The 55,055-nt window shown below is 69.3% G+C and carries 53 protein-coding genes and 1 pseudogene (1 of these 54 running past the window's edge); 33 read left to right on the top strand and 21 right to left on the bottom strand.

The window, feature by feature from the left end:
* The 3 genes in view from FPZ12_RS27405 to FPZ12_RS27395 are tightly spaced (at most 29 nt apart) and all read left to right on the top strand, a layout consistent with a single transcriptional unit that may run on beyond the window.
* Window positions 1-510 carry the final stretch of an FAD-dependent oxidoreductase gene (locus FPZ12_RS27405; RefSeq protein ID WP_144749436.1) on the top strand. Its footprint begins 855 nt before the window's first position, so the window shows 510 of its 1,365 coding nt (coding positions 856-1,365); its start codon lies beyond the left edge, outside the window; its stop codon occupies window positions 508-510.
* Window positions 511-527: 17 nt separating this feature from the next.
* On the top strand, window positions 528-2,183 hold the full coding sequence (gene ilvD, locus FPZ12_RS27400; RefSeq protein ID WP_144749434.1) for a dihydroxy-acid dehydratase: 1,656 nt from the start codon (window positions 528-530) through the stop codon (window positions 2,181-2,183).
* Between the two features lie 29 nt (window positions 2,184-2,212).
* A complete protein-coding gene (locus FPZ12_RS27395; protein WP_144749432.1) occupies window positions 2,213-3,529 on the top strand; it encodes an MFS transporter in 1,317 nt (438 codons plus the stop codon).
* A 1-nt stretch (window position 3,530) separates the two neighbouring features.
* On the opposite strand, the gene FPZ12_RS27390 is transcribed toward FPZ12_RS27395, so the two are convergent.
* Window positions 3,531-4,466 carry an alpha/beta hydrolase gene (locus FPZ12_RS27390; RefSeq protein WP_144749430.1) on the bottom strand — a complete coding sequence of 312 codons (936 nt, stop codon included), beginning with the start codon at window positions 4,464-4,466 and terminating at the stop codon, window positions 3,531-3,533.
* A 70-nt stretch (window positions 4,467-4,536) separates the two neighbouring features.
* Window positions 4,537-5,448 (bottom strand): hypothetical protein, encoded by a 912-nt coding sequence (locus FPZ12_RS27385; protein WP_144749428.1) that lies wholly within the window; start codon window positions 5,446-5,448, stop codon window positions 4,537-4,539.
* 169 nt (window positions 5,449-5,617) lie between these two features.
* On the opposite strand from FPZ12_RS27385, the gene FPZ12_RS27380 reads away from it, so the two are divergent.
* Entirely contained in the window at window positions 5,618-5,950 is a 333-nt protein-coding gene (locus FPZ12_RS27380; RefSeq protein ID WP_144749426.1) for a hypothetical protein, read from the top strand.
* A pseudogene (locus FPZ12_RS27375) lies at window positions 5,839-7,208 on the top strand (IS30 family transposase). The gene FPZ12_RS27380 and the pseudogene FPZ12_RS27375 overlap by 112 nt, the downstream one beginning before the upstream one ends.
* Before the next feature lie 296 nt (window positions 7,209-7,504).
* Here FPZ12_RS27375 and FPZ12_RS27370 read toward each other — a convergent pair.
* From FPZ12_RS27370 to FPZ12_RS27355, 4 genes are read right to left on the bottom strand one after another with little or no spacing between them, the layout of a single operon-like run.
* Complete coding sequence (locus FPZ12_RS27370; protein ID WP_144749424.1) at window positions 7,505-7,891, bottom strand: nuclear transport factor 2 family protein; 387 nt, start codon at window positions 7,889-7,891, stop codon at window positions 7,505-7,507.
* A 2-nt stretch (window positions 7,892-7,893) separates the two neighbouring features.
* Complete coding sequence (locus FPZ12_RS27365) at window positions 7,894-9,111, bottom strand: cytochrome P450 (RefSeq protein WP_144749422.1); 1,218 nt, start codon at window positions 9,109-9,111, stop codon at window positions 7,894-7,896.
* Window positions 9,108-9,305, bottom strand: a complete 198-nt coding sequence (locus FPZ12_RS27360; RefSeq protein ID WP_144749420.1) for a ferredoxin — start codon at window positions 9,303-9,305, stop codon at window positions 9,108-9,110. Before FPZ12_RS27360 ends, FPZ12_RS27365 begins: the two co-directional genes overlap by 4 nt.
* Window positions 9,306-9,326: 21 nt before the next feature.
* Window positions 9,327-10,157 (bottom strand): mycofactocin-coupled SDR family oxidoreductase, encoded by an 831-nt coding sequence (locus FPZ12_RS27355; RefSeq protein ID WP_144749418.1) that lies wholly within the window; start codon window positions 10,155-10,157, stop codon window positions 9,327-9,329.
* Window positions 10,158-10,336: 179 nt separating this feature from the next.
* Here FPZ12_RS27355 and FPZ12_RS27350 point away from each other — a divergent pair, with 179 nt between their 5' ends.
* Both FPZ12_RS27350 and FPZ12_RS27345 read left to right on the top strand, forming a co-directional pair.
* Window positions 10,337-11,122 (top strand): SDR family NAD(P)-dependent oxidoreductase, encoded by a 786-nt coding sequence (locus FPZ12_RS27350; protein WP_144749416.1) that lies wholly within the window; start codon window positions 10,337-10,339, stop codon window positions 11,120-11,122.
* On the top strand, window positions 11,119-12,294 hold the full coding sequence (locus FPZ12_RS27345; RefSeq protein WP_144749414.1) for an NAD(P)/FAD-dependent oxidoreductase: 1,176 nt from the start codon (window positions 11,119-11,121) through the stop codon (window positions 12,292-12,294). The genes FPZ12_RS27350 and FPZ12_RS27345 overlap by 4 nt, the downstream gene beginning before the upstream one ends.
* A gap of 238 nt (window positions 12,295-12,532) precedes the next feature.
* On the opposite strand, the gene FPZ12_RS27340 is transcribed toward FPZ12_RS27345, so the two are convergent.
* Window positions 12,533-13,348 (bottom strand): FadR/GntR family transcriptional regulator, encoded by an 816-nt coding sequence (locus FPZ12_RS27340; protein ID WP_144749412.1) that lies wholly within the window; start codon window positions 13,346-13,348, stop codon window positions 12,533-12,535.
* 30 nt (window positions 13,349-13,378) lie between these two features.
* Window positions 13,379-14,269 (bottom strand): TIGR03619 family F420-dependent LLM class oxidoreductase, encoded by an 891-nt coding sequence (locus tag FPZ12_RS27335; RefSeq protein ID WP_144749410.1) that lies wholly within the window; start codon window positions 14,267-14,269, stop codon window positions 13,379-13,381.
* Between the two features lie 141 nt (window positions 14,270-14,410).
* On the opposite strand from FPZ12_RS27335, the gene FPZ12_RS27330 reads away from it, so the two are divergent.
* Genes FPZ12_RS27330 through FPZ12_RS27315 form a run of 4 tightly spaced genes read left to right on the top strand, consistent with a single transcriptional unit; the run spans window position 14,411 to window position 18,436 of the window.
* Window positions 14,411-15,697 (top strand): CaiB/BaiF CoA transferase family protein, encoded by a 1,287-nt coding sequence (locus tag FPZ12_RS27330; protein WP_208026028.1) that lies wholly within the window; start codon window positions 14,411-14,413, stop codon window positions 15,695-15,697.
* Window positions 15,694-16,857: a CaiB/BaiF CoA transferase family protein gene (locus tag FPZ12_RS27325; RefSeq protein WP_144749406.1), complete on the top strand. Its 1,164-nt coding sequence runs from the start codon at window positions 15,694-15,696 to the stop codon at window positions 16,855-16,857. The genes FPZ12_RS27330 and FPZ12_RS27325 overlap by 4 nt, the downstream gene beginning before the upstream one ends.
* The gene (locus tag FPZ12_RS27320; RefSeq protein ID WP_144749404.1) at window positions 16,854-18,032 is read left to right on the top strand and encodes a thiolase C-terminal domain-containing protein; all 1,179 of its coding nucleotides are present in this window, start codon (window positions 16,854-16,856) and stop codon (window positions 18,030-18,032) included. The genes FPZ12_RS27325 and FPZ12_RS27320 overlap by 4 nt, the downstream gene beginning before the upstream one ends.
* Before the next feature lie 5 nt (window positions 18,033-18,037).
* Window positions 18,038-18,436 carry a Zn-ribbon domain-containing OB-fold protein gene (locus FPZ12_RS27315; RefSeq protein WP_208026027.1) on the top strand — a complete coding sequence of 133 codons (399 nt, stop codon included), beginning with the start codon at window positions 18,038-18,040 and terminating at the stop codon, window positions 18,434-18,436.
* 246 nt (window positions 18,437-18,682) lie between these two features.
* On the opposite strand, the gene FPZ12_RS27310 is transcribed toward FPZ12_RS27315, so the two are convergent.
* Window positions 18,683-19,186, bottom strand: coding sequence for a MarR family winged helix-turn-helix transcriptional regulator (locus FPZ12_RS27310; RefSeq protein ID WP_144749400.1), 504 nt, complete (start codon window positions 19,184-19,186; stop codon window positions 18,683-18,685).
* 107 nt (window positions 19,187-19,293) lie between these two features.
* Here FPZ12_RS27310 and FPZ12_RS27305 point away from each other — a divergent pair, with 107 nt between their 5' ends.
* Window positions 19,294-22,212: a carboxypeptidase regulatory-like domain-containing protein gene (locus FPZ12_RS27305; RefSeq protein ID WP_144749398.1), complete on the top strand. Its 2,919-nt coding sequence runs from the start codon at window positions 19,294-19,296 to the stop codon at window positions 22,210-22,212.
* On the opposite strand, the gene FPZ12_RS27300 is transcribed toward FPZ12_RS27305, so the two are convergent.
* Together FPZ12_RS27300 and FPZ12_RS27295 are read right to left on the bottom strand one after the other, a co-directional pair.
* Window positions 22,196-23,296 carry an NAD(P)H-dependent amine dehydrogenase family protein gene (locus FPZ12_RS27300; RefSeq protein ID WP_144749396.1) on the bottom strand — a complete coding sequence of 367 codons (1,101 nt, stop codon included), beginning with the start codon at window positions 23,294-23,296 and terminating at the stop codon, window positions 22,196-22,198. The genes FPZ12_RS27305 and FPZ12_RS27300 overlap by 17 nt on opposite strands.
* A gap of 18 nt (window positions 23,297-23,314) precedes the next feature.
* The gene (locus FPZ12_RS27295; protein ID WP_144749394.1) at window positions 23,315-24,319 is read right to left on the bottom strand and encodes a Rieske 2Fe-2S domain-containing protein; all 1,005 of its coding nucleotides are present in this window, start codon (window positions 24,317-24,319) and stop codon (window positions 23,315-23,317) included.
* 163 nt (window positions 24,320-24,482) lie between these two features.
* Here FPZ12_RS27295 and FPZ12_RS27290 point away from each other — a divergent pair, with 163 nt between their 5' ends.
* Window positions 24,483-25,124 carry a TetR/AcrR family transcriptional regulator gene (locus FPZ12_RS27290; protein ID WP_144749392.1) on the top strand — a complete coding sequence of 214 codons (642 nt, stop codon included), beginning with the start codon at window positions 24,483-24,485 and terminating at the stop codon, window positions 25,122-25,124.
* 13 nt (window positions 25,125-25,137) lie between these two features.
* On the top strand, window positions 25,138-25,764 hold the full coding sequence (gene kstR, locus FPZ12_RS27285) for a cholesterol catabolism transcriptional regulator KstR (RefSeq protein WP_144749390.1): 627 nt from the start codon (window positions 25,138-25,140) through the stop codon (window positions 25,762-25,764).
* On the opposite strand, the gene FPZ12_RS27280 is transcribed toward kstR, so the two are convergent.
* Together FPZ12_RS27280 and FPZ12_RS27275 are read right to left on the bottom strand one after the other, a co-directional pair.
* Window positions 25,744-27,279 carry an aldehyde dehydrogenase family protein gene (locus tag FPZ12_RS27280; RefSeq protein WP_144749388.1) on the bottom strand — a complete coding sequence of 512 codons (1,536 nt, stop codon included), beginning with the start codon at window positions 27,277-27,279 and terminating at the stop codon, window positions 25,744-25,746. The two genes, kstR and FPZ12_RS27280, sit on opposite strands and share 21 nt — an antisense overlap.
* A gap of 21 nt (window positions 27,280-27,300) precedes the next feature.
* On the bottom strand, window positions 27,301-28,569 hold the full coding sequence (locus FPZ12_RS27275) for a cytochrome P450 (RefSeq protein WP_144749386.1): 1,269 nt from the start codon (window positions 28,567-28,569) through the stop codon (window positions 27,301-27,303).
* A 68-nt stretch (window positions 28,570-28,637) separates the two neighbouring features.
* Here FPZ12_RS27275 and FPZ12_RS27270 point away from each other — a divergent pair, with 68 nt between their 5' ends.
* Window positions 28,638-29,258, top strand: a complete 621-nt coding sequence (locus FPZ12_RS27270; RefSeq protein WP_144749384.1) for a TetR/AcrR family transcriptional regulator — start codon at window positions 28,638-28,640, stop codon at window positions 29,256-29,258.
* Here FPZ12_RS27270 and FPZ12_RS27265 read toward each other — a convergent pair.
* Window positions 29,246-29,854, bottom strand: coding sequence for a TetR/AcrR family transcriptional regulator (locus FPZ12_RS27265; protein WP_144749382.1), 609 nt, complete (start codon window positions 29,852-29,854; stop codon window positions 29,246-29,248). The genes FPZ12_RS27270 and FPZ12_RS27265 overlap by 13 nt on opposite strands.
* A gap of 153 nt (window positions 29,855-30,007) precedes the next feature.
* Between FPZ12_RS27265 and FPZ12_RS27260 the strand changes: the two genes are divergently transcribed.
* From FPZ12_RS27260 to FPZ12_RS27250, 3 genes are read left to right on the top strand one after another with little or no spacing between them, the layout of a single operon-like run.
* Complete coding sequence (locus FPZ12_RS27260) at window positions 30,008-31,231, top strand: hypothetical protein (RefSeq protein WP_144749380.1); 1,224 nt, start codon at window positions 30,008-30,010, stop codon at window positions 31,229-31,231.
* A 43-nt stretch (window positions 31,232-31,274) separates the two neighbouring features.
* Window positions 31,275-32,969: an acyl-CoA synthetase gene (locus FPZ12_RS27255; protein ID WP_144749378.1), complete on the top strand. Its 1,695-nt coding sequence runs from the start codon at window positions 31,275-31,277 to the stop codon at window positions 32,967-32,969.
* A complete protein-coding gene (locus FPZ12_RS27250) occupies window positions 32,938-33,783 on the top strand; it encodes an LLM class F420-dependent oxidoreductase (protein ID WP_144749376.1) in 846 nt (281 codons plus the stop codon). Before FPZ12_RS27255 ends, FPZ12_RS27250 begins: the two co-directional genes overlap by 32 nt.
* Before the next feature lie 202 nt (window positions 33,784-33,985).
* On the opposite strand, the gene FPZ12_RS27245 is transcribed toward FPZ12_RS27250, so the two are convergent.
* The 3 genes from FPZ12_RS27245 to FPZ12_RS27235 form a co-directional block, all read right to left on the bottom strand.
* Window positions 33,986-35,020: a ferredoxin--NADP reductase gene (locus tag FPZ12_RS27245; RefSeq protein ID WP_144749374.1), complete on the bottom strand. Its 1,035-nt coding sequence runs from the start codon at window positions 35,018-35,020 to the stop codon at window positions 33,986-33,988.
* Window positions 35,021-35,151: 131 nt separating this feature from the next.
* Window positions 35,152-35,739 carry a TetR/AcrR family transcriptional regulator gene (locus FPZ12_RS27240; protein ID WP_144749372.1) on the bottom strand — a complete coding sequence of 196 codons (588 nt, stop codon included), beginning with the start codon at window positions 35,737-35,739 and terminating at the stop codon, window positions 35,152-35,154.
* Between the two features lie 109 nt (window positions 35,740-35,848).
* Complete coding sequence (locus FPZ12_RS27235; protein WP_144749370.1) at window positions 35,849-36,718, bottom strand: NAD(P)-dependent oxidoreductase; 870 nt, start codon at window positions 36,716-36,718, stop codon at window positions 35,849-35,851.
* 115 nt (window positions 36,719-36,833) lie between these two features.
* Between FPZ12_RS27235 and FPZ12_RS27230 the strand changes: the two genes are divergently transcribed.
* From FPZ12_RS27230 to FPZ12_RS27220, 3 genes are all read left to right on the top strand, one after another.
* The gene (locus FPZ12_RS27230; protein WP_243770052.1) at window positions 36,834-37,427 is read left to right on the top strand and encodes a PaaI family thioesterase; all 594 of its coding nucleotides are present in this window, start codon (window positions 36,834-36,836) and stop codon (window positions 37,425-37,427) included.
* 113 nt (window positions 37,428-37,540) lie between these two features.
* On the top strand, window positions 37,541-38,740 hold the full coding sequence (locus FPZ12_RS27225; protein ID WP_144749366.1) for a cytochrome P450: 1,200 nt from the start codon (window positions 37,541-37,543) through the stop codon (window positions 38,738-38,740).
* 1 nt (window position 38,741) lies between these two features.
* Window positions 38,742-39,518, top strand: a complete 777-nt coding sequence (locus FPZ12_RS27220) for an SDR family oxidoreductase (protein WP_144749364.1) — start codon at window positions 38,742-38,744, stop codon at window positions 39,516-39,518.
* Window positions 39,519-39,520: 2 nt separating this feature from the next.
* Here the strand turns inward: FPZ12_RS27220 and FPZ12_RS27215 are convergent, their stop codons facing one another.
* Window positions 39,521-40,522, bottom strand: a complete 1,002-nt coding sequence (locus tag FPZ12_RS27215) for an NAD-dependent epimerase/dehydratase family protein (protein ID WP_144749362.1) — start codon at window positions 40,520-40,522, stop codon at window positions 39,521-39,523.
* 119 nt (window positions 40,523-40,641) lie between these two features.
* Here FPZ12_RS27215 and FPZ12_RS27210 point away from each other — a divergent pair, with 119 nt between their 5' ends.
* Window positions 40,642-41,850 carry a cytochrome P450 gene (locus FPZ12_RS27210; RefSeq protein ID WP_144749360.1) on the top strand — a complete coding sequence of 403 codons (1,209 nt, stop codon included), beginning with the start codon at window positions 40,642-40,644 and terminating at the stop codon, window positions 41,848-41,850.
* 19 nt (window positions 41,851-41,869) lie between these two features.
* Here the strand turns inward: FPZ12_RS27210 and FPZ12_RS27205 are convergent, their stop codons facing one another.
* The 3 genes from FPZ12_RS27205 to FPZ12_RS27195 are packed head-to-tail and all read right to left on the bottom strand — an operon-like array spanning window position 41,870 to window position 44,491.
* Window positions 41,870-42,238, bottom strand: coding sequence for a carboxymuconolactone decarboxylase family protein (locus FPZ12_RS27205; RefSeq protein WP_144749358.1), 369 nt, complete (start codon window positions 42,236-42,238; stop codon window positions 41,870-41,872).
* A gap of 18 nt (window positions 42,239-42,256) precedes the next feature.
* Window positions 42,257-43,009, bottom strand: a complete 753-nt coding sequence (locus FPZ12_RS27200) for an SDR family oxidoreductase (RefSeq protein WP_144749356.1) — start codon at window positions 43,007-43,009, stop codon at window positions 42,257-42,259.
* A 12-nt stretch (window positions 43,010-43,021) separates the two neighbouring features.
* Complete coding sequence (locus FPZ12_RS27195; protein ID WP_144749354.1) at window positions 43,022-44,491, bottom strand: aldehyde dehydrogenase; 1,470 nt, start codon at window positions 44,489-44,491, stop codon at window positions 43,022-43,024.
* A gap of 234 nt (window positions 44,492-44,725) precedes the next feature.
* On the opposite strand from FPZ12_RS27195, the gene FPZ12_RS27190 reads away from it, so the two are divergent.
* The 11 genes from FPZ12_RS27190 to FPZ12_RS27140 all read left to right on the top strand — a co-directional run bounded on the left by FPZ12_RS27190 (window position 44,726) and on the right by FPZ12_RS27140 (window position 54,824).
* Window positions 44,726-44,929, top strand: a complete 204-nt coding sequence (locus tag FPZ12_RS27190; RefSeq protein WP_144749352.1) for a ferredoxin — start codon at window positions 44,726-44,728, stop codon at window positions 44,927-44,929.
* Between the two features lie 53 nt (window positions 44,930-44,982).
* Entirely contained in the window at window positions 44,983-45,594 is a 612-nt protein-coding gene (locus FPZ12_RS27185; RefSeq protein WP_243770051.1) for a TetR/AcrR family transcriptional regulator, read from the top strand.
* Window positions 45,591-46,946, top strand: coding sequence for a cytochrome P450 (locus tag FPZ12_RS27180; protein ID WP_144761007.1), 1,356 nt, complete (start codon window positions 45,591-45,593; stop codon window positions 46,944-46,946). The genes FPZ12_RS27185 and FPZ12_RS27180 overlap by 4 nt, the downstream gene beginning before the upstream one ends.
* Window positions 46,943-47,140, top strand: coding sequence for a ferredoxin (locus FPZ12_RS27175; protein WP_144761004.1), 198 nt, complete (start codon window positions 46,943-46,945; stop codon window positions 47,138-47,140). Before FPZ12_RS27180 ends, FPZ12_RS27175 begins: the two co-directional genes overlap by 4 nt.
* Before the next feature lie 11 nt (window positions 47,141-47,151).
* Window positions 47,152-47,703 (top strand): nuclear transport factor 2 family protein, encoded by a 552-nt coding sequence (locus FPZ12_RS27170; protein WP_144761001.1) that lies wholly within the window; start codon window positions 47,152-47,154, stop codon window positions 47,701-47,703.
* A gap of 133 nt (window positions 47,704-47,836) precedes the next feature.
* Window positions 47,837-49,174, top strand: a complete 1,338-nt coding sequence (locus FPZ12_RS27165) for an MCE family protein (RefSeq protein ID WP_144760998.1) — start codon at window positions 47,837-47,839, stop codon at window positions 49,172-49,174.
* Window positions 49,171-50,208, top strand: a complete 1,038-nt coding sequence (locus FPZ12_RS27160) for an MCE family protein (RefSeq protein WP_144760995.1) — start codon at window positions 49,171-49,173, stop codon at window positions 50,206-50,208. The genes FPZ12_RS27165 and FPZ12_RS27160 overlap by 4 nt, the downstream gene beginning before the upstream one ends.
* Complete coding sequence (locus FPZ12_RS27155) at window positions 50,208-51,239, top strand: MCE family protein (protein WP_144761010.1); 1,032 nt, start codon at window positions 50,208-50,210, stop codon at window positions 51,237-51,239. Before FPZ12_RS27160 ends, FPZ12_RS27155 begins: the two co-directional genes overlap by 1 nt.
* Window positions 51,236-52,423 carry an MCE family protein gene (locus tag FPZ12_RS27150; protein ID WP_144760992.1) on the top strand — a complete coding sequence of 396 codons (1,188 nt, stop codon included), beginning with the start codon at window positions 51,236-51,238 and terminating at the stop codon, window positions 52,421-52,423. The genes FPZ12_RS27155 and FPZ12_RS27150 overlap by 4 nt, the downstream gene beginning before the upstream one ends.
* On the top strand, window positions 52,420-53,571 hold the full coding sequence (locus FPZ12_RS27145) for an MCE family protein (RefSeq protein WP_144760989.1): 1,152 nt from the start codon (window positions 52,420-52,422) through the stop codon (window positions 53,569-53,571). The genes FPZ12_RS27150 and FPZ12_RS27145 overlap by 4 nt, the downstream gene beginning before the upstream one ends.
* Complete coding sequence (locus FPZ12_RS27140) at window positions 53,571-54,824, top strand: MCE family protein (protein WP_144760985.1); 1,254 nt, start codon at window positions 53,571-53,573, stop codon at window positions 54,822-54,824. The genes FPZ12_RS27145 and FPZ12_RS27140 overlap by 1 nt, the downstream gene beginning before the upstream one ends.
* Window positions 54,825-55,055: the final 231 nt, after the last annotated feature.

Here is a 55,055-nt window from a genome sequence, read left to right as displayed (position 1 = left end):
GAGATCCTCGGCCGCCGTCAGGTCCGCTCCTACGCGCGGTTCCTGACCGCGCGGATCCCCGGCTGTGAAAGCGCTTTCGTCGTGGACACCGGGGTGGAGGCCGGGATCCGGCAGACCCGCACCATCGCGGGCATCGACCGGCTGTCCAATGAGGACGTTCTCGCCGCGCGCAAACGGGCGGACGGGATCTGCCGCGTCTCCTGGCCGATCGAGCTGCACGCCGGCGACCGGCCGAAACTGACCTGGCTGCTCGACGACTACTACGAGGTGCCCTACGGCACGCTCGTCCCCGAACGCGGCGAGAACATCATCGTGGCCGGGCGCTGCCTCAGCGCCGAGCACGAGGCGCTGGCGTCCGCCCGCGTCACCGCGCAGTGCTTCGAATACGGCCATGCCGCCGCCGTGGCCACCCTGCTGTCGCTGGACAAAAGCATCGCCTACCGCGATCTCGACGGCGTCGGCGTGCGCGCGGCGATGGCCGCGAACGGCAGCGCGCTTTCCCTTCCCTGACTGGAGAAACCACCACCATGGACAACCTGCGGAGCAACTTCGAGCCGGGCACCACCCGGTGGGCCGTGCGCCGCGCGCAGTGGAGCGCGATGGGCATCAGCCTCGAAGACCAGCACAAACCCAAGATCGCCGTGGTCAACACGTCTTCGAAGCTTTCGGTGTGCTTCGCGCATCTCGACGACGTCGCGGACGTGGTCGCCGGCGCGATCCGCGAAGCAGGCGGGCTGCCGCTGGAAATCCGGACCACCGCGCCCAGCGACTTCGTCACCAGCGCCGGCCGCAAGGCCCGCTACCTCATGCCCACCCGCGATCTGGTCGTCAACGACGTCGAATCGGCCGTCGAGGGCGCCCAGCTCGACGGCATGGTGTTGCTGTCCAGTTGCGACAAGACCACCCCGGCGCACCTGATGGCCGCGGCCCGCCTCGACCTGCCCGCCGTGCTCGTCATCGGCGGCTACCAGCGCGGCGGCACGTATGTCGGGTGCTCGGTGGACATCGACTCGGTGTACGAGTCGGTCGGCGCCGTCGCCTCGGGAAAGCTGAGCGTCGACGAGCTGGGGGAGATGGCCGACACCGCCATCAAGGGCCCCGGCGTGTGCGCGGGGCTGGCCACCGCGAACACCATGCACGTGCTCGCCGAATCCCTCGGCATGACCATGCCGGGCTCCGCACCGATCCGGGCGAACTCCGAGCCGATGCTGGAACGTGCCGCCGCGGCGGGAAAACGCGCGGTCGACCTGGTCCGGGAGGGACTCACCGCACGGAAGGTCATCACCCGCGAGGCGATCGAGAACGCCGTCGAGGTGGCGCTGGCGCTCGGCGGATCGGTCAACTGCATCCGGCATCTGACGGCCGTGGCCGCGGAGGCCGATCTCGGGCTGGATGTGGTCGCGCTGTTCGAGGAAAAAGGCCGCGGTGCGCGGCAACTCGCCGCGATCCGTCCGAACGGGACACACCAGGTGTGGGACCTCGACCGCGCGGGCGGGGTGCAGACGGTGTTGCGCGCGCTGGAATCCCGCGTGCACACCGAAGCGCTGACCGTGTCGGGCCGGACGGTCGCCGAGCTCATTGCGGACGCGCCCGAGCCCGACGGAGACGTGGTGCACCCCTTCGACAAGCCGGTCACCGACGAACCGGGGTTGCTGATCCTCCGGGGCTCGCTCGCGCCGGATGGTTCGATCGTGAAGGTCGCCGGGGTGGGCTCGGCGCGGCGGCAGTTTTCCGGCCCCGCCAAGGTGTTCGGGGGCGAAGACGAGGCGATCGCCGCGCTGGGCGACGGTGAGATCGAGCCCGGGCACGTGATCGTCCTGCGCGGGATGGGGCCGCGCGGCGGCCCTGGCACGGTGTTCGCCGCGAGCTTCGTCGCCGCGTTGAACGGCGCGGGCCTCGGCGGCCAGGTCGCGGTGGTCACCGACGGGGAACTGTCCGGGCTGAACCACGGACTCGTCGTCGGCCAGGTGATGCCCGAGGCCGCGGACGGTGGCCCGCTCGCCGGCGTGCGGGACGGGGATGTCGTGTCGATCGACCTCGACGCCCGCCTCATCGACGCCGAACCCGTGCGGGACGGCGCGCCCGTGACCTCCGGTGACCCCTCCGCCGAGCGTGGCTGGCTCGGCCAGTACGCCGCGCTGGTCGGCCCCATCCAGCGCGGCGCCGTGCTGCGCCGCCCCTGATTTTCCCCGCCACCCAAGGAGATGGCCCCATGACCGGGACACGACGACAGGCACGCCGGGCTGGCGTCGCCGCGCTCATCGGTACCACGCTGGAGTGGTACGACTTCCTCATCTACGGCACCGCCGCCGCCCTCATCCTCAACAAGCTGTTCTTCCCGGCGGTGAGCCCCGTCGCGGGCACTCTCGCCACGTTCGCCACCTACGCGGTCGGGTTCCTGGCGCGGCCGCTGGGCGGGATCGTGCTCGGCAGCCTCGGTGACCGGGTCGGCCGCAAAACCATGCTGGTGCTCACGATCGTGCTGATGGGCGTGGCCACCGCGCTGATCGGCGTGTTGCCCACCTACGACCAGATCGGCCCGTGGGCGCCGGTCCTGCTGATCCTGCTCCGGCTCGTACAGGGCTTCGGAGCGGGCGGCGAGTACGCGGGCGCAGTGGTCCTGTCGGTCGAACACGGCGACCAGCGGCGCCGCGGCCTCGCCGGTGCCTGGGCGCCGGCCGGGTTCGCGGCCGCGACCCTGCTGGCGACCGGGATCTACCAGCTGTTCCTGCTGCTGCCCGACGACCAGTTCCGGCAGTGGGGCTGGCGCGTCCCGTTCCTGCTCGGGATCGTGATGCTCGTGGTCGGGTACTTCGTGCGCAGCGGCGTCGAGGAGACCCCGGCGTTCGAAAACGCGCGGAAAACGGCGCCCGCCAAGGTTTCCCTGTTTTCCGCGCTGCGCGAGGAACCGCGGAGTTTCTTCGTCGTGGTCGGCGCCCGGTTCGCCGAGAACGGGTTCGCTTACCTGTTCCCGGTTTTCGCGGTCGCTTTCCTGACCAAGCAGCTGGATCTCGCGGAGTCGCTGGGCCTGACCGCGGTGATCATCGCCTCGGCCGTGCAGGTGGTGTGCGTGCCATTGTTCGCCTGGCTGTCGGACCGGTGGGGGCGGCGGCCGGTCTACGCCACCGGGGCGGTCGCGTCCGCGGTGTGGACGGTGCCGTTCTTCCTGCTGCTGGAAAGCCGGGACCCGGTCGCCGTCGTGGTGGCTTTCGTGGTGGGGCTGGGGATCTGCTATCCGGCGATGCTGGCCCCGCAGGCCGCCTGGTTCGCGGAACTGTTCGGCACCAGGACCAGGCTCGCCGGGTTCGCCTTCGCCCGCGAGGTCGGTTCCGTGCTGGCCGGCGGTTTCCTTCCGTTGATCGCCACAGCGCTCCTCGCGTGGTCCGGGCACTGGTGGCCGGTCGCCGCGTACCTGGGCGTGCTCACCGTGATCACGCTGGTCGCGCTCGCCGCCGGGCCCGAAACCCGGCGTCGCGACCTGGAGTCGGCGCCGGTTCCGGCGGGCACCGACGAAGCCGTGCGGCGTTAGCTCAGCCGAGCGCCTCCCCGAATTCCGCGGTCAGCTCGGTGACGGCCCGGTCGACGGCGGGCGAGATGCCGGGCATACCGAAGTACGGGTGGATGAACCCGGGGTAGACCCGCAGCATGACGGGGACGCCGGCCTGGAGCAGGCGTCCCGCGAAGACGATGCCGTCGTCGCGCAGCGGGTCGAACCCCGCGACGCCGATGATCGTCCGCGGCAGGTCCGCGAGGTTGTCCGCCAGCGCGGGGGAGACCCGCGGATCGCGGGCGAGCGCGGCATCTCCACCGAAGTAGAGCTTGTTGACCACCTCGAGGTCTTCCACGGTGATGAAGTAGCCCTCGGCGTTCTCGGTCTTCGAGGGGTACGACGCGGTGGCGTCGGTGAACGGCGAGGCCAGCAGGAGGGCTTTGACTCCGGCGCCACCGGGCCCGCCGCTGGCGGCACCGAGCGCCGTCACGATGGCGAGGTTCGCGCCGGCGCTCTCCCCGGCCAGCCCGATCCGGCTCGCGTCGCCGCCGAGGGAGCCGATGTTCTCGCGCACCCAAGCAAGCGCGGCAGCCGCGTCCTCCGTCGCAGCAGGGAACGGATTTTCCGGTGCCAGGCGGTAATCCACGGACACCACGACGGCGCCCAGCTCGTGGCTCAAGCGCCGGGCGACATCCTGGAACAGGTGCGCGCTGCCGAGCACGAACCCGCCGGGGTGGAGGTACAGGACCGTCGGCACCGGCCCCTCGGCCAAGGGACGGAAAACGGTCAGCCGCGCCGAGTCGAGCGCGACCTGCTCCGCCGAGGCGACCGGCGCGAACGACGAAGGGTCCCAGCCACCCTCGATGGCCGCGGCCAGCCGCGAGCGCATTTCGTGAGGCTCGCCCTCGAACGCGCCCGGCGCGCCGGCGGAACGGAGGAAGGAGAGGAACTCGGCGAAGCCGGGGTCGAGGGTCATGCGTTTCCCTTCCGAAGGCACCGGTTACCAGCCCAGCGGCACCTGTTGCCGGCCCGGCGGCACCGTTGTGTTACCACCGGGGCACCAGTCCGTCCAGGTCCGGTCGGGGGCTCCTGGCCGTTTCGATCTCACCGAGCAGCTGCCAGTACTGCTCTTTTTCCTCCCAGTCGAGGGAAAGCGTCACAACGCGGGCAGCACAACAGCGGACGCCCACCAGGACCTTTTCCCCGTAGCTCGTCTGCTTGGCCTGCTCGTTGAGCCGCTCGTGCCAGACCCCAGGCTCCCCAGCGCTCGTGGCCGGGTCACGCAGCGCGAACGTTGCCAATGCCGCGAACCCCGCCTGCACGGAGTCCTTCACCGGCGGCCCACCGGCGATCTCCAGAACCGCCAGCCGCGCAACGGACGACAGCAGGCGATCTGCTTCCTCGTGGTCGAGGCCTGTCGTGGCTTCGCGCACCTGCGCGCGCAGGGCGTCGACGTCCTTCAGCGCCTGGTGCCTGTCCGCCGGGGCGACGCCGCCGTCCCGAGCCAGCGTCCGCTGGACGTCCGCGACCCGCTCCGGGGCCAGCCCGAGGAACTCCGCCGTCTCGGTGAACGCCGGCTCCAGCCCCGTCTTGACCTTCGGGAACGTGGCGCGAACTCGTTGCCGTGACGCCCCTTTCCCGGTCTCCTTGATCTGGTCGCGCGCCAGATCGAGCAGCTGGACGAGATCCGCGGCGACCTGCTGGAGGGCCTCGCCCGCCACGCCGGTGTTCCCGGCGCGCCGTGCGGCCGCGCGGGCTTCCTCGTGCGCGCGCAACCGGTCCAGCGAGAACGGGCCCTCCGGCGGCACCAGCTCGTCGCCTTCTTCGACGCCCGCCGGCTCCTCGTGCCCGCCCGGATTCGGTTCCCCCGCGCCCCGCCGCGACTCGACGAGCTGTTCTTCCTTGCGTTGCCGGAAGAACGGGTCGAAGCCTCCCGGGTTCGGCGCCGCGTGGGTCATTTCGTCCGTCCTCGCGATCCTTCGTCGACAGGGCGAAACCACTGTCGCACAGTGGGGCCCTCCGGCGTTCACCGGATCGGCCGTAAGGCGCACGGACCGTGCACGGCAGGACCGGAAGCGAATACGGAACACCGCCCACGAAACTTCTCGTAGGGGAGGATTCACGATCATGCGGCAAAGTCTGGTGACGGTGACGGCCGCGTTGATTGTCGGCAGTGGTCTCGTGGCGGGCAGCGCGACCGCGTACACGGCTGAAATACCGGCTCAGTCGAGCCCCCAGCCGATGGAGACGACAGTGCCGAAATGCCTTCACGACAAGGAGGACAAAGGAATATTTGGCGGATTCAACTGGTCGTCGCAACACTCCATTGTGGAAATTGGGAGTGTGTTGTGGCGCAAGGACAAGCGCGAGCGGCGATTGCGGCTGGTCGGCCGCCGTTGCGGTCTCCGGGGCGGCCGCCGGTCAATCGGCGCGACGAGCGGCAGCGTTTCTGGCGGTTGATCGCCCGGGGACTGTCCAGTGAGGATGCCGCGGTCGCGTGTGGTGTGTCGATGCCATTGGGGTCACGGTGGTTCCGTGAGGGTGGTGGCATGCCATCGATCAGCTTTGAGTCGTCGTCGGGCCGGTACCTGTCGTTCGCCGAACGCGAGGAGATCGCACTGTTGCGGTCGAAGGGAACCGGGGTCCGGGAGATCGCGCGCCAGACCGGCCGTTGCGCATCAACGATCTCGCGAGAACTGCGACGTAACGCGGCCACTCGAGGTGGTCGTCTGGACTATCGGGCATCGGTCGCGCAGTGGCATGCCGACCGTCAGGCACGCCGCCCGAAAGTCGCCAAACTCGCAGCCGATGAGCGACTACGGGGCTACGTCCAGGACCGGCTCGCCGGCGCCGTCACCGGCGCGCACGGCAGGGCAATCCCCGGCTCAGAAACGCACTGGATCGGCCGCAGGCACGGACCTCGCCAGGACCGCCGCTGGGCCACCGCATGGAGCCCGGAACAGATCGCCCGCCGACTCCCGTTCGACTTCCCCGACGATGACACCATGCGCATCTCACATGAGGCGATTTACCAGTCGCTCTACATTCAAGGCCGTGGAGCGTTGCGTCGCGAACTGACGGCGTGCCTGCGCACCGGTCGCGCGCTGCGGGTCCCCCGAGCTCGCAGCCGGGGCGGGGAAGGAAGTTCGTCACCGAAGACGTGATGATCAGTCAACGGCCCGCCGAGGTCCAGGATCGGGCCGTTCCTGGTCACTGGGAAGGAGATCTGATCATCGGCTTGCACCGTTCCGCGATCGGGACCCTGGTCGAACGCACCACGCGTTTCACGATGCTGCTGCACCTGCCACCCATGCCCGGCCACGGCGATCCTCGCGCCAAGAACGGCCCACCGCTGGCCGGACACGGAGCCGCAGCAGTCCGCGACGCTATCGCCTCCACCATCACCGCCTTGCCCGAACAACTACGCATATCGCTGACCTGGGACCAGGGCGCGGAAATGGCCCAGCACACCCAACTCCGGATCGACACCGGGCTACAGATCTACTTCGCCGATCCCCACAGCCCCTGGCAGCGCGGCACGAACGAGAACACCAATGGCTTGCTACGCCAGTACTTCCCCAAAGGAACCGACCTCGCCCGCTACAGCCGACGTGACCTCAACGCCGTCGCCGCAGCCCTCAATACCCGCCCCCGCAAGACACTCGGCTGGAGAACCCCCTCCGAGGCGCTGAACGACCTGCTACTCTCGCACGAATAAACCAGTGTTGCGACCACCGATTGAATCCGCCTTTTATACGACTATCTGGGTGGCGAGCACCGGTAAACGCCATTACCGGATCCAGCTCATCATGGCCCGCGGCGCCGACAACCGCTGTTTCTCGATCGAGCCGGGCCAGACTCGCAGTAACTGTTCCCGGGGCGCCAGCCCGTATTTGGACCGGATCATTCTCTGCTGAGCAACCTCCTTCCGCCGGATCCGCGTTGTCCCCGCCCGCGCGTCGCGAATCCGACGCGGACCCGGCGAGTGTCTCTTCGCGGATAGCGAGGACGTGGTCAGCCATAATCGCACCATTCGGTGAGCTTGCCTGCCTCGTCGAAGGTCATCAGGGAGGCCACGTCGAGCCGGCACTGCTCGCCCGCCTTGCCGAAGCCGGGCACGTCGACGGCAGCGGTGCCCTGCCATACCGTCTCGCGGAAGACGGTACGACCGGAGACGGCCCAGCGCGTCGTTTCGCCGATCGACCGGTCCGGGAACGCCTGGCCCATCGCGTCGATGGTCTCGAACATCTTGTCCCGGCCCTGGGCGCCCACGCCGCGGTTCTGGTGCACCACGGTCACGTTTTCGTGCACCAGTTCGCGAAGCGCGTCGTAGTCGAACCGGTTCCAGGCGTCCACCACGGCCAGCGCGCGGTTGAACAAGCCGGTGTCGTGCGTCGTCATGGTCAGCCCACCTCGATCGAGAATTCGTGGATGCCGCGGGTCGGCATCGAGAAGGTCTTGATGTCCTGATCCGGCGCGAGCCGGAACCGGGGAACGCGCTCCAGTAAGCGATCCAGCGCGGTCCGCATCATCAGGCGGGCGTGGTTCGCGCCGAGGCACCGGTGCGGCCCGACGCTGAACGCGACATGGCGGACGTCTTCGCGGTGCAGGTTCCAGGTGTGCGGATCGGGGAACCGCGCCGGATCCCGGTTCGCGCCGTTGTAACTCGTCCACACTTTCGCACCGGCCGGCAGGTGGACACCGGCCAATTCGGTGTCCACGGTGGCCGTTCGCTGCAGGGCGGTCACGTTGGCAAACATCCGCAGCCCTTCCTCGACCGCCGCGGGGACGAGTGAGCGATCACCGGCCAGCTCGGCAAGAGCGTCCGGGTGGCGGGCCAGGTGGTGCACGATCCCGCCCAGCACCGTGCCGACCGACTCGGTGCCCGCGATCGCCAGCGGCACGACCACGGCCGTGCGCTCGGCCATCGTCGGTTCCCGCCCGTTGATGTCCCGCACCACGCAGACGGCGCTCACCAGATCGTCGGGGAGCGGGTCCGCCATCCGGGCGCGCACGAGGTCGGCGGCGGCGTTGTTGATGTTCACGAACGCCGCGCCGGCGATCTCCGGGGTCTCGCCGACGAACAGGTCGTGACTCCAGTGCATCCAATCGTCGATCTCGTCGCCGGGCAGGTGCAGGATCTCCGAGAACACGACCTTCAGCTGGAGCGGCCGCAGGAGGCCCGCCATCACCGGGAACCGCCCGCCGGGCAGCACCCCGCCGAGTAGCTCGTCGGTCACCTCGCGGATCTTGTCCTCGTAACCGGCTACCCGCTTGACCGTCAGGTAGGGATCGATGATCTTGCGCCAGCCGGTGTGCACCGGCGGGTCGAGGTCCTCGGGCAGGAACCGGCCCTCGTTCTTGGGTGGTTCGGCCCGGTTGTCACCTCCGAGGATCGCGACCCCCTGCTCCGACGAGAACGTGCCCGCGTCCCGCAGCACGGCGAACACGTCCTGGAAGCGCGTCGCGAAATAGCAGGGAGTACTGCCCTGGGTGTGGACGCCGAGCGAGGCTTCGGCCTGCAGGCGCCCGATGGTGGGCCAGAACTCGTCGTTGAACTCCTCGGACCACAGGTTGACGGGACAGAGCCCGTGCCCGGCCCCGGACTGCGCGCCGCTCACCGCGCCTCCTCCACTTCGATGGCGAATTCCGGGCAGCAGCCGGCGATCTCCTTGGCCCGCCCGGCTTCGACCGGCTCGTCACTCGTGAGCACGGCGAGCCCTTCGTCGTCCGCGTCGATGAGCTCGGGCGCGATCTCGTAGCAGCGCCCGTGCCCCTGGCACAGGCCGAGATCGATCCGCAGTTGTGCGCGCATGGTGGTTGCTCCTGCGCGGTCTCAGGCGCGGGCGAGCTGCCCGGCGTCCACGGGGATGGCGACGCCCGAGACGTAGCGCGCTTCGTCGGAAGCGAGCCACAGCACGGCGTTGCTGACGTCCTCCGGCTCGACCCAGGGCGCGGGTAGCAGAGTGAGCGTCCCGTAGGCCTTGGCCGCGTCCTCCGGCGTCGGGTCGTCCACCTCCGGGATGAACATCTTCAGCAGCGTGTCGTTCATCGCCATCGGGGTGTTGACGGTGCCGGGGTTGACCGAGTTGACCCGGATCCCACTCGGGCCGAGTTCGTTGGCCAGGCTCAGCATCAGGCCCTGGATGCCGTGTTTGGACGCGCCGTAGTGGGCCATTCCCGGTACGCCGCGCAGCCCGACCGTGGAGCTGACGAACACGATCGAGCCGGCGCGCTGCGCGAGCATCGCGGGAATGACGGCCTTCGCCGCATGGAAGGCGCCGACGAGGTTCGTGCCGAGGATGTCGTCCCACTGCTTGTCTGTCAGCTCGTGCGCGGCACCCTGGTTCGCGATCCCGGCGTTGGACACCAGGACGTCGATCCGGCCGAACTCGCCGAGCGCCTCGGCGACCACCGCGTCCAATGTGGCCTGATCGCGGACGTCGCCCGCTCTCGCGATGATCCGGCGGCCCTCTTTTTCCACCAGGCGCGCGGTTTCGGCCAGGTCGCCGGGAGTGCCCTGGCCATACCGCAGCGCGGGCTGGTCCCGGCACAGGTCGACCGCCACGATGTCGGCCCCCTCCTGCGCGAGCCGCACGGCGTGGGCGCGGCCCTGCCCCCGGGCGGCGCCGGTGATCAGCGCGACGCGTCCTGCTACCCGTCCCATTGGTCCTCGTTTCATTCCGAAGGCGTTGACGCCCTGATTTCGAAACCCTCTTCGCCTCAGCGACGGTAGTGGCACGGGACACAGTCCGTCAAGATTCCTCATGATGTTTATCGCGCTTGCGCTCTTTCCTCATGAGGTTTATCTTGCTGGAGGTCGAGGCGAGCGAAGGGAGGCCCGACATGCCGGCAACCAGCGCGCCGGGAGCCGGCAGGCTGTCCGGCCAGTGGGCGGTGATCACGGGCGGCAGCAAGGGAATCGGCTTCGGGATCGCCGAGCTGTTCGTCGCCGAATCGGCCCACGTGGTGCTCGCCGCACGCGACGAGGCGGCACTGGGCGAAGCGGCGACCCGGTTGCGTGCCAAGGCGGGGGAGGAGCAACGGGTGGAGACCGTGGTGGCCGACACGGCCACCCGGTCCGGTGTGGACGGTCTGTTCGACCGCCTCGCCGCGGAGCTTCCGGTGCTCAACATCTTCGTCGCCAACGTCGGCTACGGGATCTTCCGCGAGTTCCTCGACGTCACCGACGAGGACTGGCAGGGCATCGTGGACACGAACCTCACCGGGACGTTCCGGTGCGCCCAGGCGGCCGCGCGGCTCATGCGGGACAGGCCGTCCGGCAACCGTTCCATCGTCGTGGTGTCTTCTATCCGCGCGCAGGGTACCCGCCCCGGCACGCTGCCGTATTCCACGACGAAGGCGGGGCTCAACCAGCTGGTGCGCGTGGCCGCATACGAGCTCGCTCCGCTCGGTATCCGGGTCAACGCGGTTTCACCAGGGCTCGTCGTCACGCCCATGGCGCTGGCGAACAACCCCGGCGCGGAGGAGCTCGGCGCGGAGCTGGCGCCGCTCGGCCGGGCGGGCCTGCCCGCCGATGTCGCTCGTGGCGTGCTTTACGCGGCGGAGCCGGCGGCGTCCTTCGTGACGGGCTCGAATCTCGTGGTGGACGGAGGGGAATCCTTGTGGTGAAGCCGCCGCGAGGTGTCGTCGTGGTCGGCGCGGGGCTCGGTGGGGTGCGTACCGTGGCGCGGCTGCGCGGGGCCGGGTATCGCGGCGAGATCACACTCGCCGGCGCGGAGCCGCACGCACCCTACGATCGCCCGCCGCTGTCGAAACAGATCCTGACCGGACACTGGCCGCCCGAACGCGCCCGCTTCCGCGAGCTGGCGGGGCTGGATGTGCGGGCGCGCCTGGGCGTGCCCGCGGTGGGATGGCGTGAGGGCGTCGTGGAGCTAGCCGACGGCACGGAGCTGGCTGCCGAAGCGGTCGTCGTCGCCACGGGGGCGCAAGCGAAGACGTTGCCAGGCCAGCCGGACGGGGTGCACGCGTTGCGTACGATGGACGATGCGCTGGCGTTGCGCGCCGCGCTGGCCGGCGCCGGTTCGCTGCTCGTCGTCGGCGCCGGTTTCATCGGTGCCGAGGTGGCCAGTGCCGCCCGTGCTCGCGGGATGGAGGTGACTGTGCTGGAGGCGCTCGAGGTGCCCTGCGCACGCGCGCTCGGGGCGGAGGCCGGGGCCCTCTGCGGCAGATTGCTCACCGAAGCCGGGGTCGATCTGCGGCTGGGCGCCCGGCTTTCGGGCTTCGCAGATGCCGCCACCGTCGAGCTCGCGGATGGGACCCGACTCATGGCGGACGTCGTGCTCGTCGGCGTAGGGGCCGCGCCCGCGGTGGACTGGCTCGCCGAAACAGGGGTGGACGCGGGCGCGGGCTTAAGGTGCGACGAGCGGGGGCGAGTTCTCGGAATGCCAGCGACGTGGGCTGTCGGCGACGTGGCAGCGTGGGCAGATCCCTTGCGCGGTAAGCATTTCCGCTACGAGCACTGGACCAGCGTCACGGACCAGGCCGCGATGGTCGCCGCCGATATCGCGCGAGTGAAGCCTCCGGCGCCCGCGGTACCGTACGTGTGGTCCGATCAGTTCGGGCTCAAGATCCAGGTGCTCGGACGGCCCGAACTGGCCGACGAAGTGGTGCCACTGCATGGAGACGGTTTCACCGGCGGTCCGGTGCGCGGCACGGTCGCCGGCTATTTCTCGGGGGAGCGGTTGGTCGGCGTGGCCGGGTTCGGTGCCCCCAAGCCACTGGCCCGCTACCGCGCGCTCGTGGCCGCGAACGCGCTCAGGTCGGAGATTCCCCTGGCCTGAACCAAGTCGCGAACGGTCGCTCACGCATCCGCCCAGGATCCATAGCCGCCTTCGAGAAGGCGCCTGCTGGCGGCGAAACGCTGTCGGACACGGCATTTCTCGCCTCGAGCACCGCCGAGCCACCGCCACTCGACACGATCGCCCTGTCGTGACAACGCAAGACCGGCGTCGCCACCTTGTTCAGCTGTGTCGGCAGACCAGCCGTACCCGCATTACCGGGAACTGCCGGGAACCCTCGCTAGCGCCACTCGATCGTCTCCTTCAGCAGCTCCGGCCAGCGTTCCCGGTAACTGCCGACCACCGTGCCGATGTGGTCCTCCATCAGCGACGCGGCTTTGCGCGGCTGGCCCGCGATGATCGCCTCCGCGATCGCGGTGTGCGAATGCAGCATGTGCGCGCTTTCCGCGATCGGGTCGATGCTCTCCAGCACGTGGTCGGTGACGATGTGCGTGACCGCCTGGGTCAGCAGGGTCAGCACCCGGTTCCCGCTCAGGTGCGCGATCACGGCGTGGAAGTTGTTGAGGTCCTCGAACACCTCGTCCCGCCCGTGCCGGTCCGGGTCGTAGTCCAGGAACGGCGCGAACGCCTCCTGCTTGCGGGCCCGGTCGGGCAGCCGCGCGACCCTCGCGGAGAGCGGGGGTTCCAGGATCTGCCAGGTGTCGAACAGTTCGTCGTAGGTGGCGCCGCTGAGTTTGAAGTACAGCGTGGCGGTGCGGGCGAGGTACGCGGCGTTGATCGGTTCGACCACCGGACCGCCACCCGGGCCCCGCCGGATCTGGATCAGCCCTTGGACTTCGAGGAGCCGCAGCGCTTCCCGCAGCGTCTCGCGGCTGACGTTGTAGTGGGCGAGCATCTCGGCCTCGCTGCGCAGCTTGTCGCCCGCCCGCAGGGCGTAGGCGACGATGTCATCCACGATCGCGGCCGCCGCCGTCTCCGAGGATTTCGGGGTGCGCCGGGTGAACATCGGTTTTTCCAGCTGGGTGCTGCGGAACACCGTGCCGGGGTGGTAGACGATCGGGATCCCGTCGTCCTCGTCCGCCGGCGGTCCGCTCATCGAAGCCCCCTTCGCGCCCATCGGGCGATGCTACCGTTGCTCCTGAGAATACCGGACGAGCCCCAGCTCCCCGGCCACTTCCGCCAGACGCGCGTGTTTGTCCGCGCCACGCCACACCTGATCGGCCCACACCACCAGATCGGTCATTCCCTCGGCCGCGAACCTGCGGGCCAGCCGCGGGTCCGGCCGTTCGATCCGGAACCAGCAGCGCAATGACGTCGTGCGGCCTTCCGCGGTGCAGGCCGCGGCGAGTTGGTCGCGCAGCCTGGCGGCCGTCTCGTAGTCCAGTGTGCCCGAGCTGAGCCAGCCGTCGGCCAGCCGCGCGGCCCGGCGCAGCGCGGGTCCGGAGTTCCCGCCCAGCACCAGCGGAATCCGTACCGGGTTGGCCGAAACCTGGACCGGGCCGAACCGGAAATGCTGACCGGCGAAGGAAAACCAGCCACCATCCGAGGCCGATCGGACGATCTCGAGGCATTCTTCCAGCCGGCTGAACCGGCCGCGGAACTCGATGTCCAGTGCTTCGAACTCCGCGGCGAGCCAGCCGGCTCCGGCGCCGAGGAGGAATCGTCCGCCGGCGATTTCCTGTACCGTCGCGGCGATTCTGGCGGTGGCCAGCGGATGCCGCAGTGGCACGAGGTACACGCCGGTCGCGAGCGAAATGTGGCGTGTCCGCGCTGCCGCGGCGGCGAGCGTCGTCATCGGGTCGGGCAGGCGCACGGCCGGGTCCACCAGCGGACCGGAATGGTGCTGTGGCTGGCCTTCGCGGGTGGGATGCGGTTCGGTGGCGCCGGCCGGGGTGACCACGTGCTCGCCGAGCCACAGCGTGTCGAACCCGCATTCGTCCGCGGCGGCGGCCAGTTCCGCGAAGTCGGCCGCGTGCACGTCGTAGGCGCTGATGCTGACCCGGCAGGAATCCGTCATCGGTGTGCACCTTTCGAAGAAAGTGTCCGGTGGACGGGACTCTACGCGAACGGAAGGAATTCCTCATGAGGGTTGACAGTGCTCGCGGCCGGCCATAGGCTGGTGATATTCCTCATGAGGATTAGAGAAGGGGGTGATGAGGTGCCGGATAACGGTCGTGCGCCGAGGCGGCGCCGTGGTCCGCTCGCCGGGCTGCTGGTCGCCGATTTCTGCTGGATGGGCGTGGGCGCCGTCGCCACCCGGATGCTCGCCGATTTCGGTGCGGACGTCGTGAAGATCGAGGACCGGACCCGCCTGGACATGCCGCGCCGGCTCCCGTTCTACAAAGGAGAGGTCCGCACCTACGGCGAGGAGGATCCGAACCCCGACCCGGACAAGGGTGGTCTTTTCAACAACTACAACCGCAACAAGCTCGGCGTCACCATCGACATGCGCACCCCGCGCGGGCGGGAGATCGCCGAGCGGCTCATCGCGAAATCCTCGGTGGTCACCGAGAACTTCGCGCCGGGCGTGATGGAACGCTGGGGGCTCACTTACGAGCACTTGCGGGAGCTGTGTCCCGAGGTGATCTTCGCCCGGATGAGCGGGTACGGCCACCGCGGGCCGCACACCGAATACCGCAGTTACGGTCCGGTGATCCAGGCGGTCAGCGGTCTCACGCACATCAGCGGGCTCCCCGGCCGTGAGCCGAGTGGCTGGGGATTCTCCTACATGGACAACCAGGCCGCCTACTACAACTCGGCGGCGATCCTGATGGCCCTGCTGCACCGTGAGATGACCGGAGAGGGCACCCTGATCGACGTGTCCGCGCTCGAGGTGGGGATCAACCTGCTCGGCCCGGACCTGCTGGACGTCGGGGTGAACGGGGCCGTCACCCGGCGGCCCGGGTTCCCCTCCGGTAACCGGCTCGAGCACCCGAGGGCGGCGCCGCACGGTGTGTACCCGGCCGCCGGGGACGATCGCTGGATCGCGATCGCGGTGTTCGGTGACGCGGACTGGGCAGCGCTGGTGACGGCGCTCGGACGTCCTGCGTGGACGGATGATTCGCGTTTCGCCACACAGGAATCGCGCTGTGCCAACCAGGACGCGCTGGATGAGCATCTCGCGACGTGGACTCGCGAGCGGGAGGCGCACGAGGCCATGCATCTGCTGCAGGCGGCCGGGGTGGCGGCGGGCGCCGTGCAGAACTCCCAGGACCTCGACGAACGGGATCCGCAGCTGGCACACCGCGGCACGTTCTTCGAACTCGGTCACCCGGTCATCGGCGAGGCACGGTTCGAGGGGAGTCCTGTGCTGTTCTCCCGGACCGAGCAGGACAACTGGCGTTCGGCGCCCTTGCTGGGGGAGGACAACGAGTACGTGTGCACCCAGTTGCTCGGCATGTCCGCCGGCGAAGTCTCCGAGTTGGTCGCGGAGGGAGTCCTGTGAGCGCGAACCCTTATGCCGCACTGAAAGTCGTCGAATTGTCGGCCGACTCAGCGGGGGAGTACACCGGAAAGCTCCTCGCCGACCAGGGTGCCGAAGTGATCAAGGTGGAGCCGCCCGGCGGGGCCGTGAGCAGACGGATCGGGCCCTTCGCCGCCGGCCGTGCCGACGCCGAGGCGAGCCTGCACTACCGTTGGTACAACACGAGCAAACGCAGTGTTGTCCTCGATGAGTCCACTGAGGACGGGCAACGGGCGCTGGCCGGACTCCTCGAGGGAGCGGACATCCTCATCATGGGGCGGGCGGCGGCAGGCAGTTCGCCGCAGGCATTGACAGAGGCGCATCCGCGGCTCATCGTGCTGGCGGTGACGCCGTTCGGGCTGGATGGGCCCTGGGCGGACTACCGCTCGAGTGATCTGGTGGCACTGGCCCTCGGCGGTCCGCTCAACTCCTGCGGGTACGACGACCACTCGATCCCGCCGATCCGGCCGGGCGGGAACCAGGCGTACGCGACCGCGGCGAGCTTCGCGCACACCGGGCTGCTGCTCGCGCTGCTGGAACGAAGGCGGTCCGGGCGCGGACAGGTCGTGGATGTCTCGATGCACTCCGCGCTCGCGGTCAGCGGCGAACTGGCGAACCCGTTCTGGTTCTACCCCAAAGCGATCGTGCGGCGGCAGACGTGCCGGCACGCCCAGCCCACGCCGACCCAGCCCGCGCTGTTCGAATGCGCCGACGGCCGGTGGGTCTACTTCGCGCTCATCCTCGCCGACCGGAAACCGTGGCAGGCTCTCGTCGACTGGATGGATTCACTGGGGCTGGCCGCGGACCTGGTGCAGCCGGAGTACGGCGAACTGGCCTACCGGCAGGCGAACTTCTCGCACATCCAGGACCTCGTCGAGGTGTTCTTTCTCCTGCTGGACGGGGACACCGCGTACCACGAGGGCCAGCGGCGGGGGCTGCCGATCGGGATCACGAACGCCCCCGAGGAACTCTTCGGTGACGAGCACCTGGCCGCGCGCGGCTTCTTCGTCGAAGTGGAGCAGAGCGGCGGTGAGCCCGCGTTGCAGCCTGGCAGCCCGTTCTGGTTCAGCGCCTTCGCCTCGCCAGGGCCGGGCCGGGCGCCAAGGTTGGGGGAGCACACGCAGGAGGTGCTCGGGACATGAGCTGGCGGCGAGACGGGTGCGCCATCACCGGCATCGGCGCCACCGAGTTCTCCAAGGACAGCGGCCGTAGCGAGCTCTCGCTCGCCACGGAGGCGGCCAGAGCGGCGCTGGCCGACGCCGGGCTGACCGCGTCCGATGTGGACGGTGTGGTCTCCTGCGATCACGATCTCGTGACGTACGGCGGCATAGCCGAATCGCTTGGCGTTCCCGATCTGACCTACTGGGGGCAGACCGGGCCGGGCGGCTCGGGTCCGTGCGCGATGGTCGGGCAGGCCGTCGCCGCGATCCTTTCGGGCCAGGCCACGACGGTGCTCGTCTACCGCGCGCTCAACGGCAGGTCCGGACGCCGCTTCGGCCAGGGAACGGCGGACCCGGCGGCCCGGGTCGGGGGCAAGGGCAGCTACGAGGAGTTCTTCGCGCCGTACGGGCTCGTCACGCCGGGGCAGTTCTTCGCGCTGCTGGCGCAACGGCACATGACCGAATACGGCACGCGACACGAAGCGCTGGCGCACATCGCGGTCGCCTGCCGGGAGGCCGCGAACCGCAACCCGGCGGCGCAGATGCACGACAGGGTGCTCAGCCTCGACGACTGCGCGGACGCGCGCCCGATCTCCCTGCCGCTGCGGCTCTTCGACTTCTGTCTCGAGACCGACGGGGCGTGTGCCGTGATTGTGACGGCGGCCGAACGAGCCGGGGATTCACCGCAGCCATCGGTGCTGATCCGCGCGGTCGCCCAATCCACCGGGCCGCGGGTGCAACCGGGCGTGATGTACCCGATGCTGCAACGGCCCGACGTCACCGTCACGCCTTCGGCGACGGCGGCGGGCACGCTGTTCTCCCGTGGCGGACTCGGTCCGTCCGATGTGGACGTCGCCCAGTTCTACGACTGCTTCACGATCACGGTCCTGCTGCAGCTGGAGGATTTCGGGTTCTGCGCCAAGGGCGAAGGCGGTCCGCTCGCGGAGAGCGGCGCTCTGCGGCGTGGGGGCACATTGCCGATCAACACCGCGGGCGGGAACATGTCCGAGGGCTATGTCCACGGGATGAACCACGTCCTCGAAGGTGTCCGGCAGCTACGGGGTACCTCACCGTCGCAGGTCGAGGGCGCGGAGGTAAGCCTGGTGACGTCCGCGCCTCCTCCCGGGACGTCCGCGCTGCTGCTGGTGAAGGGGTGATGAGCGTGGGCCTGCTTCCCGTCGAGGACGATCATGACACCAGCGGGTTCTTCGCCGCGGCCCGGAGGGGCGTGCTGGTGCTGAAGTTCTGCGTCAGATGCGCGCAGGTATTGCACCTGCCGAGGCAAGCATGTTTCGCCTGCGGCTCATGGGAAAGCGAGTGGCGTGCTGTCGAAGGCCGGGGCACGTTGTACGCCTGGACGGTCGTCAAGCACCAGGTCCATCCGGCCTTCCCGGTGCCTTACACCGTGGTTGTGGTCGATGTCGCGGGCCAGCCCCGGGGCACCCGGCTGACGGGCCGGCTTCCCGGGGAGCCGGAACTCGCCGCTGGGCAGCCGATGCGGATCCGGTTCGACCGGCTGCCCGACGGTGCCGTCCTGCCCAACTGGGAGCCCGGGGAGTGATGCCCTAGGTCTGGCCACGGTCTAGCTGTGTGAAAGCCGGGAGCAGCGACGCCGCGGGGCCTGCCCGCTGCAGGTCGGAAGCCTTGATGCCGCTGTCCTTGCCCACCGGGAACCGGGGGACTGATGCCGCGGGGCCCACCGGGAACCGGGGAAGTGATGCGTCGGGCCGCGCGCACTGGAAGCCGGAGGGAGTGGGCTACAGGCCGTTCGACTTGGTGCGGCCGAACCGATCACACTGAGGGATGCTCAGCCGGGTTCGGCGGTTTCGTCCGGAGCGGACAGGAGATAGTCACGGGCTACGGCGCGGTTGTACTTCGTCAGCATCGCGCCCAGGGCGTGTAGCTCGTCCTGGTGCCAGCCGTGGAGGAGTTCCGCGGTGCGCTCCCGCCGCTGCACCCGGGTGTGGGCGAGCAGTTCGCGGCCCTCGGCGGTCGCGCTGACGATGCCGCGGCGGCGGTCCTGGGCATCGGCGGTGCGTTCGACGAGCCCGTGCGCCCGGAGGGCCGTCACCTGCCGCCCCACGGTCGACGGGTCGAGGCCCAGTTTCGCCGCGAGGGTCGCGATGTCGGCGGGGCCGATCGCGTCGAGGGTCCGCATCAGCAGGTAGCTCGCTTTGTCGAGTTCGCCGTAAATGTCGCCGCGCCGGCGCAGCAGTTCGAGGTTGCGGGCGATGACCGCCGTCTGCACTTCGATCACGTCGAGCGCGTCGACGCCGTCGTCGGTCCACCACTGATCGCGATCCCGGGTCATCTCCGCCACTCCAATACCGGTATGATACCGATATTGTACGAGTTCGCCGGTGTCGCCGGATCGAGACCAGAGGGGTATCTCCGGGCGCCGGCCGGGAGAGGGTGTGGATGGCCACCGGGCCGCGGTTTTCGTTTCGCCAGCTGAGGGACAGGTGCGTCGCCGCCGACCCGGGGCTGATCCGGTTGCGGCAGGCCACCTCGGCCGCGTTCGCGATGATCACCGCGCTCGGCGTCGAATACCTCTTCGCGCACCTGCAGGACCTGGGCGCGACGGGGCCGCTGATCCCGATGCTGCTCGGCGCCGTCCTCGCGCTGATGGGCGCGATGGCGCTCACCAGCGGCGGCCCCTGGGTGAAGGCCCGCACAGCCGTGTTCTTCCCGGTCGCGCTGGGGCTCGGGCTGGTGCTCGGCACCCTGGTCGCCAGCGACGTCGACGTGATGCTCGGCGTGTTCGTGCTGGTGATGTTCGCCGCCGTGTTCGTGCGCCGGTTCGGGCCCGCGTTCTTCTTCTATGGCTTCATGTTCTGGATGGGCTACTTCTTCGCGTCGTTCCTGCACGCGACGGTGGAGATGCTGCCCTGGCTCCTAGCCGACGCCGCGGTCTCGACGCTATGGGTGTACCTGCTGTCCGTCACGATCCTGCGGACGAACACCCGGCGCACGCTCAACCGCACGGTGCGCGCGTTCGGCGCCCGGGTGCGGGCCGTGGCACGGGTGTGTGCCGAACTGGGCGACATCGACGAGCGCCAGGCCGACCGCTGGCAGCGCCGCGTCCAGGCGCGCCGCAACCGGCTGGCGGAGACGGCGCTGGTGATCGAGGCCTGGTCGGCCGAGCCGGGCGCGCTGCCGGAGGGCTGGTCGGCGGTGGCGCTGCGACGGCACCTGGTCAACGCGCAGCTGGCGATCGAGGACCTCGCGACGGCGGCAAAGGCGCTACTCGGCGGTGATCCGCGGGTGAAGGCGAAGGCGGCCGCGATCGCCGGGCAGGTGTCGCGCCGCGAGTACGAGGAAGCCGACGCGGCCGCGCGGGTCCTGCTGTCCACTTTGGAGCGTGCCGGGGAACGGGAAGGCGGTTCCTGGTGGGCTGCCCGGCACTTCGGGACCGCGGTGACCGAGTACGTCGCGGTCACGAGGCGGTTCACCGAGGTGGTCACGGGCGAGGCGGACCCGGAGTTCGAGCCGGTCGTGGGCCTCGTCTCAGGGGGCATGCTGCCCGGATCCGCCGCGGTGGCGGGCGACGTGCGGCCCCGGGGGAAGTGGGGGCCGCTGTCGCGGCTGGATCTCACGTCACGCCAGGCGATCCAGGTCGCGATCGCGGGCGGGCTGGCGATCCTGGTCGGCCGCGAACTGTCGAGCACGCGGTACTACTGGGCGGTGCTGGCCGCGTTCGTCGCCTTCGCCGGCACGGCGACGCGTTCGGAGACCTTCGTCAAAGCGGTGAACCGGGTGCTGGGCACGCTGGTCGGGCTCGGCGCGGGGATCGGGCTGGCGCATCTGACGGCCGGGCACACGGCGTGGATCCTGGTCGTGATCACCGGGAGCATGTTCTGCGGGCTGTACCTGATCCAGGCCAGCTACGCGTTCATGATCTTCTTCATCACGATCCTGGTTTCCCAGCTTTACAGCGTGCTCAACGAGTTTTCCCCCGAACTGCTCGTGCTCCGGCTGGAGGAGACCGCGATCGGCGCGACGATCGGGTTCCTGGTGGCGCTGACCATGACCCCGCTCAGCACGCGGGACGTGGTCCGCGCGGTGCAGAAGGACCTGCTGACCGACCTCGCCGCGCTTCTCACGGCCACGGCGGAGCGGCTTCGCGGGCAGCAGGCCGAGGATCTCGACGTGCTGGCCCGCACGCTCGACGACCGGCTGCGTTCGCTGTACCTTGTCGCCGCGCCGCTGACCCGGAAGCTGTTGTGGAACAACGATCCGCGCCTCGCCCGGCATCGGCTGACGTTGTTCGCCTCTTCTGTCCACTATGGACGGGCGTTGGCCGCGGCGATGCACGAGGCGGCTCCCGCGCCCGGGCTCGGCGACGGGGGCACCGCGCTCGCGAGCACCTGCACCGGGCTGGCGGAAGTGCTGACCGCGCCCGGCCACCGGCACGAGCCCGCGGAGCAGCTGCGGGCGCACCTGGCGGACGCCGACGCGGCGTTGTTCACCGGAGCCGGGAACGACCATCCCGCCCACGATCCGCTGCTGCACCTGTGGCAGCTGCTGTCCGAGCTCGTCGCGGCGGCGCCCGTCGCGTTGCCCCCGCGCAAACGCGCCGTCAGCGGGCTTGCCGTCGAGGGCACGGTCCGTGAGAGCACGGGCGCGGCCCTCGCGGGCGCGACCGTCACGCTCGTCGACACCTCGGGGCGGCAGCTCGGCAAGGTGAACACCGACGCGCGCGGCGAATACAGCCTTGCCGTTCCGGCCGCGGGCACCTACCTGCTGATCACCCTCGCGCCGCGGCACGAAGCCTGTGCCTCCCGCGTCACACTCACCGCGGGGCCGGAGATCTACGACATCACGCTCGTCGCGTCCGTCGCGCTCACCGGCACGATCACCGCGGACCGGCCGGTGGCCGGCGCGAACGTCTCACTGGTCGCGGAAACCGGCGTGGTCGCGACGTCCACCCGCAGCGATTCAGCGGGCCGGTTCACCCTCGCCGGTGTGGCGCCCGGTCCGTACAACCTGGCGGTCTCGGCGGCCGGGTACCTTCCCGCCGCACGCACTGTCGTTGTGCCGGAAGGAAAACCCGGGCACGAGGACGTGCGCCTGACTCGCGCGGTGACGCTGACCGGCTACGCCAGCACCCAGTCCGACGGGCGTCCCGTAGCCGGGGCCCGGATCACGGTGCGGGACCTGCACGGCACGCTCATCGCCACCACCGACACCGACCACTCGGGCCACTACAGCATCCCGGAAATGCGGCCCGGCCGGTACACCGTGACGGCGAGCGGCTTTCACGCTGTCCGGCATCCGCTCCGGGTGCGGCAGACGGAGCGTGTCACCCTCGACGTGGAACTCAAGCACCGCTGTTAGCGAAGCGGCCCGCGAACCCGCGAAGCGGCACGTCCGCGCTCGTGAGAATGCCCGGCGGCGCCGCGACCACGGAGCGGATCACGTTGAGCGCGGGCAGCCCGGTCACGGTCATCCCGATCGAGGCGAAGGCCTCCACACTGGAGAAATCCGTGCCGGGCTTGGGCAGCACCTGGTGCTTGCTGTAGATGCACGGGTCGCCCTGGATCTTCGTGACGTAACAGCCCTTGATGTCCCATTTCGGGTCGGTGTGCGGGGTCATCTGCCATTCCAGATGGGTCTCGATCCGCGGCACCCCGTCCACGATCCCTTGGTACTTCAGGTAGTTCGAGCCCAGCGAGCCCTTCGGCAAGCGGTACCAGCCGAGATCCACGTCCTTCGTGCACGCGCCCAGCTCGGCGGAGAACGTGACGTCGTCGAGCTCCAGCCCGAAGCAGTCGGCCATCAGGTAGACGGCGTCGCCGAAGACGCGCGTGTACTTCTCCAGCATCGCGGGCAGGTCCGGATCGCCGACCGGGCGCCCGTAGCCGACCTCGCGCCAGGTCTCGGCCGAATGGTGGCACGAGACGTCGACGGACTCGATCGTGGTGACGTTCTCGATCTCGCTGACGTCCGCGCTGTGCACGACGCCGAGGATCTGGTTCAGGCCCGGGTTCATCCCCGTGCCGTAGAAGGTGGAGCTGCCGCGGCGGCACGCGTCCGCGAGCACCTCGCTGACCGGTTTCCCCGACGGGTGCGGATGGTTGCGGTCGCGGTGGTGGCCGGTGATCCAGTCCGCCGTCGTGACGATGTCGATCCCCGCTTCGAGCACCTTCTCGTACAACGCCTCGTCCGGGAAAACGCCGTGGAACGTCACGACGTCCGGCCGCGCTTCGATGATCTCCGCGATGGTTCCCGTGGCGCGCACGCCGATCGGCGCCAGCCCCGCGATCTCACCGGCGTCGCGGCCTATCTTCTCCGGCGAATAGCAGTGCAGGCCGACGAGCTCGAGGTCGGGGTGGCGGCCGATGCGCTTGATCATCTCGGTGCCGACGTTGCCGCTGGCCACCTGGAACACGCGGACCGGCCGGTCGGGGGCGGAGTTCATGGCGCACCTTCCTGAGGTTCAACGTGCCGGCGTGGCAAGGGTTTCCGGGTAGAACTGGCGCGCCCACTCGCGCAGCGCGGTGAACCCGGCGTACTCGCCGCGGGCGAGCGCGGCGGGGTCGGCGTAGCGCTGGTGCGACCAGATCTCGACGTCGGCGAGGAACTGATCGACGACGCCCTGGGATTGCCGTCGCGCGATGGCGCCGGACTCCTCCTCGGACACGCCCGGCTGCCTGCCGATCCACACCGAGAACCGGACGTCGCACGTGCTGTCGTCGACCGGGGTGACCGCCGTGGCCGTCCGGTTGTCGAGCATGCCCCAGCTCTTGGTGACCGCCAGGCCGAGGCCGGCGTTGATCGCGTGCACGCCGCTGTCGATCTCGTCGGCGCTGGCGGCGGAGCCGTCGAAGCTGATCGTGAAGTCCACATAGGACACCGGGCCTCCGAAGTCGTGCCGGGTGAAGATCGGCACGATCGGGACCTTGTGGACGTACTTGAAATGGGCGAAGTCGACGCCGTTCTCCAGGACGTACTGCGGATGCAGCTCCAGGCCTTCGCGCAGCAGCAGGGAGCCGGGGTACGCGGGGTGGTACCCGGCGGCGCGGGCCCCGTCGTCCCAGCTCGTGAACACGTCCGGGACGTCGAAGTACGGTTCCCCGCCCTCGGCGTCGTGCCAGATGTAGACGGCTTCGTTGCGCTCGGCGACGGGGTAGGTGGTGATCTTCCGGCCCAGGTTGGGGCGCGGCTCGTACGGAATGCAGACGTTGCGGCCCGCCGCGTTCCACTCCCAGCCGTGGAAGGGGCATTGGATTCTGTCCCCGAGTACGGTGCCGCCGTAGCCGAGATGCGCGCCGAGGTGCTCGCAGTACGCGTCCATCACGGTGACCGCGCCGGATTCGCCGCGCCACGCGACGAGCTCGCGGCCGAAGTAGTGCATCCGGCGCACGGTGGCGACTTCGATCTCGGCGGACCAGGCGACCTGGAACCAGCCGGTCGGTTTCATCGACAGTGGCGGTTTGGCCATTCGGACCCTCCGCTCCCACGGGTAACCGTGCTTCTGCTTTACAGAATCGCGATTCTGGACGAAGCTAGCACAGGGCCCGCTGCGGCCACAACGCTCGCGTCCGGGGCGGGAACAGTGGGACACAACAGAAGCAGAAACAGCGACCAGCCGGGAGGAGGAGCCGATGGGCACGGCAGGGGAGCCCGCCGTGGCGGGCAGTATCCGGGACGCGCGCAGATCCCTTTACCGCCAGCGGATCCTGGCCGCGGCGGAGCACGAGTTCGCCGCGGCGGGGTTCGCCGACACGAGGGTGAACGCGATCGCCAAGACGGCCGAGGTCTCGCTCGCCACGGTGTACAAGACGTTCGCGGGCAAGGCGGAGATCTGGGACGCCCTGCACGCGGACCGGATGGAAGCCCTGCTGGCCGAAGTGGAACCGGCGACCAACGGGGTCTCCTCACCGCTGGAAAGGCTTCTCGCCGGGGTTGCCGCCGTCGCGCTTTTCCTTACGCGGCAAGACGCCTATCTCGAACTGAGCATCCGCGCTGGTGCCGGCTGGGCCGGAGCCGAGTCCGGGCACGGGGTGCAGCGCACGGTGTGGGGCGCGGGGCTGGACATGATCGCCCGCGGTGTGGAAGCGTCGGTCGCGAACGGGGAACTGCGGGGCATCCGGCCCCGGGTGGCGGCGGGCATGATCGCCTCGGCGCTGCAGATCTGGTTGTCCGACTGGGTGAGCTCGGGCCGGGACAGGGCACCCGACGCCGTCGTCGGCGAGCTGGTCCTGCATCTGCGCTGGATGCTCGCCGGCCCGGGAAACCAGGACTAGGAAGCGGGGATTCGTGGCTGCCGGACCGATCGAGGAGACCGCCGGGAAACCCGTGCCCCCCGGCCAGGAAGAGCGCCGCCGCCGCATCATCGACGCCGCGCTGTCCGTGGCGTCCCGTGGCGGGTACGACGCGATGCAGATGCGCACGGTGGCCGAGCGCGCGAACGTCGCGCTGGCCACGCTGTACCGGTACTTCCCGTCCAAGATCCACCTTCTGGTCTCCGCGCTCGCGAGCGAGTTCGAGGACGCGCGCGAGAAGTTCGGCCGCGGCGTGATCCCCGGCGACACCAGCGCGGAGCGGCTGATCTTCGTGCTGAACCGCAACACGCTGATGATGCAACGCAACCCGGACCTGACCGAGGCGATGGTGCGCTCGTTCCTGTTCGCCGACACCAGCGCGGCGACGGAGGTGGAACAGGTCGGGCGGCTGATGGAGGACATGTTCGCGCAGGCGATCCGGATCGAGCGGCCCAGCGGCCGCGAGCGGGCGGTGTTCCGGCTCATCGCGGACGTCTGGATGTCGAACCTGGTCGCCTGGATCACCCACCGCGCCACCGCGAAGGACGTGGCCGAACGCCTTGAGCTGTCGGTGAAACTGCTCGTCGGCGGCTCGCGTTCGCTAGGACAGCAGCCGGCGTAGCAGGCGGTTGCCGAAGCCGAGGCGCACGAGCCCGTCCAGGTTCCGCACGGTTTTCGCGGTGTAGGGGTACCACAGGCTTTCCTTGCGCGATCGCCCGCGGGACAGCAGAACCGGCTGTACGTGGGTGAAACCGAGCAGGGAGTCGGTGCCGTTGACCCGCCCCACGCCACTGTTCTTGCGGCCGCCGAAGGGGGCTTCCGCGACGCCGTAGATCACCGCGGCGTCGTTCTGCACCACCGATCCCGTCTTCAGCTTTGCCGCGATGCGCCGCGCTTTGGCGCCATCGCGGGTGAAAACGCTTCCCCCGAGTCCGTATTCGCTGTCGTTGGCCCAGCGGATCGCCTCGTCCTCGTCGGCCACGCGCATGATCGCGGCCACCGGCCCGAACGTCTCCTCCCGCATGAGGTCCATCTCGTGCGTGGCGTCGACGACGACGGTCGGCTGGAAGTACAGGCCCTCGCCACCGGCCTGCACGCCGCCGACCGTGACGGTGGCGCCCTTCTTCCGGGCGTCGGCGAGATGCCGGTTGACGATGTCGGGCTGGCGGTCGGAGAACAACGGGCCCATGTCGTGGTCGCCCTCGCCGTAGGTGACGGCTTGGGCTTTCTCTTGCACCAGGCGGATGAACTCGTCGGCGACCGAGTCCACGACGTAGATCCGTTCGACGCTGAGGCAGACCTGCCCGGTGTTGAACATCGACAGGTACACCGCGCCCGCGGCGGCCCGCTCGAGGTCCGCGTCGGCGCAGACGATCATCGCGTCCTTGCCGCCCAGTTCCAGCGTGCACGGGATCAGCCGCCGCGCGCACGCCGTGGCGATGGACCGTCCAGTCGCGACACTCCCGGTGAAGCACACCTTGTCCACCGTGCCTTCGACCAGCGCGGCGCCCGTGCTCCCGTCCCCGTGCACGACCTGCAGGACGTCCTCCGGCACACCGGCCTCGTGCAGCACGCGCACCGCCCATTCGCCGGAGCGCGGGGTGACCTCGGATGGCTTGAGCACCACGGAGTTCCCGGCCAGCAGCGCCTGCGCGACCGGGTTCAGCGACAGCACGAACGGCGCGTTCCACGGCGTGATCACCCCGACCACCCCGAGCGGCTGGTGGTGCACGTACAGCTTCTTCATCGGGCGGATGTAGCCGTGCGTGCGGCGCCGCCCGTCCTTGAGGTCACCGGGCGCGCGTTTGCTCCAGTGGTTGAGGAAATCGCACGACGGCACGATCTCGATGGCCAGCGCCTCGGCGCGCGGTTTGCCCGTCTCGTCCCGGATCGTCTCGACGATCTCCTCGCGCCGGGCGACGAGCACGTCGATGGCGCGGCGCACGATCCCGGCCCGTTCTCGGACCGGAAGCGCGGCCCAGGCCGGTTGCGCGGCGCGGGCACGTTCGAGCGCACCCTCCACATCGGACTTGGTGCTCACGGCGATTTCGCCGAGGCTGTGGCGGTCCACCGGGCTGTGCAGGCGCAGCCTCCGGTGCCCGTCGGCGGTCTCGGCCAGCGGTTCGACAATGGCCATGGGTTTCTCCTCGGCGGTGACCTACTCGTAGCTGACTTGCCAGTGCTTGATGCCGTTGATGAAGCTCGACCGCAGCCGCTCGGGCTCCGCCACCTGCTTCAGGTCCGGCAGCACGTCGGCGATGGCGGTGAAGATGAGCTCCAGCTGCAGCCGCGCCAGGTTCGCGCCGACGCAGTAATGGGCGCCGGTCCCGCCGAAACCGAGGTGGGGATTGGGATCGCGGGTGATGTCGAACGAGAACGGGTCCTCGAAGACCTCGTCGTCGAAGTTGGCCGAGCTGTAGAACAGCGCGAGCCGCTGGCCTGCTTTGACCTCCCGGCCGCCCATTTCGAGGTCCTCGGTGGCGGTGCGCTGGAAGGCGATGACGGGGGTGGCCCAGCGGACGATCTCGTCGGGCGCGGTCTTCGGGCGCTCCGCTTTGTACAGTTCCCACTGCTCCGGGTTGTCCACGAAGGCTTTCATGCCTTTCGTGGTGGCGTTGCGGGTGGTCTCGTTCCCGGCGACGGTCAGCAGGATCATGAAGAACCCGAACTCGTCGGAGGTGAGCCCCTCGCCGCCCACGTCGGCGGTGACGAGTTTCGACACGATGTCCCCGGCCGGGTTTTCCCGCCTGCTCTCGGCCAGCTGCCAGGCGTAGCCGAGGATTTCCGCCGAGGCCAGCACGGGGTCGCCGTACTCGGGGTCGTCGAAGTTCAGCATCTGGTTGGACCAGTCGAACAGTTTGGCCCGGTCGTCCTGTGGCACGCCCAGCAGTTCGGCGATCGCCTGCAGCGGCAGCTCGGAGGCGACCTGCTCGACGAAGTCGCCCCCGCCTTCCTTCCGTGCTTTGTGGACGATCGCTTCGGCCCGCTCGGTCAGCGCCGAGCGCAGGCTTTCCACGGCGCGCGGGGTGAACCCCTTGTTGATGATCCCGCGCGTGCGGGTGTGCTTCGGCGGATCCATGTTGACCAGCATGGTTTTCGTGGCTTCGAACGTCTCGCCGGTCAGCACGCCGGGGTAGCGGATGATCGAGCCGTTGCGGTTCGAGGAGAACAGCGTGGGGTTCCGGGAGATCTCCCGGATGTCCTCGTGTCTGCTCACCACCCAGAAACCGCCGTCGTGGTAAGGGATGCAGTCCTCGCCGGACTGCGCGTTCCACCAGAGCGGGGCCGTCCGCCGCAGCGTGGCGAACTCCCCGGCGGGTGTCCTCTCCAGCCACAGGTCCGGGTCGGCGAAGTCCGTTCCGGCCGGGATCGCGGCAACGCGTTCTACTTTTGGAGTCGAAGTCCCAGGTAGAGGGTGGGAAACCATACGAGAGCACGTTACCTGTATGGGAGCCGGCGCACAAGGATCGGACGGCCGGGGCGCATACTGGGAGGATGAGACGACCGGCCTGGAACGGGTCGCCGCCACTCGGTGGCGAGGAGGCGAGGGCCCGGATCATCGAGGCCGCCATGCGGTGCGTCGACCGGTACGGCCCGGACAAGGCCCGGCTTTCCGACGTCGCCGTGGAGCTGGGCGTGATCCGGCAGACGGTGTACCGGTATTTTCCCAGTACGGAAGAGCTTTTCGCGGCGGTCGGGGACGCGGCGCGCGAGAACTACGTGAACCGGCTGGTGGCGCACGTGGCCGGGGTCACCGCGCCCGGTGAGGTGCTCGTCGAGATCCTGGCCTACACGATCGAACGCGTGCCGCGGGACCCGTACCTCGGGCTTTTCCTTACCGCGGGCCAATCGGACGCGTTCTCGCGCCGGGCGATGTCCGCCGCCGCGTTCGAGTCGTGCCAGGAGGTGCTCGCCCGCGTGGACGTGGACTGGGGCGAACTCGGCTACGAGGGGCGGGAACTGACCGACCTGGTCGAGTTCCTGCTGCGGATCCTGTTGTCGTTCCTCGACGACCCGCTGCCGCGCCGCGACGGTGCCGGGCTGCGCCGGTTCCTGCGCCGCTGGGTGCTGCCGGCCGTGGTGTCCACTGTGGACGCCGGAGGCTACGACAGGTAGGCGATGATCGCCTCGCTGAGGCCGCGGCGCGCCTCGTCGAGGTCGGTGTACGTGCTCAGATGACGTTCCCCGTGCAGGCCGCGCATCGCGCCCGGCAGCAGGGCGCGGATCCGCTGCAGCTTGGCGTCGTCCACGTCGAGGTTCTCGAAGGCCGTTTTGCAGGCGTGGGTCCAGTTCACGTCCCAGGCGGCGAGCGCGGCGGCGGTCAGCGGGAACTCGGACTCGAGTTCCTCGCGATGGCGGGGGAGCGCGTGCCGGAGGCTTTCGATGGCCCGGGATCCGGGCGCGTCCAAGGCGCTCCACAGGTTTTCGACGATCGCGGGCACCAGTTCGGCCAGCGTGGGCGGCCCCGGCGTGGGGATCAGCGGGCCGCCGTGCTCGGAGATGTACCCGAACACCGCCGCCCACAGCCCGTCGACGTCGCCGAACTGGTGCTGCACGGTGCCCCAGGTGACCCCGGCCCGCTGCGCGATCAGGTTGGCGCTGGCCGCTTCGGGCCCGCCCTCGGCGAGGCAGCGGATGGCGACCTTCAGCAGGTTCCGCCGGGTTTCCAGGCCACGCCGGTTGAGTCTGGTTCCCTTGGCGCTCAACGTCACGACGCCACTCTACTGTGCCGGAGATTCTCATAGAGGGTTTACCGACAACTGGCCGATGAGCTAGCCTCGGCATCGTTAGCCGTCGCGCCCGAACCTTTTTCTCGCCGCCCGCATTCCGTTCCGGACTCCTGCGAGGCGTGGAGGGACGCTGGAATGACAAGTCGGTACGCCACCCTTCGCCGGAGTGAGCTGGCCCTGCTGCTCCCCGAACTGCTCTTGTCGGGCCAGCTGATCGACAGATCGGCGATGGCCTGGTGCATCGGCGCTTTCGGCCGCGAAGGGATGACCGGGGTCGCGATCGAGGAATGGATGGCGTCGAGCCCGATCTACACCAAACGCATGCAGCGGGCCCTGAAGTACGAGGGCACCGACGTCGTCACGATTTTCAAGGGGCTGCAGCTGGACATCGGCGCGCCCCCGCAGTTCATGGACTTCCGTTACACGGTGCACGACCGGTGGCACGGGGAATTCCGGCTGGACCACTGCGGCGCGCTGATGGACGTCGAGCCGCTCGGCGACGAGTTCGTCACCGCGATGTGCCACGACATCGAGGATCCCACCTTCGACGCGACCGCCGTCGCCACGAACCCGCGCGCGCAGGTGCGGCCCGTGCACCGGCCGCCGCGGCGCCCGGCGGACCGGACCCCGCACTGCGCGTGGACGGTCGTCATCGACGATGCCCATCCGCCGGTGACCGAATCCGAGGGCTGCCGCCGGTTGCGGAAATCGCGGGCGGCGACACTGGAACTCGGCGAAATCGATCCCGCGGACGAGGGCCGTTCCGACTATTCCGGCGCGCTGGTGAGCGATCTCGATTTCGCCGGATTCTCCCATTCCGCCCTGATCCGGATCGCGGACGAGGTGTGCCTGCAGATGCACCTGCTCAACCTCGGGTTCCTCCAGGCGGTGGCCGGGCGGGCGGAAAGCGAGGAGCAGCGGCAAGAAATCTGCGCGAAACAGCTTCTCGGCATAGCGGGTATCGCGGCCGAACGGATCCAGGGGGCGCTCGGCTTGCCGCGGTCGGCTGAGGGGGCGCTGCGGGTGCTGGAGCTGCATCCGCTGCTCAATCCCGCCGGGTACGTGCATGCTTCGGTGGACGGGGAGATCAGCGTCGAGCCGTCTCCGGCGCACGTCGATGGGGCGTGGATTTCCTTGTGCGGACCGGACAATGTGGCGCCGCTGCAGGCGATCGTGCGGGCCGTCGACCCGCACCTGGACGTCGAGGTGGAGGGCACGGCGGAGGACTGGACGGCCCGCGTCGTCGAGCGGGCCGAGGCGGCGAAGGAATTCACCGAAGTGGCCATCACGAGGGTGAGCTCCGGCGCGGCTTTCGTGTTCCAGCCGCGCAAGTCCCTTCCGATCACCCCTGTCGGATAGGCCGCGCCAGGTCGCCATCCCTTGCAATGGTGGAAGGAAGGCCATGACCGAAACACGATTCGACCTCTCCACGGTGTTCGCCACCGTCGCTCGTGCCGTCCCGGACCAGGAGGTCCTGGTGTGGCGGGACCGCCGCTTCACCTACCGGCTGCTGGACGCCCGGATCGACGGCGTCGCGCACTACTTCGCCTCTCGCGGCCTCGGTTGCCACACGCCGCGCTCGGCGCTGGCGAACCACGAGTCCGGGCAGGACCACGTCGGGCTGTACCTGCGCAACGGCAACGAGTATCTGGAAAGCATGGTCGCCGGCTGCCGGGCCAGGGTGGCGCCGTTCAACGTGAACTACCGCTACGTCGGCGAGGAACTCGCCTACCTCCTCGCCGACGCGGGCGCCCGCGGGCTCGTCTACCACGAGGAGTTCGCGCCGCAGGTCGCCGCGATCCGTGATCGGCTGCCCGGGCTCGAAGTGCTCATCCAGGTCGCCGACGGCAGCGGCAACGCGTTGCTGCCCGGAGCGGTGGACTACGAAAGCATCGTGCCGACGCCGGCCCCGGCGACGCCCCTGCCGCAGCCCTCCGGCGACGATGTGTACTTGTTGTATACAGGCGGTACAACGGGAATGCCCAAGGGAGTCCTGTGGCGCCAGCACGACGTGTTCATCGCGGCGATGGGCGGGACGCCGTTCGGCACCGACCAGCCGTACCGGAGCTACGAGGAGATCGCGAACGCGGCGCGGGCGGCGGCGGGCGGGATCAAGCTGATGATGACCGCCCCGTTCATGCACGGCGCGGCGCAGTGGTCGACGTTCCACATCGTCAACGGCGGCGGGAAGATCGTGCTGCCGGACGACGTGCACCGGCTCGACTGGGCCGGCGTGCTCGCCACGGTGGCGCGGGAGCAGGTGATCAGCATCCCGGTCGTGGGCGACGCGATGGCCCGCCCGATGCTCGACGAGCTGGAGACCGGGAAGTACGACCTGTCCTGTCTCGCGGCGGTGAACAACGGCGGCGCGCCGCTCACCCCGACGGTCCGTAAGCGGCTCCTGTCCGCGCTGCCGCACGTGCTGCTGCTCGACGCGGTCGGCTCGTCGGAGACGGGCATCCAGATGAACCACGTGTCCACCGCCGGCGCGGAGGCGGAAACCGCGGTGTTCCAGCCCGACGACGCCACGATCGTCGTCGACGAGCTGCGCGAACGGGAGCTGCGGCCGGGCGAGGGACAGGGCTGGCTGGCGAGCAAGGGCCGGATCCCGCTCGGCTATCTCGGTGACGCGCGGAAGACGGCGGAGTCGTTCCCGGTGCTGAACGGGCAGCGCTACAGCGTGCCCGGCGACAAGGCGGTGCGGCTCGCCGATGGGCGGATCCGGTTGCTGGGGCGGGACGGCGTGACCATCAACTCGGGCGGGGAGAAGATCTTCGCCGAGGAGGTCGAGCGGGCGGTCGCGGCACATCCGGACGTGCGCGACGTGGTCGTCGTCGGCAGGCCTTCGCCGAAATGGGGCAGCGAGGTGGTGGCCGTCGTGCAGCTCGCCGAATCGGCCGACGTGAGCGACGGGGAGCTGCTCGAGGAATGCGGCCGGCACGTCGCCCGCTACAAGGTGCCCAAGGCGATCGTGCGGTGCCCGGAGGTGCTCCGTTCGCCGAGCGGCAAGGCGGACTACCGCTGGGCGCGCGAGCAGGCGTGCGCCGGACAGGAGAGGAAACCAGATGCGCCACGGCATCGTGTTGTTCACGAGTGACCGGGGAATCACGCCGGACGCGGCGGCCAAGGCGGCGGAGGACGCCGGGTTCGCCACGTTCTACGTGCCCGAGCACACGCACATCCCGGTCAAGCGCACGGCCGCGCATCCAGGGACCGGCGGCGAAACCCTGCCGGACGACCGGTACCTGCGCACGCTCGACCCGTGGGTGAGCCTGAGCGCGGCGGCCGTGGTCACCAGCCGGATCCGGCTCGGCACGGCGGTCGCGCTGCCGGTGGAATCGGACCCGATCACGCTCGCGAAGACCATCGCGACGGTGGACCACCTCTCCGGCGGCCGGGTGGTGCTCGGCGCGGGGTTCGGCTGGAACACCGACGAACTGTCCGACCACCACGTCCCGGCGGGGAAGCGGCGAACGGTGCTGCGCGAGTACGTCGAGGCGATGCGTGCACTGTGGACGGAGGAAGAAGCCAGCTATACGGGGGAGTTCGTCGAGTTCGGGGCGTCGTGGGCGTATCCGAAACCGGTGCAACGGCATATCCCGCTGGTGATCGGCGCGGGCGGCGGGCCGAAGACGCTCGCGTGGATAGCGGCCAACGCGGACGGCTGGATGACCACGCCGATCGAGCAGGACGTGCCGCAGAAGATCAAGCGGCTCAAGGAGGAATGGGCCTCGGCCGGGCGCGCCGGAAGCCCGGAGATCCGCGTGCTGGCGACGACCAAGCCGACCCCGGAACTGCTGGAGGCGTGGGAAAGCGCCGGAGTCACCGAGGCGATCTGGGGCCTGCCGGACAAGCCGCCCGCGGAGGTGATCGCCTTCGCCGGGCGGCTCGCCGGGAAGCTCGGGCTCTAGGTTTTGTTTGTAAGGGGCGAAGCCGCTTGCGGTGAGGACGGCGGCTGGCACCGCCGGGGGTTTGAATCGGCGGGGCCGCGCGGAGCGTGTCCGTTGAGGGTGGTGGCGGGTGACGGGTGGGTGGCCGCTGGCGAGGACAGCGCCGACGCTGAGAATAAAGTCCCCTACCGGCACCGCTACGCAAACCGCATTTGACCATTTCCTAGGAATACTCGATCCGGATGTGGTCGGTGATGGGGAGGGCCTGGCAGGCGAGCACGTAGCCGTCCGCCAAGTCCTCTTCTTCGAGTACCTGGTTGTTCACCATGCGCACCTCACCTTCGAGCACGCGGCATTCGCAGGACGCGCACACGCCTTCGCTGCACGAGGAAGGCGCGTTGAGGCCGTGGGCGACCAGCAGGTCCAGCAGCCGTTGGTCGCGCGGCCAGGCGAGCTTGTGCTGCCGTCCCTCGATCGCGACGTCGACCTCGGCGGCGTCCTCCTCAGGACTCTCCGGCGGCAGGGGAGTGGCAGCCTCGAAAGGGTTGCCGCCCAGGGAGTTGAACCGTTCGACCCGGACTTTCTCTCGCGGGAACCCGAGTTCGCGCAGGGTCTCGCGCACGACGGCCATGAACGGCTTGGGCCCGCAGATGAACACCGGGAGCCCGGTCAGCCCTCGGGCGTACGCCTGGACGGACGCGGCCGTCGGCAGGCCCTGCACCGATTCCAGCACGTGGTGGATCACGAGCCGGCCGGGGTGCTCCGCCTGCAGGTCCTTCAGCTCGCCCTTGAAGATGACCGAATCCTCGTCGCGGTTCGCGTAGTACAGGTACGCGCGGCCGTCGCCCTCGGCGAGCAGGGAGCGCAGGATCGACATTATGGGCGTGATCCCGCTGCCCCCGGCGAACAGCAGGTGATCCTCGCCGTAGGACTTCGGCGTGAAGGTGCCCGCCGGTTCGAGCACGTCGATCTCGGTGCCCGCCCGCACGTGGTCGCAGATCCAGTTCGAACCGAGCCCGCCGTCGACGCGTTTGACCGCTATCCGCAGCCTTTCCCCGGTGTGCGGGGAACTGGCCAGCGAATAGCAGCGGGCGATCGAGGAATCGCCGTCGGGAATCCGCACGGTGAGGAACTGTCCCGGCCGGTAGCCGAAGAATTCCCGTTGCCGCGGCGCGAGCTCGAACGTCACCGAACAGGAGTCGTGGGTTTCGTCGGTCTTTTCCGCCACGCGGAGCCGGTGGAAATGCACACTGGACATGAGAAACGTACCTCCGGGACCCGGGAGGAGACCGCGGGCGCTCAGGATTCCGTCAACGTGATGAACAACAGTCTAGACGGGTGTCCAGTCCGGCGGCAAGAACGTCCGCCGTGTGCTTTTCCGCGGTGCGATCAGCGGCGGCGGCGCTTGGGCTGGGCCGGCTGGTTCCGCATGATCAGCTCGGTCACCTTGGTGAGCCTGCCCGGCAGATCCTCGAATCGCAGGTACCCCGTGCCGGCCAGCACCAGGCTGCCGATGAAGGCCATCGTGAACGCTTCACCCGAAATGCCGTGCAGGGGGCCGATCACGTCGGTCATCCGGCGCACCAGCTCGCTGCCGATCTGGTCGCGCAGGCGGTGCACTTCCGGGTCTTCGGCCAGCAGCGCCGTGGTGCAGGCGCGGGTCAGCTCGGGCTCCTCGGTGAACAACCGCGCGATGCCCTGCATCGCCTTGGTGAGCGCGGCGGAGGACGACGGCGTGGCGGCGGGCTTGGGCGCGGGCAGCTCCTGCAGCTTCCACCACAGGATCGAACACAGCAGGTGTTCCTTCGAGGAGAAATAGGTGTACGCCGTGGCGGGCGAAACGTCCGCGCGTTTGGCGACCGACCGCACCGTCAGCTCCGGGTAGCGCACGGTCCGGACTTCCTCGAGGGCGGCGTTGAGCAGGCGCTGCACGGTGTCCGCGCGGCGCCCGTCGACGATGCGGCGCACTGGCTCCATCAGGCGGCCCTGAGCACGGCGGTGTCGGTCATGAACTCATGGTAACCGTGCGTGCCGGGCGTTCGTGATCCGCCACGTACCGCGATCCGGTGCAGTACGGCTCAGCGCCTCACGAACCGACCCGGTCCGCGTCCTCGAGCGGGACGCCGAGGCCGGTCGCGAAACGCTCCAGGGCCAGCCGCGCCAGCGGCAGGTCCACGCCGAGCTGCTCGCCCAGCGCGAGCGCGAGCGACAGGTCCTTGTTCCCGAGTTCGCGCACGTGCGTGAGGATCGGATACCAGTTGTCCCCGGGCGCGACCGGAGCGGTGGTGTCGCGCAACATGATCGCGCCGGGGCCGCCCGTCACGGCGTCGGAGTGGCGGACCACCTTGCCCAGCTCGACGAGGTCGAGGCCCGCGGCTTCGGCCAGGCGCTGGGCCTCCGCGGCCGCGGTGAAGGAAACGAAGTGCAGCAGGTTCCGGGCCAGTTTGGCGCGCGTCCCGGCGCCGGGCGGGCCGGCGTGCAGCACGTGGTCCGCCCAGTGCCCGAACACCTCACGGCAGCGTTCGAAGGCTTCGTCCGTCCCGCCGACCATGACGGCGAGCTTTCCCTTCATCGCCCCGCCGGCGCCGCCGCTGACCGGGGCGTCCACGAACAGGATCCCGCGGGGTTCGAGCTCGCGGGCGAGCCGGACCGCGGTCGAGTCCGCGATGGTGGAGTGCACGGCGACGACCGTGCCCGGCGCCGCGGTTTCGACGATTCCGCCCGCGCCGAGGAGGACTTCCTCGACCTGCGCGTCGTCCCGCACCATGATCGAGACCACGTCGGCCGTTTCGGTGACGTCACGCGGGCGGCTCGCCGCGCGGGCGCCGGCCTTCGTGAACGGTTCGAGCGCTTCCGGGCGCGCGTCCTGCACGACGAGCCCGTCCGGCCGGTCCAGCAGTCGCCGGGCCATGGGGGCACCCATCTGGCCGAGCCCGATGAAACCCACGGGAGCCATTGCTCGTTCACCTCTTCCGGGTTGCTGGACAACTGTCTGGACGATAGTTCGTCGTGAGGGCCGCGGGCAAGGGTGAATGCTTGCGGTGCAAGGGGGAATGGCTTCTACTGGCCCGATGGCGGAGGATCGCGCCGTACTGGCGGGCAAAATCCGGGAACTGATCGACGCGCTGGTGCTGGCGGACGCCGGGACGGCCGATCTGGCGGGCGCCGCGGAGCAGGTGGAAAAGGCGACAGCGGCGCTGCGTCCACATGGCCGCGACTCACCGCTCCTCGTGACGCAGCTGGCGGACGGGATGTGGCTGAGCATCAACAATCCCGTGGAGGGGCCGGGGAATCCGCTGGCGCCGCCGGTGCGGTGGACGTACCTCGGCGAGGACGCCGTGCGCGCGCGGGTCGATTTCGCCGCCGCGCACGAAGGCCCGCCGGGCCGGGTGCACGGTGGGTGGGCCGCCGCGGTACTCGACCACGTGGTGGGCAGAGCGGTGGCCGCCGCGGGTTTTCCTTCCATGACAGCCTCGCTGACGCTCGATTACCACGCCGGTACCCCGTATGGCGTGCCGGTCGACGCGGAAGGCAGCCTCGTCCGGCGCGAGGGGCGCAAGGTGCACGCCACCGGCCGCCTGCTCGCGGATGGGCAGGCGACCGTGACGGCCACGGCGATCCTGGTGACGTTCGATACCTCCGGGATCACGCCCGCGGTGGGCTGAGGGCGTCCGCGCGCCTTGTCGCGCCGAACGCGGGTGGAGTAGTGTCTGGACAAGTGTCCATCCGTCCGCTCGCGGAGCAGAGCCCGACACCGCGCCGAGCGTGAGAGGTAACGATGACCGAGGTGGCCTCCGTCTCCTTCAACCCGTACGACTACGAGTTCCACGAAGACCCTTACCCCGTCTACGCGCGGTTGCGCGCGGAAGCTCCCGTCTACCGCAACGACGAGCTGGACTTCTGGGCGTTGTCCCGCTACGCCGACGTCACCGCGGGATTCCGCGACCCGGCACGGCTTTCCAGTGCCAACGGGGTTTCGCTCGACCCGGCCGCCTACGGCCCGCACGCGCATCGCACGATGTCGTTTCTCGCCATGGACGATCCGCGGCATCAGCGGATGCGTTCGCTGGTTTCCCGCGGGTTCACGCCCCGGCGCGTGCGTGAGCTCGAAGGGCGGATCGCGGAGCTCACGCGCGAGCACCTGGACGCGGCCATGGAGCAGAACGAGTTCGACTTCATCGCCGAGTTCGCGGGCAAACTGCCGATGGACGTGATCTCGGAACTCCTGGGCGTGCCCCAGGAGGACCGGGACCGGTTGCGGCACCTGGCGGACATGGTGATGCACCGGGAAGAGGGCGTGCAGGACGTCCCGCCGGCGGCGGTCGAGGCGTCCCTCGAACTGGCCCAGTACTACGTCGAGATGTACAAGGACCGGCGTAGCCACCCCCGCGAAGACCTGACGTCGGCGCTGATCGAGGCCGAGATCGACGGGGATCGCCTGCGGGGCGAGGAGATCATCGGGTTCCTGTTCCTGATGGTGGTGGCGGGCAACGAAACCACGACCAAACTGCTCGGGAACTCGCTGTACTGGGGCTGGCGCAACCAGGACCAGCTCGCCAAGGTGTTCGCGGATCCGGCGGCGGTGCCGGACTGGATCGAAGAAACCTTGCGCTACGACACGTCGAGCCAGCTCATCGCGCGCACGGCGACCGAGGACATCGAGTACTACGGGCAGACGGTCCCGGAGGGCGCGCGGGTGCTGCTGCTCGTCGGTTCGGCGAACCGGGACGCCGCCGTGTTCAGCGACGCGGACGAGTACCGGATCGGCCGGGCGCCGGAGGAGCAGATCGCGAGTTTCGGCGGTGGCGGGCATTTCTGCCTCGGCGCGCACCTCGCGCGGCTCGAAGCCAAGGTGGCGCTGACCGAGCTGGTACGCCGCGTCGGCCACTACGAGATCGACGCCGACCACGCGCAGCGGGTGCATTCGACGAACGTGCGCGGATTCGCGCGGCTGCCGGTTCGCTTGGAGGTGCGCTGAAATGCCCAGGTTCGAACCGAATCCGGACCGTCGTCCGTCCATGGTGACCGGTGCGTCCTCGGGCATCGGCGCGGCCACGGCGGCCGTGCTCGCCAAGGCGGGGCATCCGGTGGCGCTGGGTGCCAGGCGTGTCGAGGAATGCGAGAAGGTCGCCACCGCGATCCGGGAGGCGGGCGGTGAGGCGTTCGTGCACCGCCTGGATGTCGCGGATCCGGGCTGCATCAAGGAGTTCGTGGGCGCGGCGACGGAGGCGATCGGGGAGATCGAGATCCTGGTGTCCGGGGCGGGCGACATAGACGCCGCGCCGGTGCACGAACTGGACTCGGACCGCTTCGCGCGCCAGATCGAGGTGAACCTCGTGGGCGCGCACCGGCTGGTCTCGGCGGTCGTGCCGGACATGGTGCGGCGGCGGCGCGGTGATGTGGTGTTCATCGGCTCCGACGTGGTGCGGGCGCCGCGGCCGCGGATGGGGGCTTACGTGCCCGCGAAATCGGGCGTGGAGGCGATGGCGCGGGCGATGCAGATGGAGCTGGAAGGCACCGGCGTGCGGGCGTCGATCGTGCGCCCGGGGCCGACGGCCACGGGGATGGGCACGACGTGGGACCCGGCCGTCATCGGCGCGGTGCTCGAAGACTGGAACCGGTGGGGTTTCGCGCGCCACCCGTACTTCCTGCGCGCCTCGGACCTGGCGGCGGCGGTCCACCAGGTGGTGTCCGCGCCGAGGGGCGTGCACTACACGATCGTCGAACTGGAGCCCGAGGCCCCATTGAAGGACTGACCTCAGCCGTGGGTGGCTGCGCGGGGCTTGACGGCTCCCTGCTCGCGCAGCCACTCCACGGTGTCGCGGAAGGTGTCCACGGTCGGCCGGTACTCGCAGCCGAACGTGGACAGGGTGGCGCTGTCGTCGGTGGGGACGGCGCTCGTCATCACGATCGCGGCCTCCTCCGACAGCGGCGGGGCTTCCTTGCCCTGGGCCCGCATCTCGTCGCAGCGGCGGCCGAGGTCGATCATGTCGGCCGAGGCGATCCGTTTGTGCGGCACCTCGCAGCCGGCCGCCGCGGCGAGGGTCTCGGTCCATTCCGCCCACGTCAGGAACCGCCCGCCGGCCAGGTACCGGCGGGGCTCCGCGGGCGCTTCCACCGCGTTCGCCAGCAGTCGCGCGAGGTCGCGGACATCGATGACCCCGACGCCCCCGTCCGGCACCAGCATGAACGTGCCGAGCGCGGCGACGATCGAGCTGAAGCCGCCTTCCAGGTGCGGCGACTGCGGCCCGTACACGCCGCCGACGGTGAAGTCGACCACCGGCGCGCCCTGACTTTGCCACTCCAGCACCAGTTCTTCGGCCTGGCGCTTCGACGCCCCGTACGACGACAGGGGTTCGGCCAGCGGGGTGTCGAGGGTGATCACCGGGTCCGTCGCCGGCAGGTAGCTGCCGACCGTCGAGGTGTACACGACGGGCCCGATCCCGGCCTCGATCGCCTGGCCGACAACGGTTCGCACGCCGTCGGCGTTGGCCGTGCCCTTAGGCCCGACGCCGCCGGAGACCCCGACCTCACCGGCCGCGTGGATCACCGCGTCGCAACCCTGCAAGGCGGTGGCGACGGCGTTCTCATCGGTCATGTCGCCGGTGGCGACTTCGGCGTCGACGCCGAAGGGAGCCAGCGTGGCCCGCAGGCGTTCGGGATTCCGGGCCAGGGCGCGCACTTCGTGACCGCGACGCCGCAGCGTCGCGAGGGTGTGCGAACCGATGTACCCGGAGGCGCCCGTGACGAGGATCTTCATGTGCTCCAACCTCAGCGCGGAATCGCGGGAAGTTTATTGACAATCGTATGGACAGGTGTCAAGTTTGGTGGCGGCGCGCGCGGGTTGTCAAGGATCTCCCCAGGGAAGGAACCTCTGCGATGAGCAACGGTGCCCCGGACGTCAGCCTCCTCGACGGTGAGTTCTACGCGGGCGACCCGTATCCCGCGTTCGCGTGGATGCGGCGGAACCAGCCCGTCTACCGCGATCCGAAGCCCGGGGTCTGGGGCGTGACGCGCTACCACGACCTCAAGAAGGTGGCCACCACGCCCGCGCTTTTCTCGAGCGCGCAAGGGATCCGGCCCGACTACCCGGCGATGCCCTACATGATCGACATGGACGACCCCGAGCACCGCCGTCGGCGCCGGCTCGTGGGGGAGGGGTTCCTGCCCAAGGCGGTTTCGGCGCGCGGGCCGTCGATCGGCGCGATCTGCGACTACCTGATCGACCGCGTCTGCGAGACCGGGCACTGCGATTTCGTCCGTGACCTGGCCGCGCCGCTGCCGTTGTTCGTGATCGGCGACATGCTCGGCGTGCAGCCCGCCGACCGCCCAGATCTGCTCCGGTGGTCCGACGACATGTTGCGCGCTCTCGGTTCTCCGGACGACGACGCGATTTCGGGGGCCATGACCGCTTTCGCCGAATACACCGGGTACATCACCGAACGGATAGCGTGGCGGCGGCGTGATCACGACGAAAGCGATCTGATCGGGATTCTCGCCAACGCGGAATTCGACGGCGACCGGCTGACCGACGATTCCCTCACGATGGAAACCCTGCTGATCCTCGTCGGCGGTGACGAAACCACCCGGCACGTGATCAGCGGCGGGATGGAGGCGCTGCTCGCCCATCCCGACCAATACGACCGGCTGGCAGCGGATCCCACGCTGCTGCCGGGCGCGCTGGACGAAATGCTCCGCTGGGTCTCGCCGATCAAGAACATGGCGAGGACGGCGACGGCGGACACCACGCTCGGTGGCGCGGAAATCCGCGAGGGAGACACGCTGCTGTTGCTGTACCCCTCCGCGAACCGCGATGAAGAAGTATTCGAAAAGCCCGAGGAATTCGATATCACCCGGCAGCCGAACGAACACGTCGCCTTCGGGTTCGGCCCGCATTTCTGCCTCGGCAGCAAACTGGCCAGGCTGGAACTGCGCGAAATGTTCAGCAGGCTGCTGACCCGGCTCCCGGACCTGCGCCTCGCGGACACCGGGCCGCTGCCCCGGCGCGCGGCGAACTTCGTCTCCGGCATCGAATCCATGCCGGTGACGTTCACCCCGACGCCGAGCCGCGCCGCGGCGGGCCACTGACCCGCCGCGGCCGCGGCCGCTATTCCTTCGCTTCCTTCTTGCGCCGGGCGATGACCTTCTCCACCGTCATGTACAGCTTCGTGCCCAGCGGCCAGCCGACGTAATGGGTCAGGAACACCGCGATCTCCCGCAGCTGGTCCTCGGTCAGCTCACCGTTCTTGAGCGCGGCGGTGACCTGGACTTCCGCGAGGTCCTCGATGCCCTGCGCCGCGAGGAGACCGAGGAGCATCAGCCTGCGGTCCCGCATCTCCAGGCCCGGCCGGGTCCAGATGTCGGCGAAGAGGTGGTCGAGGGTGTAGCGGAAGAACTCACCGGGGCGGTCCGGCATGTCCCAGCCGTAGACCTTGCTCATCATGTCCAGCCCGCGCTGGCGCGTCTCGTCCGTCATGCTGCACTTCCCTGCTCGTCAGGACCGGAAGGTCTGGCCGCCGTCGACGTTGAAGATCTGGCCCGTGATCCAGCCCGCCTCGGGGGAGAGCAGGAACAGGCACATCCCGGTCAGGTCCTCCGGCTTGCCGAGCCTGCTGATCGGGAACGCCTTCACCATGTTCCGCACGACTTCCGGCGGCGTGCTGGCGCGGGTGGCCTCCGTGTCGATCGGCCCGGGCGCGATGGCGTTGATGCGGATGCGCTGCCCGCCCAGCTCGGTGGCGAGCTGCTGGGTCAGGCTGTTGATGCCTGCCTTCGCGAGCCCGTAGAACCCGGAGTACACCCACGCCGCGGTGGAGGACTGGTTCACGATCGCGCCGCCGCCCCGTTTGCGCATGTGCGGCACCACGGCGCGCGTGCACAGCAGCGCCCCGTTGAGGTTGACGCTGAGGAACTTCTGGTAGTAGTCCCAGTCGACGTTCAGCAGGAAGTCGAACTTCATCGTGCCGTAGATGGCGGCGTTGTTGACCAGGAAGTCGATGCCGCCGAAGCGTTCGGCGGCGAACGCGGCCATCGCCTTCGTCGACTCCGGGCTCGCCACGTCGACCTCGGTGAAGGCGGCGGTGCCGCCGTCCGCGGCGATCTCCTTGACGACGTGCTCACCCGCGGTGGTGTTCAGGTCCGCGACCACCACGCGCGCGCCCTCGGCGGCCAGCGCGCGGGCGTACCCCTCACCGATCCCGCCCGCGGCGCCTGTCACGATCGCGGTCTTGCCGTCGAATCGACCCATGATCTCCCTTTTCTACGCAGGCTCGGCGACGAGCTTGGTTTCCAGGTACTCCTCGAACCCGGCCACACCCATTTCGCGGCCGGTGCCCGACTGTTTGTAGCCCCCGAAAGGCGCGTCGACGGCGTACCAGACCCCGCCGTTGACCCCGACCGTCCCGCTCCGGATCCGCGCCGCGACGGCGCGGGCGCGCTCGAGGTCGCCGCCGTGCACGGTCCCGGAAAGGCCGTAGGGGGAGTCGTTCGCGATCCGGACGGCGTCGTCGTCCCCGTCGTGGGGCATGATCACCAGCACCGGGCCGAAGATCTCCTCACGGGCGGCACGCGCGTCGTTGCCGAGGCCCGCGATGAGCGTCGGCTCGATGTAGAAGCCTGTTTCCCTGCCTGCCGGGCGTCCGCCGCCGCAGACGATCTTCCCGCCTTCGTCGCGGGCGAGCTTCAGGTAGCCCTCCACGCGCTCGCGCTGCCGCGCGGAGATCACCGGACCGCAGATGGTCCGCTTGTCGGCGGGGTCGCCCACCTTGATCCTCCGCATGGCTCCGGCCGCGGCCTCGACAGCGTCGTCGTACTGGTCGCGGGGGACCAGCAACCGCGTGGTGAGCGCGCAGCCCTGGCCGGCGTGCGTGCAGACCGTGAACGCCGCGATCGCGCACGCGCCCGCCAGATCCGCGTCGTCGAGCACGACGTACGCGGATTTTCCGCCCAGCTCAAGGAAAACCTTCTTCAGCGTGTCGGCGGCGGTGCGCATCACCGACCGCCCGGTCGCGGTCGATCCGGTGAACGACACCAGGTCCACGCGCGGGTCCTCGACGAGCCTGCTGCCGAGCGAATGGTCGTCGGAGGTCACGATGTTGACCACGCCGGGCGGGAAGCCGGTCTCCTCGGCGATCAGCTTGCCGAGCGCCGCGGCGCACCACGGGGTGTCCGGCGGGGGCTTGAGCACCACGGTGTTGCCCGCCGCCAGCGCCGGGGCCAGCTTGGCGAACGTGATCTGGTGCGGGAAGTTCCACGGCGTGATCGCGCCGACCACGCCGGTGGCCTCGCGCTGGATCCAGCGCCGCGTCGGGATGCCCATCGGCTCGGCCTTCCCGAGATCCTGGCGCCATTCATAGGATTCGGCCAGGTCGGCGTACCAGTCGAGGTAGCCGACCGGCAGGTCGAGCTGCGGGCCGTAGGTGAGGGCGACGGGCACGCCCGCCTCCGCGACGGTCAGCTCGCGCAGCTCGTCGCTGTGGTCGCGCAGCACTTTCGCGAACTGCCGCAGCACGCCGGCACGCAGGGCGACATCGCGGGACCACTCCGTTTCGTCGAACGCGCGCCGGGCGGCGGTGATCGCGTCGTCGAGGTCGGCCACGTCGGCGTTGGCGGCGTGCCCGAGCACCTCTTCGGTGGCCGGGTTGAGGGTGACGAACTCACCGGCGCCGCCGCGCCGCAGGTGGCCGTCGATGAGCAGGGGGGAGGCCGGGTCCGGCCAGTCGAAGGTCATCGGTGCGCTCCACTGATCTGGACAACTGTCTGGACTGTAGTCCGCGCAAACTCCCGGGCGCAACAAGCGGGAGACGATCTCCGCCGCCGCATGGACGCTCATCTGGACGGTTGTCCAGGCGAAGGGGCCGTGTTACGTTCCGCTACGCCGTGGTGCGGATGGGTCTGTGCGGTTCTGGCGGCGATATCGGGAAACTCATTTCGTGGTGCCGGTCGGCGAGACGGTGGTGGCGCAATGAAACTCAAGGTCGACTACGACTCGTGTGAAGCCAACGGCGTGTGCGAAGCGTTCGCGCCGGACGTCTTCGAGCTGGATGAGGACGACAACCTCCACGTCCACGCGGAGCCGGGCGAGGAGAACCTCGAACGGATCCGCCAGGCCGTCCAAGGCTGCCCGAAAATGGCTCTGGCACTGGAAGAAGACGGCCAGGGGACGTGAGCGCGGGCCGCGGCGGTTGTCTCCGCGGGATTGGTGGAGTACCGTCTGGACACGTGTCCAGTGACGTTACCGCCGAGTCCACCCGGCGCCGGCTGACCCCGCGGCAGATCGAGATGGTCCACCGGCTCACCGAGGCGGCGCTGGAGGAGGTCCGCGAGAGCGGGTACGCGAACCTCACCCTGCGGAACGTGGCGGGGCGGGCGGGAGTGGCCCCGGCGACCGCGTACACCTACTTCTCGTCCAAGAACCATTTGCTCACCGAGATCTTCTGGCGCAAGCTGCACGCGCTGCCGCTCGTGGCCGAGGACGACCGCCCGCCGGCGGCGCGGGTCGCGAACGTGTTGCGGGACATCGTCTCTCTGATCGTTTCGGAACCGGAGGTCGCCGCGGGCTGCACCGCGGCGCTGCTGGGCACCGATGCGGACGTCGCGCACCTGCGCAGGCGGGTCGGCGCGGAGATCCGCGCCCGCCTGGCCGCGGGGCTGGGACCGGCGGCGGCGCCGGAGGTGCTCAGCGCGCTGGAGTTCGCTTATGCCGGCGCGCTCATGCACGCGGGAATGGGCGCGACCTCGTACGAGAACATCGCCGAAGGTCTCGTGTCCACCGCGGAGCTGATCATGCGAGGCGGTGACTTGTGCCTGGCCGTACAGGAGGAAAAGAAATGACACTTCTCGAGCCGCCCGAGGTCTCCCTCGGCACCGGGGACGGCGACCATCTGGAGGAGCTGCGGGCGGACCCGATCGGGCTGATGAAGCGGGTGCGCGGGGAATGCGGCGACATCGGCAGGTTCCGCATCGCCGGGCGGCCGGTGGTGCTGCTTTCGGGCGCGGAGGCCAACGAGTTCTTTTTCCGGTCCTCGGAGGAGGAGCTCGACCAGGGCGAGGCCTATCCTTTCATGAAGCCGATCTTCGGCGACGGCGTCGTGTTCGACGCCAGTCCCGAACGGCGCCGGGAGATGCTGCACAACCAGGCGCTGCGCGGCGAGCACATGAAGGGCCACGCCACGACCATCGCCGCCGAACTGGACCGGATGGTCGCGGACTGGGGCGACGAGGGGCAGATCGACCTGCTCGACTGGTTCGCCGAGCTGACGATCTACACCTCGTCGGCCTGCCTGATCGGGCAGAAGTTCCGGGAGGAGCTCGACAGCCGGTTCGCCAAGCTCTACCACGACCTGGAGCAGGGCACGGACGCCATCGCCTACGCCGACGCGTACGCGGACATCGAAAGCTTCCGGCGCCGGGACCGCGCGCGGGCAGGGCTCGTCCAGCTCGTCAGCGACATCATGGCGAAACGCGCGGCCGCGCCGCCCGCCGGCAAGGACGACCGCGACATGCTCGACGTGCTGATGTCGGTCAAGGACGCCGACGGCGAGCTGCGGTTCTCCGCCGACGAGATCACCGGCATGTTCATCTCGATGATGTTCGCCGGGCACCACACCAGCTCCGGGACGGCGGCCTGGACGCTCATCGAGCTGCTGCGCCACCCCGGCGAGCTGGACAAGGTGGTTCGCGAGCTCGACGAGCTGTACTCCGACGGCTCGGAGATCAGTTTCCGGGCCCTGCGGCAGATCCCTCAGCTCGAAGGCGCGATCAAGGAGGCGCTGCGACTGCACCCGCCGCTGATCCTGTTGCTGCGCGTGGCGAAGGAACCGCTGGAGGTCAGCGGCTACCGCATCGAGGAGGGACAGCTCGTCGGGGCGACGCCGGCGATCTCGAACCGGATCCCCGAGGACTTCCCCGAGCCGGACGAGTTCCGGCCGGAGCGCTACGCCGAACCGCGCCAGGAGGACATCGTCAACCGGTGGACCTGGATCCCGTTCGGGGCCGGGCGGCACCGCTGCGTCGGCGCGATGTTCGCGATGATGCAGCTGAAGGCGATCTTTTCCTTGCTGCTGCGGGAATACGAGTTCGAGCTCGCGCAGCCCGGGGAGACCTATCGCAACGACCACAGCAAGATGGTCGTCCAGCTCGCGCAGCCCTGCGTGGTGAACTACCGCCGCCAGAGCAGGGCATGAGGGTGGAAGCCGATCTCGATCTCTGCCAGGGACACGCCGTCTGCGAGCTCGAGGCGCCGGAGGTGTTCACGGTCCCCAAACGCGGCAAGGTCGAGATCCTCGAAGAGAACCCGCCGGACGAACTGCGCGACGACGTCCGCCGGGCCGTGAAGTACTGCCCCACCCAGGCTCTTCTCATCAACCAGGAAACCTAGGAGGCGAAGCCATGCCGGCATTCCCCAGGGCCGAGCTCGACGACATGGTCGGGTACTGGCTCGCGGAGAACGAGAAATGCGAGCAGAACGGGGATTGGCGTCCTCTCGCCGAGCTGTACACCGCCGACGCCACCTACGGCTGGAACATCGGGCCCCAGCAGGATTTCATGGCCGTCGGCCGCGACGAGATCCGGGACCTGGCGTTCGGGCAGGAGATGGAGGGGCTGGAGGGCTGGACGTACCCGTACCAGCGGGTGCTCGTCGACGACCGGCAGGGTGAGGTCATCGGCCTGTGGAAGCAGATCGCCGACGCGCGGCGCCCGGACGGCACCCCGTACGAGGTGGTCGGCATCGGCGGCAGCTGGTTCCGCTACGCGGGCGACCGCAGGTGGGACTGGCAGCGGGACTTCTTCGACTTCGGCAACGTGTCCGCGCTGTACCTGGACATGATCAAGGCCGACGCGCTTTCGGCCGGGATGCGGGCCCGGATCCAGAAGGCCACGTCCGGCAAACCGCTGCCGGGGTTCTACCAGCAGGGCCAGGCGCCGGTTCCGATCTGGTAGCGCCCCGGGCGGGGATGCGGCCTCGCACCCGGAATGACTCGAAGCAACGGAGCTGAGTCGGCGGAGGCGCTGTCATGACCAGTGTGGACACCCGGGCGATCCGGCGCGCCACCACGACGGTGAGGACCCCGGGATGAGCCGGAGCGTGCTGCTGCGCCGGCTGCGTCACCAGCTGCTCGGGCTGGTGTTCCTGCTGGTGTGCGTGGTGTTCATCGCGGCGACGATCGCCGCGTACGACAAGGCGTTCACCAGGACCTCCCTCGTGCGCCTCGACACCGACCACGTCGGGAGCCAGCTGGTGAAGGGCTCCGACGTGAAGGTGCGGGGAGTGGTGGTCGGCGAGGTGCGTTCCGTCGCGACGAGCGGCGACCACGCCACGGTCGAACTCGCGATGGACCCCGGCCGGATGGCCGAGATCCCGGTGGACGTCACCGCGCGGCTGCTGCCGAAAACCCTGTTCGGCGAACGCTATGTGGCGCTGCAGATCCCGGAGGACTCCTCAGGGCGGCAGCTGACCGACGGCGACGTGATCAGCCAGGACCGCAGCAGTTCGGCGATCGAGCTGGAACAGGTACTCGACGCCGTGATGCCGCTGCTGCAGGCCGTCCAGCCGGAGAAGCTGTCCGCCACGCTGAGCGCCGTTTCGACCGCCCTGCAAGGCCGCGGCGAACAGCTCGGCCAGACGCTCTCGCAACTCTCGGACTATCTCGGCGGCCTGAACCCTTCGCTGCCGGACATCAAGGCGGACATCGCGGCGTTCGCCAAGGTCGCCGACACCTACACGCAGGCGGCGCCGGACTTCCTGCGGGCGATGTCCGATCTCACCACGACCACCAGGACGATTTCCTCCCAGGCACAACAGCTTTCCCAGCTTTACGGCTCGCTCTCGACGTTCTCCGAGGACCTCGGCAGCTTCCTCAAGGTCAACGAGAACAACCTGATCCGGCTCACCACCACGTCACAGTCCACTTTGGATCTTCTGGCCGAGTACGCGCCCGAGTACCCGTGCCTGCTGCAGCAGCTCGCCGAGTCCGTGCCGCGGGCGTACCAGGCTTTCGGATACGGCGTCGACGACAGGAACCACATCGTGATCCGGTTCCTCGCCGACCGCGCCAAATACGAGCCGGGCCAGGACGAGCCGAAGTACCTCGACCGGCGCGGCCCGCGCTGCTACCCGCAGGTCGCCCCGCCGGGCCGGTGGCCGCAGTATCCGCCGGACGGCCCGGTGCAGGACGGCTCGGCCCATCCGCCGGTGCCGCCGGGAGAGAACAGTCCCCTGCCCGGCAACGGAACCATCCAGTCGGGCTCCGGCACGACCGGCGGTGCCTCGGTGTCGAACTCACCGGCGGAACAACAGCTGCTGAACGTGCTGGTGTCCCCGGCGCTGGGGACGACGCCGGAGGACGTGCCGGGGTGGGCGGGCCTGCTCGTCGCACCGCTCTACCGCGGAGCCGAGGTGGACGTTCAATGAGGAACTTCGTCGCCCCGCTGATCAAGACCCTGATCTTCGCCGTGGTCACCGTGCTCCTGACCGGGATTCTCGGCGCCACCATCGCGAACACGAACTTCGGCGAGACCTCCGGCTATACCGCCCGGTTTATCGACGCGTCCGGCCTGCAGCCGGGAGACGACGTGCGGATCGCCGGGGTGAAGACCGGGCAGGTCGACTCGATTTCGGTGCTGACCGAGGGCACCGCGCACTACGCCGAAGTGCGGTTTTCCCTGGCATCGCAGTACCAGCTGGACGTGGCCACGACCGCGACCGTGAAGTACCGGAACCTCGTCGGGCAGCGCTACCTGGCGCTTTCGACCGACCGGGACGGCGAACCGCTCGCACCCGGCGGGATCATCCCGCCCGCGCAGACCCAGCCCGCGCTCGATCTGACCGTGCTGTTCAACGGGTTCAAGCCCCTGCTCCAGGCGCTCGACCCGCGGCAGATCAACCAGCTGTCCTCGGAGATCATCCAGACCTTCCAGGGCGAGGGCGGCACGATCGACAGCCTGCTTTCACACACCGCGTCGCTGACGAACACCCTGGCGGACAAGGACCAGGTGATCGGCCAGGTCCTCGACAACCTCAACACCGTGCTCGCGACCGTCAACGACCGCGGCCCGCAGCTGGGCAACCTGATCGACCGCACCCAGCAGCTGGTGACCGGGCTGGCACAGCAGCGCGCGCCGATCAGCGACGCCGTTTCGGCGTTGTCGGAGCTGACGAACACCACGGCCGGGCTCGTCCAGGACGTCCGCCCGCCGCTGCAAACCGACATCCAGCACCTCGGCGTGCTGTCCGGCACCCTCGCCGATTCCTCGGACCTGCTGCGGGAGGTGCTGCAGAACCTGCCGGGAACACTGGAAAAGTTCACCCGGACCCTGAGTTACGGCAGCTGGTACAACTACTACCTCTGCAACCTGTCCGGCACGATCGGCATTTCCTCGCTCGACATCGAGATCCCGATTCTCCCGCTCCCCGCGACCGAACTCCCGGCGAGGTGCAAGTCGTGATGAAACCACTCCGCGAACGCAACCAGGCGGCCGTCGGCGCGGTGGCACTCGTGCTGATCGTGCTCGTCACCGTGGTGTCGTACTTTTCGGACAGTCTCCCGTTGCTCAGCAGCGGCACGACCTACGAGGCGTACTTCGCCGAATCCGCCGGGCTGACCCCGGATTCCGACGTGCAGATCTCCGGGGTGAAGGTCGGCGAGGTCAGCTCGGTGAGCCTCGGGGACGACCAGGTGCTGGTGAAGTTCAAGGTCTCGGGCACGAAGGTCGGGGACGCCTCGACCGCGTCGATCAAGATCAAGACCTTGCTGGGCGACAAGTTCCTCGAACTGCGGCCGGTGGGGGAGCGCGCGCAGGATCCGGACACGCCGATCCCGGTTGCCCGCACCACCACGCCGTTCCAGCTGCAGGACGCCTTCCAGCAGCTGACCGACACCGTCGGCACTATCGACACCCAGCAGCTGGCGCAGAGTTTCGAGGCGATCTCCGGCGATCTGCAGAACACGCCGGGGCCGTTGAAGGAAACGCTGACCGGGCTGTCCTCCTTGTCCCGCACGATTTCCTCGCGGGACCAGGCGCTCTCGCAGCTGATGGCGAACACCAGCCAGGTGTCGAAGATCCTCGCCGACCGCAACGGGCAGCTTCAGCAGATCGTCGGCGACGGGAACCTGCTGCTGCAGATGCTGAAGCAGCGTCAGGACGCGATCGACTCCCTGCTGACCGGCACGCAACAGCTTTCGCAGCAGCTGAGCGGGCTCGTCTCGGACAACCAGGCGCAGCTGGCGCCGACGTTGCAGAAACTCGGCCAGGTCACCGACATCCTCCAGCAGAACCAGGACAACCTGCGGCGGAGCCTGGCGCTGTTCGCCCCGTTCGCCCGGCTCGGCGCGAACGCCACCGGCAACGGGCGCTGGTTCGACGGCTACATCTGCGGGCTGCTGCCGCCGGACATCGAGGCGGGCGGGGTCTCGGTCAACCCGGAGGGCTGCGCCACCCCGCAGGCCGCGCCGGACCAGGGGGTGAACGGCGGATGAGCATCGAAACCCAGGCGCAGCGCGGGGTTTACCGCTGGGTGGCCACCGGCGCCGTCGTCGCGCTGCTGCTCACCAGCGGCCTGTGGCTGGCGTTCCGGGACAGCGGCGGAACCCGGATCTCGGCGCTGTTCGACAAGGCGGTCGGGCTCTACGCCGGTTCCACCGTCCGCGTGCTGGGTGTCCAAGTAGGACGGATCAGCTCGGTGACCCCGCAGGGTGGCGACGTCCGGGTGGACATGCAGGTGGACGCGGGCGTGCGGATCCCGGCGAACGCCGGCGCCGTCGTCGTGGCGCCGAGCCTGGTGTCGGACCGGTACGTGCAGCTCACGCCCGGCTACCGCGGCGGGCCGCTGATGGCCTCGGGCACGCTGATCCCGCGCACGCGCACGTCCACGCCGATGGAGATCGACGACCTCTACAGCAACCTCGACAAACTCTCCACCGCGCTGGGCCCGCAGGGCGCGAACTCGGACGGCGCGCTGTCGGACCTGCTGAACACCGCGGCGAAGAACCTCGACGGGAACGGTAAGAACCTCAACGACACCGTCACCGAGCTGTCCGATCTCTCGCGCTCGCTGAACGATTCGAAGGGCGACCTGTTCTCCACGGTGCGGAACCTGCAGTCCTTCACCACGGCGCTCGCCGACAGCGACAACCAGGTCGACCAGTTCTACCGGAACCTCGATGACGTGACCGGGTTTCTCGCGCAGGACTCCGGAAACCTGGGCGGCGCACTGTCCTCTTTGGCCGGTGCGCTGACCGACGTGCGGCGGTTCGTGGACCAGAACAAGGACGGCCTGACGTCCAACGTCAGCAAGCTCACCAGTATCACGCAGGTGCTGGTCGCCGAGCGGTCGGCGCTGGCGGAGACGATCGACGTCGCCCCGACGGGCATGACGAACTACATCAACTCCTACGACGCGGCGTCCGGCACGATCGCGTTCCGCTGGGACGCCAACGAACTGACCAACCCGTTGTTCACCACGCTGTGCCGGGTGCTCAAGGCGGGCACCCCGGTCGGCCTGCCGGATGTCGTCAACAACGTCTGCAGCGCGCTGGAGCCGGTGGTGAACGGGGTCGCGAAGGTCCCATCGGTCACCCAGCTGCTCGCCGACATCACCAGCGGCAAGCTGCCCCCGCTGCCGTTGCTGCCCCTGATCTCGATCCCGGAGGCGGGGCGATGAAACGAGTCCTGGGCGTCATCTCGGGGATGCTGCTGCTCGCGGGGTGCAGCACCGGCGGGTTCCACGGGCTCTACGACACACCGCTGCCCGGCGGTGCCGAGCTCGGCGACCATCCGTTCCACCTCACCGCCCAGTTCGCCGACGTGCTCGACCTCGTGCCGCAGGCGAGCGTGAAGGTCGACGACGTGGCGGTGGGCCGCGTCGACAAGATCGACCTGTCGCGGGACGAAAAGTCGGCGACGGTCTCGATGACGGTCAACGGCGACTTGGAACTGCCCGCCGACGCCTACGCCCAGCTCAAGCAGTCGAGCCTGCTGGGGGAGAAGTTCGTCGAACTCGAGCAGCCCGCCGGGCGGGCCGGGGAGGGCAGGCTCGCCGAGGGTGCGGCGATTCCGCTGGCCCGCACCGATCGTGGTCCCGAGGTCGAGGAGGTCCTGGGCGCGCTTTCCCTGCTGCTCAACGGTGGTGGCCTCCAGCAGCTGTCGGACATCACCCGCGAGCTGAACCGGGCGCTGGTGGGCAACGAGGCCGACATCCGGTTGCTGCTGTCGCGTGTGGACACTCTCGCCACCGGACTCGACGGGCAGAAGGGCGAAATCGTGCAGGCCATCGACGGGCTCAACCGGCTGTCGTCGACGCTGGTGGGGCAGCGGCAGAACCTCGCGACCGCGCTGGACGATCTCGGGCCGGGCATCCAGGTCGTGGCCGAGCAGCGTGACCAGCTCGTCGGGATGCTCCAGTCGCTGGACCGGCTTTCCGGGGTCGCGGTGGACACCGTGCACAAGAGCAAGGACCAGCTGCTGGCCAACTTACGCGCGCTCGCGCCGACGCTGCAGAAGCTCGCCGAAGCGGGGGACAACCTGCCGAAGGCGCTGAAGATCCTGCCGACGTACCCGCTGCCGGACATCGCCGGGAACTCGATCAAGGGTGACTACGGCAACGTGGACGTGCGCCTCGACCTCGACCTCGACTCGATCCTGCAGAACGTCGAAAACGCCGGGCGCGTCACGGTTTCCGTGCCCAACGCGTCCGTCACCATTCCCACCACGTTGCCGCCGCTGCCGCTGCCCGCGGCGCCGGGCACCGGCTCGTCGTCCGGCGGGCTCCTGGGCGGGCTGCTCGGAAACCTGCTGGGAGGTGGGCGCTGATGCTCGTCCGCAAGCACTGGATCAAACTGTTCGTCTTTCTGGTCATCGCCGTCGTGTCGGTCGGGTACGCGGGCGGCCGGTACGCGGGGCTGGACCGGCTGTTCGGTGCCCGTGGTTATGTGGTGCACGCGCAGTTCACCGATTCCGGCGGGATCTTCACCAACGCCGAGGTGACCTACCGGGGCGTCGCGGTGGGCAGGGTCACGGCGCTGCACCTGGACCCGAAGGGCGTGACGGTCGATCTCGACATCGACGGGGACGAGCGGATCCCCGCGAGTTCCGAGGCCGTGGTCGCCGACCGGTCGGCGATCGGTGAGCAGTACGTGGACCTGCGGCCCAAGACCGAGGACGGGCCGTACCTGCGGGAGGGTTCGGTGATCACGCGGGACCACACCGGGCTGCCGGTCGCCCCGGACACCGTGCTGACCCACCTGGACGGGCTCGCGTCCAGTGTGGCCCCGCAGTCGCTGCGGACCGTCGTGGACGAGACCTACGATGCTTTCGCCGACACCGGCCCGGATCTGCAGCGGCTGCTGGACACCGCGAGTTCGTTCACCGCCGAGGCGCAGCAGAATCTGCCGCAGACCACGCGGCTCCTCGACGACGGGCGCACGGTACTGGAGACGCAGCAGCGGCAGGCGGGCAGCATCACGTCGATCGCGCGCAGTTTCCGGCAGATCTCGGCCCGGCTCAAGAGTTCCGACCCGGATCTGCGGACGGTCATCGGCCAGGCGCCCGGGCTCGCCGACGACCTCGACGGCATCCTCGCGACCACGGGCAACGATATGGGCGTGCTCATCGCGAACCTGCTGACCACCGTGCAGATCACGTCGGTGCGGACGAGCGCCTTGGAGGAGGAATTGGTCGCTTTCCCCGTGATGTCGGCGTTCGGGCGCTCGGTGAGCTCCAATGGCGAGGGGCAGCTGGGGATGGTGCTGGACTTCTTCGACCCGCACTCCTGCACGAAGGGATACGAAGGGACGAACCAGCGCGGCGCCAACGACACGGCGGACATCCCGCCGAACACCCAGGCGTACTGCGCGGAACCGGCCGGCAGCGCGACCGATGTGCGGGGCGCGCAGAACGCCCCCTACGCGGGCGCGCCCGCGACGCCCGCGCAGGCACCGGCGGCCAGTTCCCCTTCCGCCGCGCCCGCGCAGGTGCCGGTGACGAACCAGCTGCCGGGTGTGCTCGGGCTGGCGCGGGGGCAGGGAACGCCGAGCCTGGGAACGTTGCTGGGATTGGCGAACTAGGTGTACTGGCCCGGGAGGTTGCGAACGTGGGGACACGTAGTCGGATGATCTTGGCGTGAGGGAGGACCTCCGGGTTTGGTGTGGATCACCACAATCTGCACCATGCCACGGAGGTCCTCGTGTCACACCGTAATGCCCCGTTGAGTCCGACTGGCAGACTGCGCCTGGCCCGTTGTGTGGTGGACGACGAATGGCCGCTATGGTGAGCTGCTGAGCGGTTCCAGGTGTCGG

The sequence above is a fragment of the Amycolatopsis acidicola genome, assembly GCF_007713735.2.
GTDB classification, from domain to species: domain Bacteria; phylum Actinomycetota; class Actinomycetes; order Mycobacteriales; family Pseudonocardiaceae; genus Amycolatopsis_E; species Amycolatopsis_E acidicola.
Note: the sequence above shows the minus strand (reverse complement) of the source record. Positions and strands in the feature narration are given on the sequence as shown.

Excerpts from the sequence above, each read along its gene's own strand:
- ilvD (WP_144749434.1), top strand. The coding sequence starts at position 528 with ATGGACAACCTGCGGAGCAACTTCGAGCCGGGCACCACCCGGTGGGCC.
- FPZ12_RS27395 (WP_144749432.1), top strand. The coding sequence starts at position 2,213 with ATGACCGGGACACGACGACAGGCACGCCGGGCTGGCGTCGCCGCGCTC.
- FPZ12_RS27390 (WP_144749430.1), bottom strand. The coding sequence starts at position 4,466 with ATGACCCTCGACCCCGGCTTCGCCGAGTTCCTCTCCTTCCTCCGTTCC.
- FPZ12_RS27385 (WP_144749428.1), bottom strand. The coding sequence starts at position 5,448 with ATGACCCACGCGGCGCCGAACCCGGGAGGCTTCGACCCGTTCTTCCGG.
- FPZ12_RS27380 (WP_144749426.1), top strand. The coding sequence starts at position 5,618 with ATGCGGCAAAGTCTGGTGACGGTGACGGCCGCGTTGATTGTCGGCAGT.
- FPZ12_RS27370 (WP_144749424.1), bottom strand. The coding sequence starts at position 7,891 with ATGACGACGCACGACACCGGCTTGTTCAACCGCGCGCTGGCCGTGGTG.
- FPZ12_RS27360 (WP_144749420.1), bottom strand. The coding sequence starts at position 9,305 with ATGCGCGCACAACTGCGGATCGATCTCGGCCTGTGCCAGGGGCACGGG.
- FPZ12_RS27355 (WP_144749418.1), bottom strand. The coding sequence starts at position 10,157 with ATGGGACGGGTAGCAGGACGCGTCGCGCTGATCACCGGCGCCGCCCGG.
- FPZ12_RS27350 (WP_144749416.1), top strand. The coding sequence starts at position 10,337 with ATGCCGGCAACCAGCGCGCCGGGAGCCGGCAGGCTGTCCGGCCAGTGG.
- FPZ12_RS27340 (WP_144749412.1), bottom strand. The coding sequence starts at position 13,348 with ATGAGCGGACCGCCGGCGGACGAGGACGACGGGATCCCGATCGTCTAC.
- FPZ12_RS27335 (WP_144749410.1), bottom strand. The coding sequence starts at position 14,269 with ATGACGGATTCCTGCCGGGTCAGCATCAGCGCCTACGACGTGCACGCG.
- FPZ12_RS27320 (WP_144749404.1), top strand. The coding sequence starts at position 16,854 with ATGAGCTGGCGGCGAGACGGGTGCGCCATCACCGGCATCGGCGCCACC.
- FPZ12_RS27310 (WP_144749400.1), bottom strand. The coding sequence starts at position 19,186 with ATGACCCGGGATCGCGATCAGTGGTGGACCGACGACGGCGTCGACGCG.
- FPZ12_RS27305 (WP_144749398.1), top strand. The coding sequence starts at position 19,294 with ATGGCCACCGGGCCGCGGTTTTCGTTTCGCCAGCTGAGGGACAGGTGC.
- FPZ12_RS27300 (WP_144749396.1), bottom strand. The coding sequence starts at position 23,296 with ATGAACTCCGCCCCCGACCGGCCGGTCCGCGTGTTCCAGGTGGCCAGC.
- FPZ12_RS27295 (WP_144749394.1), bottom strand. The coding sequence starts at position 24,319 with ATGGCCAAACCGCCACTGTCGATGAAACCGACCGGCTGGTTCCAGGTC.
- FPZ12_RS27290 (WP_144749392.1), top strand. The coding sequence starts at position 24,483 with ATGGGCACGGCAGGGGAGCCCGCCGTGGCGGGCAGTATCCGGGACGCG.
- FPZ12_RS27280 (WP_144749388.1), bottom strand. The coding sequence starts at position 27,279 with ATGGCCATTGTCGAACCGCTGGCCGAGACCGCCGACGGGCACCGGAGG.
- FPZ12_RS27275 (WP_144749386.1), bottom strand. The coding sequence starts at position 28,569 with ATGGTTTCCCACCCTCTACCTGGGACTTCGACTCCAAAAGTAGAACGC.
- FPZ12_RS27270 (WP_144749384.1), top strand. The coding sequence starts at position 28,638 with ATGAGACGACCGGCCTGGAACGGGTCGCCGCCACTCGGTGGCGAGGAG.
- FPZ12_RS27260 (WP_144749380.1), top strand. The coding sequence starts at position 30,008 with ATGACAAGTCGGTACGCCACCCTTCGCCGGAGTGAGCTGGCCCTGCTG.
- FPZ12_RS27255 (WP_144749378.1), top strand. The coding sequence starts at position 31,275 with ATGACCGAAACACGATTCGACCTCTCCACGGTGTTCGCCACCGTCGCT.
- FPZ12_RS27250 (WP_144749376.1), top strand. The coding sequence starts at position 32,938 with ATGCGCCACGGCATCGTGTTGTTCACGAGTGACCGGGGAATCACGCCG.
- FPZ12_RS27245 (WP_144749374.1), bottom strand. The coding sequence starts at position 35,020 with ATGTCCAGTGTGCATTTCCACCGGCTCCGCGTGGCGGAAAAGACCGAC.
- FPZ12_RS27240 (WP_144749372.1), bottom strand. The coding sequence starts at position 35,739 with ATGGAGCCAGTGCGCCGCATCGTCGACGGGCGCCGCGCGGACACCGTG.
- FPZ12_RS27235 (WP_144749370.1), bottom strand. The coding sequence starts at position 36,718 with ATGGCTCCCGTGGGTTTCATCGGGCTCGGCCAGATGGGTGCCCCCATG.
- FPZ12_RS27230 (WP_243770052.1), top strand. The coding sequence starts at position 36,834 with ATGGCGGAGGATCGCGCCGTACTGGCGGGCAAAATCCGGGAACTGATC.
- FPZ12_RS27225 (WP_144749366.1), top strand. The coding sequence starts at position 37,541 with ATGACCGAGGTGGCCTCCGTCTCCTTCAACCCGTACGACTACGAGTTC.
- FPZ12_RS27220 (WP_144749364.1), top strand. The coding sequence starts at position 38,742 with ATGCCCAGGTTCGAACCGAATCCGGACCGTCGTCCGTCCATGGTGACC.
- FPZ12_RS27215 (WP_144749362.1), bottom strand. The coding sequence starts at position 40,522 with ATGAAGATCCTCGTCACGGGCGCCTCCGGGTACATCGGTTCGCACACC.
- FPZ12_RS27210 (WP_144749360.1), top strand. The coding sequence starts at position 40,642 with ATGAGCAACGGTGCCCCGGACGTCAGCCTCCTCGACGGTGAGTTCTAC.
- FPZ12_RS27205 (WP_144749358.1), bottom strand. The coding sequence starts at position 42,238 with ATGACGGACGAGACGCGCCAGCGCGGGCTGGACATGATGAGCAAGGTC.
- FPZ12_RS27200 (WP_144749356.1), bottom strand. The coding sequence starts at position 43,009 with ATGGGTCGATTCGACGGCAAGACCGCGATCGTGACAGGCGCCGCGGGC.
- FPZ12_RS27195 (WP_144749354.1), bottom strand. The coding sequence starts at position 44,491 with ATGACCTTCGACTGGCCGGACCCGGCCTCCCCCCTGCTCATCGACGGC.
- FPZ12_RS27190 (WP_144749352.1), top strand. The coding sequence starts at position 44,726 with ATGAAACTCAAGGTCGACTACGACTCGTGTGAAGCCAACGGCGTGTGC.
- FPZ12_RS27180 (WP_144761007.1), top strand. The coding sequence starts at position 45,591 with ATGACACTTCTCGAGCCGCCCGAGGTCTCCCTCGGCACCGGGGACGGC.
- FPZ12_RS27175 (WP_144761004.1), top strand. The coding sequence starts at position 46,943 with ATGAGGGTGGAAGCCGATCTCGATCTCTGCCAGGGACACGCCGTCTGC.
- FPZ12_RS27170 (WP_144761001.1), top strand. The coding sequence starts at position 47,152 with ATGCCGGCATTCCCCAGGGCCGAGCTCGACGACATGGTCGGGTACTGG.
- FPZ12_RS27165 (WP_144760998.1), top strand. The coding sequence starts at position 47,837 with ATGAGCCGGAGCGTGCTGCTGCGCCGGCTGCGTCACCAGCTGCTCGGG.
- FPZ12_RS27160 (WP_144760995.1), top strand. The coding sequence starts at position 49,171 with ATGAGGAACTTCGTCGCCCCGCTGATCAAGACCCTGATCTTCGCCGTG.
- FPZ12_RS27155 (WP_144761010.1), top strand. The coding sequence starts at position 50,208 with ATGAAACCACTCCGCGAACGCAACCAGGCGGCCGTCGGCGCGGTGGCA.
- FPZ12_RS27150 (WP_144760992.1), top strand. The coding sequence starts at position 51,236 with ATGAGCATCGAAACCCAGGCGCAGCGCGGGGTTTACCGCTGGGTGGCC.
- FPZ12_RS27145 (WP_144760989.1), top strand. The coding sequence starts at position 52,420 with ATGAAACGAGTCCTGGGCGTCATCTCGGGGATGCTGCTGCTCGCGGGG.
- FPZ12_RS27140 (WP_144760985.1), top strand. The coding sequence starts at position 53,571 with ATGCTCGTCCGCAAGCACTGGATCAAACTGTTCGTCTTTCTGGTCATC.